Source organism: Caulobacter sp. GW822-FHT01G02, from assembly GCF_058802865.1.
Genome location: NZ_JBXAON010000010.1, coordinates 1 through 54,777, shown reverse-complemented (window position 1 = coordinate 54,777; position 54,777 = coordinate 1). Strand labels below are relative to the sequence as shown.

At 67.6% G+C, this 54,777-nt stretch carries 53 protein-coding genes, 1 tRNA gene and 2 pseudogenes (1 of these 56 only partly in view); 23 read left to right on the top strand and 33 right to left on the bottom strand.

Going from position 1 to position 54,777, the window contains the following annotated elements; genetic code table 11:
- Positions 1 to 1,021, top strand: partial view of a methyltransferase domain-containing protein gene (locus AC1RNC_RS24015; RefSeq protein ID WP_492888541.1) — the 3' portion only. It extends 176 nt beyond the left edge of the window; 1,021 of the gene's 1,197 nt are visible here — the last part of the coding sequence; its start codon lies beyond the left edge, outside the window; it ends in the stop codon at positions 1,019 to 1,021.
- On the opposite strand, the gene AC1RNC_RS24010 is transcribed toward AC1RNC_RS24015, so the two are convergent.
- Together AC1RNC_RS24010 and AC1RNC_RS24005 are read right to left on the bottom strand one after the other, a co-directional pair.
- On the bottom strand, positions 1,018 to 1,821 hold the full coding sequence (locus AC1RNC_RS24010) for a hypothetical protein (RefSeq protein ID WP_492888540.1): 804 nt from the start codon (positions 1,819 to 1,821) through the stop codon (positions 1,018 to 1,020). The two genes, AC1RNC_RS24015 and AC1RNC_RS24010, sit on opposite strands and share 4 nt — an antisense overlap.
- Before the next feature lie 100 nt (positions 1,822 to 1,921).
- Positions 1,922 to 2,092 (bottom strand): hypothetical protein, encoded by a 171-nt coding sequence (locus tag AC1RNC_RS24005; protein ID WP_125159373.1) that lies wholly within the window; start codon positions 2,090 to 2,092, stop codon positions 1,922 to 1,924.
- Positions 2,093 to 2,272: 180 nt separating this feature from the next.
- Between AC1RNC_RS24005 and topA the strand changes: the two genes are divergently transcribed.
- The 3 genes from topA (at position 2,273) to rnr (ending at position 7,769) form a co-directional block, all read left to right on the top strand.
- On the top strand, positions 2,273 to 4,978 hold the full coding sequence (gene topA, locus AC1RNC_RS24000; protein ID WP_492888539.1) for a type I DNA topoisomerase: 2,706 nt from the start codon (positions 2,273 to 2,275) through the stop codon (positions 4,976 to 4,978).
- Positions 4,979 to 5,015: 37 nt separating this feature from the next.
- Positions 5,016 to 5,393, top strand: coding sequence for a hypothetical protein (locus AC1RNC_RS23995; RefSeq protein ID WP_492888538.1), 378 nt, complete (start codon positions 5,016 to 5,018; stop codon positions 5,391 to 5,393).
- A gap of 78 nt (positions 5,394 to 5,471) precedes the next feature.
- Positions 5,472 to 7,769 carry a ribonuclease R gene (gene rnr / locus AC1RNC_RS23990; RefSeq protein ID WP_492888537.1) on the top strand — a complete coding sequence of 766 codons (2,298 nt, stop codon included), beginning with the start codon at positions 5,472 to 5,474 and terminating at the stop codon, positions 7,767 to 7,769.
- 124 nt (positions 7,770 to 7,893) lie between these two features.
- Here rnr and AC1RNC_RS23985 read toward each other — a convergent pair whose 3' ends face one another.
- The gene (locus tag AC1RNC_RS23985) at positions 7,894 to 8,928 is read right to left on the bottom strand and encodes an SGNH/GDSL hydrolase family protein (RefSeq protein ID WP_492888536.1); all 1,035 of its coding nucleotides are present in this window, start codon (positions 8,926 to 8,928) and stop codon (positions 7,894 to 7,896) included.
- Positions 8,929 to 8,982: 54 nt separating this feature from the next.
- Here AC1RNC_RS23985 and AC1RNC_RS23980 point away from each other — a divergent pair, with 54 nt between their 5' ends.
- Positions 8,983 to 10,143, top strand: coding sequence for a pyridoxal phosphate-dependent aminotransferase (locus tag AC1RNC_RS23980; RefSeq protein WP_492888535.1), 1,161 nt, complete (start codon positions 8,983 to 8,985; stop codon positions 10,141 to 10,143).
- Here the strand turns inward: AC1RNC_RS23980 and AC1RNC_RS23975 are convergent.
- Together AC1RNC_RS23975 and AC1RNC_RS23970 are read right to left on the bottom strand one after the other, a co-directional pair.
- Positions 10,076 to 10,534 (bottom strand): ion channel, encoded by a 459-nt coding sequence (locus AC1RNC_RS23975; RefSeq protein ID WP_492888534.1) that lies wholly within the window; start codon positions 10,532 to 10,534, stop codon positions 10,076 to 10,078. The two genes, AC1RNC_RS23980 and AC1RNC_RS23975, sit on opposite strands and share 68 nt — an antisense overlap.
- Before the next feature lie 104 nt (positions 10,535 to 10,638).
- Positions 10,639 to 11,937, bottom strand: coding sequence for an amidohydrolase (locus tag AC1RNC_RS23970; RefSeq protein WP_492888533.1), 1,299 nt, complete (start codon positions 11,935 to 11,937; stop codon positions 10,639 to 10,641).
- Between the two features lie 122 nt (positions 11,938 to 12,059).
- Between AC1RNC_RS23970 and AC1RNC_RS23965 the strand changes: the two genes are divergently transcribed.
- The 3 genes from AC1RNC_RS23965 (at position 12,060) to rpmG (ending at position 13,527) form a co-directional block, all read left to right on the top strand.
- Complete coding sequence (locus tag AC1RNC_RS23965; RefSeq protein ID WP_492888532.1) at positions 12,060 to 12,788, top strand: NUDIX hydrolase; 729 nt, start codon at positions 12,060 to 12,062, stop codon at positions 12,786 to 12,788.
- Between the two features lie 22 nt (positions 12,789 to 12,810).
- Positions 12,811 to 13,278, top strand: a complete 468-nt coding sequence (locus tag AC1RNC_RS23960; protein ID WP_492888531.1) for a DUF6265 family protein — start codon at positions 12,811 to 12,813, stop codon at positions 13,276 to 13,278.
- An 81-nt stretch (positions 13,279 to 13,359) separates the two neighbouring features.
- On the top strand, positions 13,360 to 13,527 hold the full coding sequence (rpmG, locus tag AC1RNC_RS23955; RefSeq protein ID WP_004620056.1) for a 50S ribosomal protein L33: 168 nt from the start codon (positions 13,360 to 13,362) through the stop codon (positions 13,525 to 13,527).
- Positions 13,528 to 13,626: 99 nt separating this feature from the next.
- On the opposite strand, the gene AC1RNC_RS23950 is transcribed toward rpmG, so the two are convergent.
- The 6 genes from AC1RNC_RS23950 to divK form a co-directional block, all read right to left on the bottom strand.
- Positions 13,627 to 13,869: a hypothetical protein gene (locus tag AC1RNC_RS23950; protein WP_492888530.1), complete on the bottom strand. Its 243-nt coding sequence runs from the start codon at positions 13,867 to 13,869 to the stop codon at positions 13,627 to 13,629.
- A 108-nt stretch (positions 13,870 to 13,977) separates the two neighbouring features.
- Positions 13,978 to 14,778: an NTP transferase domain-containing protein gene (locus tag AC1RNC_RS23945; protein ID WP_492888529.1), complete on the bottom strand. Its 801-nt coding sequence runs from the start codon at positions 14,776 to 14,778 to the stop codon at positions 13,978 to 13,980.
- Positions 14,765 to 15,790, bottom strand: coding sequence for a D-alanine--D-alanine ligase family protein (locus AC1RNC_RS23940; RefSeq protein ID WP_492888528.1), 1,026 nt, complete (start codon positions 15,788 to 15,790; stop codon positions 14,765 to 14,767). The genes AC1RNC_RS23945 and AC1RNC_RS23940 overlap by 14 nt, the downstream gene beginning before the upstream one ends.
- A gap of 101 nt (positions 15,791 to 15,891) precedes the next feature.
- Positions 15,892 to 17,031, bottom strand: coding sequence for a sugar-transfer associated ATP-grasp domain-containing protein (locus tag AC1RNC_RS23935; protein WP_492888527.1), 1,140 nt, complete (start codon positions 17,029 to 17,031; stop codon positions 15,892 to 15,894).
- A 154-nt stretch (positions 17,032 to 17,185) separates the two neighbouring features.
- Positions 17,186 to 18,550: a PleD family two-component system response regulator gene (locus AC1RNC_RS23930; protein ID WP_492888526.1), complete on the bottom strand. Its 1,365-nt coding sequence runs from the start codon at positions 18,548 to 18,550 to the stop codon at positions 17,186 to 17,188.
- Positions 18,547 to 18,927, bottom strand: coding sequence for a cell-cycle response regulator DivK (gene divK, locus AC1RNC_RS23925; protein WP_099576699.1), 381 nt, complete (start codon positions 18,925 to 18,927; stop codon positions 18,547 to 18,549). Before divK ends, AC1RNC_RS23930 begins: the two co-directional genes overlap by 4 nt.
- Positions 18,928 to 19,042: 115 nt before the next feature.
- On the opposite strand from divK, the gene AC1RNC_RS23920 reads away from it, so the two are divergent.
- The 6 genes from AC1RNC_RS23920 to AC1RNC_RS23895 all read left to right on the top strand — a co-directional run bounded on the left by AC1RNC_RS23920 (position 19,043) and on the right by AC1RNC_RS23895 (position 25,226).
- A complete protein-coding gene (locus AC1RNC_RS23920; protein ID WP_492888525.1) occupies positions 19,043 to 19,690 on the top strand; it encodes a hypothetical protein in 648 nt (215 codons plus the stop codon).
- Entirely contained in the window at positions 19,687 to 20,577 is an 891-nt protein-coding gene (locus tag AC1RNC_RS23915) for an ROK family protein (protein ID WP_492888524.1), read from the top strand. Before AC1RNC_RS23920 ends, AC1RNC_RS23915 begins: the two co-directional genes overlap by 4 nt.
- Before the next feature lie 10 nt (positions 20,578 to 20,587).
- Entirely contained in the window at positions 20,588 to 21,844 is a 1,257-nt protein-coding gene (locus AC1RNC_RS23910; protein ID WP_492888523.1) for a DNA polymerase IV, read from the top strand.
- Between the two features lie 240 nt (positions 21,845 to 22,084).
- Positions 22,085 to 22,414 carry an ATP-dependent Clp protease adapter ClpS gene (gene clpS, locus AC1RNC_RS23905; RefSeq protein WP_013079900.1) on the top strand — a complete coding sequence of 110 codons (330 nt, stop codon included), beginning with the start codon at positions 22,085 to 22,087 and terminating at the stop codon, positions 22,412 to 22,414.
- A gap of 11 nt (positions 22,415 to 22,425) precedes the next feature.
- Positions 22,426 to 24,756, top strand: a complete 2,331-nt coding sequence (clpA, locus tag AC1RNC_RS23900) for an ATP-dependent Clp protease ATP-binding subunit ClpA (RefSeq protein WP_492888522.1) — start codon at positions 22,426 to 22,428, stop codon at positions 24,754 to 24,756.
- A gap of 107 nt (positions 24,757 to 24,863) precedes the next feature.
- Positions 24,864 to 25,226, top strand: a complete 363-nt coding sequence (locus AC1RNC_RS23895; protein ID WP_492888521.1) for a CCDC90 family protein — start codon at positions 24,864 to 24,866, stop codon at positions 25,224 to 25,226.
- Positions 25,227 to 25,240: 14 nt separating this feature from the next.
- Here AC1RNC_RS23895 and AC1RNC_RS23890 read toward each other — a convergent pair whose 3' ends face one another.
- The gene (locus AC1RNC_RS23890) at positions 25,241 to 25,537 is read right to left on the bottom strand and encodes a hypothetical protein (protein WP_492888520.1); all 297 of its coding nucleotides are present in this window, start codon (positions 25,535 to 25,537) and stop codon (positions 25,241 to 25,243) included.
- A 343-nt stretch (positions 25,538 to 25,880) separates the two neighbouring features.
- Positions 25,881 to 26,315, bottom strand: coding sequence for an HIT family protein (locus tag AC1RNC_RS23885; protein WP_492888519.1), 435 nt, complete (start codon positions 26,313 to 26,315; stop codon positions 25,881 to 25,883).
- Between the two features lie 55 nt (positions 26,316 to 26,370).
- On the opposite strand from AC1RNC_RS23885, the gene AC1RNC_RS23880 reads away from it, so the two are divergent.
- Positions 26,371 to 26,952, top strand: a complete 582-nt coding sequence (locus tag AC1RNC_RS23880) for a DUF4287 domain-containing protein (RefSeq protein WP_492888518.1) — start codon at positions 26,371 to 26,373, stop codon at positions 26,950 to 26,952.
- A gap of 62 nt (positions 26,953 to 27,014) precedes the next feature.
- Positions 27,015 to 27,503, top strand: coding sequence for a pyridoxamine 5'-phosphate oxidase family protein (locus AC1RNC_RS23875; protein WP_492840841.1), 489 nt, complete (start codon positions 27,015 to 27,017; stop codon positions 27,501 to 27,503).
- A 155-nt stretch (positions 27,504 to 27,658) separates the two neighbouring features.
- Here AC1RNC_RS23875 and AC1RNC_RS23870 read toward each other — a convergent pair whose 3' ends face one another.
- From AC1RNC_RS23870 to AC1RNC_RS23855, 4 genes are all read right to left on the bottom strand, one after another.
- The gene (locus tag AC1RNC_RS23870) at positions 27,659 to 28,843 is read right to left on the bottom strand and encodes a GNAT family N-acetyltransferase (protein ID WP_492888517.1); all 1,185 of its coding nucleotides are present in this window, start codon (positions 28,841 to 28,843) and stop codon (positions 27,659 to 27,661) included.
- Entirely contained in the window at positions 28,840 to 29,613 is a 774-nt protein-coding gene (locus AC1RNC_RS23865) for a glycerophosphodiester phosphodiesterase (RefSeq protein WP_492888516.1), read from the bottom strand. The genes AC1RNC_RS23870 and AC1RNC_RS23865 overlap by 4 nt, the downstream gene beginning before the upstream one ends.
- A complete protein-coding gene (locus tag AC1RNC_RS23860; RefSeq protein WP_492888515.1) occupies positions 29,613 to 30,074 on the bottom strand; it encodes a RidA family protein in 462 nt (153 codons plus the stop codon). The genes AC1RNC_RS23865 and AC1RNC_RS23860 overlap by 1 nt, the downstream gene beginning before the upstream one ends.
- Positions 30,075 to 30,191: 117 nt before the next feature.
- On the bottom strand, positions 30,192 to 30,626 hold the full coding sequence (locus AC1RNC_RS23855) for a phasin family protein (protein ID WP_125159352.1): 435 nt from the start codon (positions 30,624 to 30,626) through the stop codon (positions 30,192 to 30,194).
- Between the two features lie 309 nt (positions 30,627 to 30,935).
- Here AC1RNC_RS23855 and AC1RNC_RS23850 point away from each other — a divergent pair, with 309 nt between their 5' ends.
- On the top strand, positions 30,936 to 32,252 hold the full coding sequence (locus AC1RNC_RS23850; protein WP_492888514.1) for a D-alanyl-D-alanine carboxypeptidase family protein: 1,317 nt from the start codon (positions 30,936 to 30,938) through the stop codon (positions 32,250 to 32,252).
- A 129-nt stretch (positions 32,253 to 32,381) separates the two neighbouring features.
- Here AC1RNC_RS23850 and AC1RNC_RS23845 read toward each other — a convergent pair whose 3' ends face one another.
- From AC1RNC_RS23845 to mipZ, 4 genes are all read right to left on the bottom strand, one after another.
- A complete protein-coding gene (locus AC1RNC_RS23845) occupies positions 32,382 to 33,614 on the bottom strand; it encodes an aminotransferase-like domain-containing protein (RefSeq protein ID WP_492888513.1) in 1,233 nt (410 codons plus the stop codon).
- A gap of 77 nt (positions 33,615 to 33,691) precedes the next feature.
- Positions 33,692 to 33,751 (bottom strand): hypothetical protein, encoded by a 60-nt coding sequence (locus tag AC1RNC_RS23840; protein ID WP_492840937.1) that lies wholly within the window; start codon positions 33,749 to 33,751, stop codon positions 33,692 to 33,694.
- Between the two features lie 15 nt (positions 33,752 to 33,766).
- Positions 33,767 to 34,201, bottom strand: coding sequence for a J domain-containing protein (locus AC1RNC_RS23835; RefSeq protein ID WP_492840829.1), 435 nt, complete (start codon positions 34,199 to 34,201; stop codon positions 33,767 to 33,769).
- Positions 34,202 to 34,271: 70 nt separating this feature from the next.
- Positions 34,272 to 35,108, bottom strand: coding sequence for a division plane-positioning ATPase MipZ (gene mipZ / locus AC1RNC_RS23830; RefSeq protein ID WP_492888512.1), 837 nt, complete (start codon positions 35,106 to 35,108; stop codon positions 34,272 to 34,274).
- A gap of 197 nt (positions 35,109 to 35,305) precedes the next feature.
- Between mipZ and panC the strand changes: the two genes are divergently transcribed.
- Complete coding sequence (panC, locus tag AC1RNC_RS23825) at positions 35,306 to 36,157, top strand: pantoate--beta-alanine ligase (RefSeq protein ID WP_492888511.1); 852 nt, start codon at positions 35,306 to 35,308, stop codon at positions 36,155 to 36,157.
- Positions 36,158 to 36,433: 276 nt separating this feature from the next.
- Here the strand turns inward: panC and AC1RNC_RS23820 are convergent, their stop codons facing one another.
- Both AC1RNC_RS23820 and mrdA read right to left on the bottom strand, forming a co-directional pair.
- Positions 36,434 to 36,835: a DUF1489 family protein gene (locus AC1RNC_RS23820; protein ID WP_492888510.1), complete on the bottom strand. Its 402-nt coding sequence runs from the start codon at positions 36,833 to 36,835 to the stop codon at positions 36,434 to 36,436.
- Between the two features lie 277 nt (positions 36,836 to 37,112).
- Positions 37,113 to 39,086, bottom strand: a complete 1,974-nt coding sequence (mrdA, locus tag AC1RNC_RS23815) for a penicillin-binding protein 2 (protein ID WP_492888509.1) — start codon at positions 39,084 to 39,086, stop codon at positions 37,113 to 37,115.
- A gap of 495 nt (positions 39,087 to 39,581) precedes the next feature.
- Between mrdA and AC1RNC_RS23810 the strand changes: the two are divergent.
- Positions 39,582 to 39,704, top strand: a pseudogene (locus AC1RNC_RS23810) (hypothetical protein); the annotation flags it as partial.
- Between the two features lie 368 nt (positions 39,705 to 40,072).
- On the opposite strand, the gene AC1RNC_RS23805 reads toward AC1RNC_RS23810, so the two are convergent.
- From AC1RNC_RS23805 to AC1RNC_RS23790, 4 genes are read right to left on the bottom strand one after another with little or no spacing between them, the layout of a single operon-like run.
- Positions 40,073 to 42,037, bottom strand: coding sequence for an acetyl/propionyl/methylcrotonyl-CoA carboxylase subunit alpha (locus tag AC1RNC_RS23805; RefSeq protein ID WP_492888508.1), 1,965 nt, complete (start codon positions 42,035 to 42,037; stop codon positions 40,073 to 40,075).
- A gap of 9 nt (positions 42,038 to 42,046) precedes the next feature.
- Complete coding sequence (locus AC1RNC_RS23800; RefSeq protein WP_492888507.1) at positions 42,047 to 43,333, bottom strand: DUF3667 domain-containing protein; 1,287 nt, start codon at positions 43,331 to 43,333, stop codon at positions 42,047 to 42,049.
- 35 nt (positions 43,334 to 43,368) lie between these two features.
- Entirely contained in the window at positions 43,369 to 44,208 is an 840-nt protein-coding gene (locus AC1RNC_RS23795) for an enoyl-CoA hydratase-related protein (RefSeq protein ID WP_492840815.1), read from the bottom strand.
- Between the two features lie 24 nt (positions 44,209 to 44,232).
- Positions 44,233 to 45,825, bottom strand: coding sequence for a carboxyl transferase domain-containing protein (locus AC1RNC_RS23790; RefSeq protein WP_492888506.1), 1,593 nt, complete (start codon positions 45,823 to 45,825; stop codon positions 44,233 to 44,235).
- Positions 45,826 to 45,995: 170 nt separating this feature from the next.
- Here AC1RNC_RS23790 and AC1RNC_RS23785 point away from each other — a divergent pair, with 170 nt between their 5' ends.
- Complete coding sequence (locus AC1RNC_RS23785) at positions 45,996 to 47,771, top strand: patatin-like phospholipase family protein (protein WP_492888612.1); 1,776 nt, start codon at positions 45,996 to 45,998, stop codon at positions 47,769 to 47,771.
- On the opposite strand, the gene AC1RNC_RS23780 is transcribed toward AC1RNC_RS23785, so the two are convergent.
- A complete protein-coding gene (locus AC1RNC_RS23780) occupies positions 47,749 to 48,522 on the bottom strand; it encodes a methyltransferase domain-containing protein (RefSeq protein ID WP_492888505.1) in 774 nt (257 codons plus the stop codon). The genes AC1RNC_RS23785 and AC1RNC_RS23780 overlap by 23 nt on opposite strands.
- A gap of 143 nt (positions 48,523 to 48,665) precedes the next feature.
- On the opposite strand from AC1RNC_RS23780, the gene AC1RNC_RS23775 reads away from it, so the two are divergent.
- Positions 48,666 to 48,815, top strand: a complete 150-nt coding sequence (locus AC1RNC_RS23775) for a hypothetical protein (protein ID WP_492840809.1) — start codon at positions 48,666 to 48,668, stop codon at positions 48,813 to 48,815.
- 101 nt (positions 48,816 to 48,916) lie between these two features.
- Positions 48,917 to 49,002 (top strand): annotated as a pseudogene (locus AC1RNC_RS23770) (hypothetical protein).
- A gap of 99 nt (positions 49,003 to 49,101) precedes the next feature.
- Here AC1RNC_RS23770 and AC1RNC_RS23765 read toward each other — a convergent pair.
- The 5 genes from AC1RNC_RS23765 to AC1RNC_RS23745 form a co-directional block, all read right to left on the bottom strand.
- Positions 49,102 to 50,262 carry an isovaleryl-CoA dehydrogenase gene (locus tag AC1RNC_RS23765; protein ID WP_492888504.1) on the bottom strand — a complete coding sequence of 387 codons (1,161 nt, stop codon included), beginning with the start codon at positions 50,260 to 50,262 and terminating at the stop codon, positions 49,102 to 49,104.
- An 84-nt stretch (positions 50,263 to 50,346) separates the two neighbouring features.
- Positions 50,347 to 51,669 carry a lysozyme-family localization factor SpmX gene (gene spmX, locus AC1RNC_RS23760; RefSeq protein WP_492888503.1) on the bottom strand — a complete coding sequence of 441 codons (1,323 nt, stop codon included), beginning with the start codon at positions 51,667 to 51,669 and terminating at the stop codon, positions 50,347 to 50,349.
- Between the two features lie 95 nt (positions 51,670 to 51,764).
- Positions 51,765 to 53,234: a magnesium transporter gene (gene mgtE / locus AC1RNC_RS23755; RefSeq protein ID WP_492888502.1), complete on the bottom strand. Its 1,470-nt coding sequence runs from the start codon at positions 53,232 to 53,234 to the stop codon at positions 51,765 to 51,767.
- 150 nt (positions 53,235 to 53,384) lie between these two features.
- A tRNA-Leu gene (locus AC1RNC_RS23750) sits at positions 53,385 to 53,469 on the bottom strand.
- An 87-nt stretch (positions 53,470 to 53,556) separates the two neighbouring features.
- On the bottom strand, positions 53,557 to 53,868 hold the full coding sequence (locus tag AC1RNC_RS23745) for a FliM/FliN family flagellar motor switch protein (RefSeq protein ID WP_492840801.1): 312 nt from the start codon (positions 53,866 to 53,868) through the stop codon (positions 53,557 to 53,559).
- Between the two features lie 12 nt (positions 53,869 to 53,880).
- On the opposite strand from AC1RNC_RS23745, the gene lipB reads away from it, so the two are divergent.
- Complete coding sequence (gene lipB, locus AC1RNC_RS23740; protein ID WP_492888501.1) at positions 53,881 to 54,606, top strand: lipoyl(octanoyl) transferase LipB; 726 nt, start codon at positions 53,881 to 53,883, stop codon at positions 54,604 to 54,606.
- Positions 54,607 to 54,777 lie beyond the last annotated feature (171 nt).

Sequence of the window (54,777 nt, the reverse complement as noted above, 5' to 3'; positions counted from 1 at the left end):
GGCCATCGCGCCGCTGACCTGGGCCGCGCACGCGCCGAACGCCGAGCCGGTGCGTCGACAATGCCTGGCCCACGCCCTGTTCCTGACCGGCGACTTCTCCCGCGCCGCCGACACCTTCGCGGCCGCCGATACAGTGGAGCCCCTGCCCGAGGGCGCTCGCGTGACCTGGGCCCGCGCCGCCGCCTACAACGCCCTCGGTCGCGCCCCGGCCGACAGCGCGCTGGAGCTCTACGCCAAGCTCGCCGGTCCGCTGGCCGAGGACCTGGAGACCGTGGCGCGCGAGGGCTTCGGCATCCTGGTGGCCTTCCAGCGGCTCGACGCGGCCCGCGCCCTCGGCGCCTGGCTGGAGGCGCGCCATCCGGACGACAAGATTCGCGCCCACGAGCTTCGCGTACTGGTCGACCCCAGCATCGACCGGGCGCCGCCGGCCTATGTGGAGGCGCTGTTCGACGACTTCGCCGAGCGGTTCGACCGCCAGCTGGTCGAGATGCTGGACTACCGCGCGCCGGCGTTGCTGGCCGACCTTGTCGCGAGCCGCCGCACGCGGTTCGAGCGGATCCTCGATCTGGGCTGCGGCACGGGCCTGGCCGCGCCGGCCCTGGAACGATTCGGCGCCGAACTGACCGGGGTTGACCTCTCGTCCGCCATGCTGACCAAGGCCGCCGAGCGCGGCGGCTACGACCACCTGGTCCACGCCGAGGCCATCGCGTATCTCGAAAGCCATCGTGGCGCCTTCGACCTGATCGTCGCCGCCGACGTCCTGATCTATTTCGGCGACCTGGTTCCACTGTTCGCCGCCGCCGCAGCCGCCCTCGCCCCCGGCGGCCTGCTGGCCGTCAGCACCGAACTCGGCGAGACCGGCTGGCGGCTCCTGCCCACGGCGCGCTACGCCCATGGCGACGACTATATCGAGACCACCAGCGCCCCCGGCTTCCGGATCGTCGAGCGCCGGGAGATCCCGCTGCGCCGGGAGACGACGGCCGTCACGGTCGGCTGCCTCTACCTGCTCGAACGGCTCTAGCCGCCTCTACGCGCGCCCTTGGCGAACAGCAGGTCAGACCACCGCCAGCGCCCGCCGCCCAGGGCGAAGCGAGCGCCGCCCGGGCCGTCGTTCAAGGAGATCAGGACCAGGCCCCGCATCGGTTCGGCGCGGCAGGCGGCGGGGGCGAAGGCGACCTCCATCATGATCATCTCGCGCAGGCCGGCCAGGCCGTCGCCCTCCTCGCCAGCGACCCGAGCCCAGTCGCCGCTCCAGACCAGCGGCGCGCGACCGGCGCCGACCGTCGCGCCGTGAGCCCGCATCAGCGAGGCGCGGGCGCGAGGATTCTTGCGCAGGCCTTCCTGCAGCAGGCGGACCATGTCGCAGCCGGCCCCGCCGCCACCGCCACCGCCGCCCGAGCCAGCCGTCGCCGCGCCCATCAGTTCGGACTCGCCCAGTCCCAGCACGGGGCTGGGCCCGGGGTTACGGCTGGCGGGTAGCGGCGTCACGTCCTTGGGCGGCGGCAGTTTCGATACACGCAAGGGCGAGCGCGGCGCGGCCTTCGGCGCCGCCTTGGGTTTCTCGGGCGACGGCGGCTTGGCCGGGGCCTTCACCGGCGACTTGGGCGCGTCATGCGGCGCTGGCGGGGGCGGCGGGGGCGGCGGGGGTGGCGGCGGTGGAGGCGGAGGTGGCGGGTCGACCAGCGTGACCATCACCGACGGCGGCTCGGGTGGCGGCGGTGTGATGTGCGTGGCGAACAGGACCATCAGAGCCCCGACATGCGCGCCGATGCTCACGACCAGGGCGACGCCCTTGCCCCCCCGTCGTTTCAACCGCGCCATCAGTCCGCCAGGCCACGGGCCGAAGCGCCGGCCCAGGCGTCCTGGAAAATCACGTCCCCGCGTCAGGAACGTGGCGATTGGTCAAGCTTGGAGGAAGGGTTCAGACCGACAGGTCGACCAGCAGGCCCGTGCCCGCGGCCGGGGCGGCGCGCACGGCTTCCTTCAGCCGATCGGCGATCTCCGCGCGTTCGGCGTTCGAGGTCACGGGCTTGATCGGACGGATCGGCGAGACATAGGCCTCGGTGGCGATCCGATTGACGGTCATGTCCATCGGGCTCAATGCAGTCGTGAAACTAGCCATCGCATTGTCGTGCAATGCCCTTAACAAGCGCCTACCAGACGCCCAAGCCTTACTGTTTCTGGGTCCTCACGTTGACAGACGTGGGGTGAAGCCCCCACTTTCCCGGCGCTCGCCTTCCGGGCGATCCCAATTTCCTGAACAAGAGTCAGAATGAACGTCGTCGTCGTCGAGAGCCCGGCCAAGGCCAAGACCATCAACAAGTACCTCGGGTCCGACTACACGGTTCTCGCTTCCTACGGTCACATCCGCGACCTGCCGTCGAAGGACGGCTCGGTCGAGCCGGACAACGACTTCGCCATGAGCTGGGAGGTCGACGCCAAGGCCTCCAAGCGGGTCAGCGACATCGTCGACGCCCTGAAGAAGGCCGACCGCCTGATTCTGGCCACCGACCCGGATCGCGAAGGGGAAGCGATCAGCTGGCACGTGCTGGAAGTGCTGAACAAGAAGAAGGCGCTGAAGGACAAGTCCGTCCAGCGCGTCACCTTCAACGCCATCACCAAGACGTCCGTGCTGGAGGCCATGGCCAATCCGCGCGACGTCGACATGGAGCTGGTCGAGGCCTATCTGGCCCGCCGCGCCCTCGACTATCTCGTCGGCTTCACCCTCTCGCCGGTGCTGTGGCGCAAGCTGCCGGGCAGCCGCTCGGCCGGTCGCGTGCAGTCGGTCTGCCTGCGCCTGATCGTCGAGCGCGAGATGGAGATCGAGCGCTTCAAGACCCAGGAATACTGGAGCGTCGACGCCGACGTTTCGGCTGGCGCCGATCCGTTCACGGCCCGCCTGGTCAAGCACGAAGGCAAGAAGCTCACCAAGTTCGACCTGAACAACGAGACCTCGGCCCTGGCCGCCAAGGCCGCCGTTCAGGCCGCGGTGTTCAAGGTCGCCGCCGTCGAGAAGAAGCCCGGCAAGCGCTCGCCCGCCCCGCCCTTCACCACTTCGACGCTTCAACAAGAAGCCGCGCGCAAGCTGGGCTTTTCCGCCCAGCGCACCATGCAGGCCGCCCAGAAGCTGTATGAAGGCATCGACATCGGCGGCGAGACCGTCGGCCTGATCACCTACATGCGGACCGACGGCGTGTCGGTCGAGCCGGAAGGCATCGCCGAGGCGCGCAGCGTGATCGGCAATGTCTATGGCGCGACCTACGTCCCCGAGACCCCGCGCTACTACAAGGCCAAGGCCAAGAACGCGCAGGAGGCTCACGAAGCCATCCGCCCGACCAGCCTGAACCGCAACCCGGGCTCGCTGCGCCTGGAGTCGGACCTCGGCCGCCTCTACGAACTGATCTGGAAGCGGATGATCGCCTCCCAGATGGAAAGCGCCCGCATCGAGCGCACCACGGTCGACCTGGAAAGCGCCGACGGCCAGACCGGCCTGCGCGCCACGGGTCAGGTCGTGCTCTTCCCCGGCTACCTGGCCGTCTATGAGGAAGGTCGCGACGACGAGGGCGACGAGGACTCCGCCCGCCTGCCGATGATCGAGGAAGGCGCTTCGGCCAAGGTCATCGAGGCCCGCGCCGACCAGCACTTCACCGAACCGCCGCCGCGCTATTCGGAAGCCAGCCTGGTCAAGAAGATGGAAGAGCTGGGGATCGGCCGTCCGTCGACCTACGCCTCGGTCCTGACCGTGCTGCGCGACCGCGAATATGTGAAGATGGACAAGCAGCGCTTCGTCCCCGAGGACAAGGGCCGCCTGGTCACGGCGTTCCTGGAGCAGTTCTTCAAGCGCTACGTGGAATACGACTTCACCGCCGCGCTCGAAGAGCAACTCGACCTCGTTTCCGACGGCAAGCTGGACTGGAAACAGTTCCTCCGCGACTTCTGGAAGGACTTCCACGCCGCCGTCGGCGAGATCGCCGAGCTGCGCACCACCAACGTCCTGGACGCGCTGAACGAGGCCCTGGGTCCGCACATCTTCCCGGACAAGGGGGATGGCTCCAACCCACGCCTGTGCCCGACCTGCAATGTCGGCCAGCTGTCCCTGAAGACCGGCAAGTTCGGGGCCTTCATCGGCTGCTCGAACTATCCGGAGTGCCGCTACACACGCCAGCTGGGCGTGTCGGAAGGCGAAGGCGAAGCCGAGAGCGCCGACAAGGAACTGGGGCTCAATCCCGCGACCGGCCTAGCCGTGTGGCTGAAGAACGGCCGCTTTGGTCCCTATGTCGAGGAGCTGGCGGCCGCCGATAGCGGCGACAAGCCCAAGCGCTCGTCCCTGCCCAAGGGCTGGATCGCCTCGGCCATGGACCTGGAAAAGGCCCTGCGCCTGCTCTCGCTGCCGCGCGAAGTCGGCAAGCATCCGGACGACGGCAAGGTCATCACGGCGGGCCTCGGACGCTTCGGGCCGTTCGTGCTGCACGACGGCACCTACGCCAATCTGGAGAACCCCGACGAGGTGTTCGACGTCGGCCTGAACCGCGCCGTCGCCATCCTGGCCGACAAGCGCGCGGGCGGCGGACGTCCGCAGCGCGGCGCCGCCACCGCCCTGGCCGAGATCGGCAACCACCCCGAGGACGGCAAGCCCGTGCGGGTGCTGTCGGGTCGCTTCGGCCCCTATATCAAGCACGGCGACACCAACGCCAATGTACCCAAGGGCAAGGACCCGGCCTCCATCACCATGGAAGAGGCCGTGGCCCTGATCGCCGAGCGCGCCGCCAAGGGCGGCGGCAAGAAGCCGGCGAAGAAGGCCGCTGCGCCGAAAAAGGCCGCCGCGAAGGCCACCAAGGCTGAAGGCGACGCTCCGGCCAAGAAGACGGCCGCGAAGAAGCCCGCGGCCAAGAAGCCGGCGGCGAAAAAGGCCGCGCCGAAAGCCAAGGCCGCGGCGACGAGCGAGGACGGCGCCGCCCCCTGGGACGACGAAGCCTAGTCTGTTCAGAGGATCGGGAGGGGAGTAGGTTTCGAGCATGACGACGCTGGAACGTCCCCTGCCGCTGCATGTCGTGGTGTCCGCGCTGATCCTGTGCTGCGTGGGCGGTTTCGCCATGGGCCTGACCAACGCCATGAAGATCGACCGTGGCGGACCGGAGACCTCCAAGCAGCCGCTGGCCGAGGTCTCGGGCGTACCGGTCAAGGACGCCGCCCCCGCCCTCGCCTACGAGCCGCCGCCCGTCGAGAAGCCCAAGCCCAAGGCCGTCGAGGTCCAGACCGCCGAGCAGGAAGCCCCGCCGGTGATCGAGACCCCGCCCGTCGCTGCTCCGGCCCCGGCTCCAACCGCGACGGCCCCCGCCGCGCCCAAGCCCGTCGAGCCCGCGCCGCCGAAGTCGATCGAGGATCTGTACTAGGGTTCGCCTCTCCTCCCCCTTCATGGGGGAGGAGAAGAAAATCTCGCCCGCCGCCCCTCGAACGGGTTAAGGCAAGACATGGCCAAACTTCGCCCCCCCCAGCCTTCAAAGGCCAAGACTTTCAAGCCCAAGCCGCCCGCCGGTCTGCCGGACCGCGAGACGCTGCTGGCGTTCCTGCGCGACGCGGGTGAGAGCGGCAAGGCCGACATCGCCCGCCACTTCGGCCTGAAGGGCGCCGACCGCCGGGCCCTGCGCGAGATGATCCGCGAGCTGGAAGCCCAGGGCGCCCTGGCCAAGCGCGGCCGCAAGGGCTTCGCCGAGCCGGGCTCCCTGCCCCCCGTCGGCGTGGCCGACGTGGTCGAGCGCGATGTCGATGGCGAGCTCTATGTGAAGCTAACCAAGTCCGACGACGACGTGCCGAACGTCCGCCTGGCCCCGACCAAGGGCGAGGCCGCGGCCGGCGCGCCGGGCCTGGGCGACCGTCTGCTGGTGCGCTTCGAGCGCCTGGAGACCGGCGAGTTCGAGGCCAAGCTGATCAAGAAGCTGGGCCAGAGCGCCCACAAGGTGCTGGGCGTCATCCGCAAGCACCGCAAGGAAATCCGCGTCGAGCCGGTCGACCGCAAGTCCAAGGACACCCTGCTGCTGGACCCCAGCGTCGCCCACGACCTGAAGGACGGCGACCTCGTCATCGCCCAGGTTGGCACGCACGGCGGCCGCTACGGCCCCAAGCCCGGCAAGGTGCTGGAGGTGGTCGGAACCGAGAACGACCCCCGCGCCGCCTCGCTGATCGCCATCCACAGCCACGGCATCCCGACCGGCTTCTCCGAGGAGGCCGAACGCGAGGCCAAGGCCGCCGTCGAGCCGACGCTGGCCGGCCGCGAGGACCTGCGGAAGCTGCCGTTCGTGACTATCGACCCGGTGGACGCCCGCGACCACGATGACGCCGTCTACGCCCATCCCGACGAGGACGAGACCAACAAGGGCGGCTGGGTCGTCTGGGTGGCCATCGCCGATGTCGCGGCCTATGTCCGCCCTGGCTCGGCCCTGGACCGCGACGCCCGCGAGAAGGGCAACAGCGTCTACTTCCCCGACCGGGTGGAACCGATGCTGCCCGAGACCCTGTCGAACGGCCTGTGCTCGCTGCGCGAAAGCGAGAACCGCGCGACCCTGGCCGTGCGGATGGTGTTCGATAGGTCGGGCCGCAAGAAGGGCCACAAGTTCGTGCGCGGCCTGATGCGCTCTGCCGCCAAGCTGTCTTACGAGCAGGCCCAGGCGGCCATCGACGGCCAGACGGACGACAAGACCGGCCCGCTGCTGGAGCCGATCCTCCAGCCCCTTTGGGAAGCCTATCGGACGATGAAGATCGGCCGCGACGCGCGCTCGCCGCTGGCCATCGAGAGCGACGAGCGCCGGATCATCATCCGCGAGGGCGAGATCCTCTCGATCACCAAGCGCCCCAGCCTGGAAGCCCATAAGCTGATCGAGGAGATGATGGTGCAGGCCAATGTCTGCGCCGCCGAGAGTCTGGAAGCCAAGCGCTCGCCGCTGATCTATCGGGTGCACGACACACCCAGCCTGGAGAAGGTGCAGAACCTCGCCGACTTCCTGCAGACGCTGGAGATCCGCTGGGACAAGGGCCAGGCCCCGCAGACCGCGCGGTTCAACAAGCTGCTGGACGAGACGCGCGAGGGCCCGAACGCGGCGATCATCAACGAGGTGGTCCTGCGCACCCAGATGCAGGCCCACTACAGCGCCGACAATATTGGCCACTTCGGCCTGAACCTGGCCAAGTACGCCCACTTCACCAGCCCGATCCGCCGCTATGCCGACCTGATCGTCCACCGGGGCCTGATCCGGGCCCTGGGCCTGGGCGACGACGGTCTCACCGACCAGGACATCGCCCAGATCAAGGACACGGCCGAGGTCATCACCCACGCCGAGCGCCGGGCCATGGCCGCCGAGCGCGACGCCACCGACCGCTACATCGCCGCCTTCCTGGCCGACCGGGTGGGCGCGACCTTCGCGGGCCGGGTCACCGGCGTCACCCGCTTTGGCCTGTTCATCAAGCTGGCCGACACCGGCGCGGATGGCCTCGTGCCGGTCTCGACCCTGGGAGAGGAATTCTTCGTCCACGACGAGAAGCTGCACGCCCTGGTCGGCGACCGCAGCGGCCAGCGCTGGACGCTAGGCATGAACGTCGAGGTCAAGCTGGTCGAGGCCACGCCGGTCACCGGCGGGCTGTTGTTCGAGATGCTCAGCGATCCGCTGCCGGCGGATCCGAAGATGCCGCGGCCCAGATTGGGGGCCCGGCGCCAGGCGGCCGTGAAGCCGCGCGGCGGGTTGCCGAAAGGCGTGCGGCGCGGCAAGCGGCGCTAGGCGTCGGTGCTAGACGGAAATCCTCCCCCTAGCGGGGGAGGCGGCGCGAAGCGCCGGTGGGGGAAAGTGCTTGAAGCCTTGCCTCTTCCCCCTCCGTCGCCTCTTCGAGCCGACACCTCCCCCGCTAGGGGGAGGATTTGATCGCCGCCTCCAGCTTGTCGGCCATCATCTTCTGATCGGCGACCGACGGGTGGCCGTGGCAAGCCCCGCGGTCCATGCCGGTGATCCGCACCGCCTTGGCGCCGGTGCGGTCGGCCACTTCGGCGACGTCCTCGGCGAAGGTGTCGCCGGCGATCAGGAACACGCGCGCGCTGGCCCGGTTGGCCTTCAGGCCCTGGACGAAGGCCACGTAGGTCTCGCGGTAGTCCTTGCGCAGCGCCGCCTCGTCGGCCCAGGCCTCGCCCGGATGTAGCGGCGTCGAGAAGTCGTTCGTGCCGAGGCCAATGACGAGAATGTCCGGCTTCCAGGGATCATCCGCCGCCACACGCGGCTCGGCCTGCCCTGGAATCACGCGCGGGAGGAGCACCGGCAGCGGCTCGCCCGGCGCCTGACCGTTGTAGTTCCGCACCACGCCCCGGCCCGAGAAGGCCTCGATCCGGTAGTCGGCGTCCAGCCGCGCCGCCAGGATCGGCCCGAACGCCAGGCTGGTGTCGGTCAGGTCGTGGACCTGTTGCTCCGTGCAGTCGCGACTGGCCGAGCGCACGCCGTAGCCGACCGTGTAGGAGTCGCCGATGAACTCGATCCGGCGCGGGCGGCTGAGGGCCGGCAAGGCCCCCTCCGCTGGTCCCACGAAGAAGCCCTCGAACCGCGCCGAACCCGTCTGGCTTTCGGTCAGCTTGTCGAGGCGCACGACGTGCTCGCCGGGCCCCAGCCGATCGAGCAGCAGATGGAGTTCGCCGGCCTCGGTCAGCTCGGCCTTGCGCGCGCCATCCACGCTGACGGCCAGATGCTCGGCGCCGGTGTCGACCACCACCTCGACGGACGGACCGTTGAAGCGCCCCTCGAAATAGACCCCCGGCCAGCCAAACTCGTAAGTCCCGTCCGGCGCCGGTGCGACTCGGCCGCCGATATTCAGCGGGAGCGCGCTCTGGGCCCAGGCCTTCGGGCCAAAGGCGGGGGTGGCGAGACACAGGATGGCGGCGAAAGTCAGCAAGCGCATGGCCCCCCTTCTCAAGCGGGATGCGCGCCGCGTCAAACCCCGCTAAGCAGAGCCATGCGCGCGCAGATCGAACCTTTCCACGCCATCGCCATCAGCCGCCTGGCTCACCAGTTGAAGACCGAGGGCGCCTCGATCATCCACATGGAGTTCGGCCAGCCCTCGACGGGCGCGCCGAGCAAGGCGATCGCCAAGGCCCACGAGATCCTCGACGCCGAGGCCATGGGCTATTGGGAGAGCCCCCTGCTGCGCCAACGGATCGCCGAGCGCTACCAGACCCTCTATGGCGTCCACGTCGAGCCCGAGCGGATCGTCCTGACCTGCGGGGCCTCGCCGGCCCTGGTGCTGGCGCTGTCCAGCGTGTTCGCGCCGGGCGACCGGATCGCCCTGGCCCGCCCGGGCTACGTCGCCTACCGCAACAGCCTGAAGGCCCTGCACCTCGAACCCGTCGAGATCGCCTGCGGGCCGGAGGATCGCTTCCAGCTGACGGCGAAGCATCTCGCCGAACTGGACCCCGCCCCGGCCGGCGTCATCGTCGCCAGCCCCGCCAATCCCACGGGCACGATCATCGCGCCCGAGGAGTTGGAAGCCATCGCCAAGGTCTGTCGCGAGCGCGGCATCCGCATCATCAGCGACGAGATCTATCACGGCCTCAGCTACACCGGCCGCACGCCCTCGATGCTGGAGTTCGCGCCCGACGCCCTGATCGTCAACAGCTTCAGCAAGTATTTCAGCATGGCCGGCTGGCGGCTGGGCTGGCTGCTGACGCCGAAGGGCGAGGACCTGGAACGGGCCCGGGCCTATGTCGGCAACCTGTTCCTCACCGCCCCGTCGCTGAGCCAGCACGCGGGGCTGGCCGCGATGGACTGCATCGACGAGCTGGAAGCCCATATCGACGTCTATCGGCGGAACCGCCAGCTGATGCTGGACGCCCTGCCTGCCCTTGGCCTGCGCAAGATCGCCCCGCCGGACGGCGCCTTCTACATCTGGGCCGATATCGGCCACCTGACCGACGACTCGCTGAGCTTCTGCCAGCAACTGCTGAAGGATACCGGCGTGGCGACGGCGCCGGGCGTCGACTTCGATCCGGTCGAGGGCAATCGCTTCATTCGCTTCAGCTTCGCGGTCTCCACGGCCGAGGTCGAGGAGGCTATTGCTCGGATGGCTCCCTGGTTCGCTGCCCGAGCCGCCAGTCCAGGCCCATCGCCAGGAAGGTGAAGGAGCCCGACCAGCCGATCAGGATCAGGCCGGCCAGGGGCTCCAGGCTGGCGACCAGCCGCAGCGCGCCGACGGGATAGACGTCGCCGACGCCCTGGGTGGTGAAGGTCTCGATCGAGAAGAAGAACAGCTGGCTGGCGGTCATCGCCGGCATGCCCACGAACGCCCCCAGGTGCAACTGGCTCTCGCCGATCCAGTACCCCACGGCGAACAGACCCGCCTCCAGCACGTGGGCCACGATCAGTCCAAAGATCACCAGCAGGATCTTCAGGTTTCGGGAGATCTCGGGCGAGTCTTGCCCGACCGAGAGAAGCCGCAGCGCCTGATAGTGGATCATCACCGACGCGAAGATCAGCGCCAGAGACAAGATGAAGGCGTAGAGTTCCACCATGGTCGATCCCTCGGGCGACCGCTTACGCGGGCGATGGGTCTGAACCCGCAATCGGGCTCAAATTCGCCCCCTCGCGGACAAGGCTCAGCGCGCTCGACTTCAACCTACCTCTTTTCCAGATAATCCAGCGCCATGAAGACCTCGGCCTTCACGCCGGTCTCGAACACCGCCTCGTCGACGTCGAAATAGGGCGAGTGGTTGGCCGGCGCGGTCGCCGCAGGCACATTGGCCTTGCGCCCGCCCAGCTGGACGAACACCGCCGGGACCTTCTCGGCGTACATCGAGAAGTCCTCGGCGCCCGTCACCAAGGCGGCCTTGTCGTCGACCTTGCCGGGCGAGGCCTTCTCCAGACTGGTCTTGACCCAGGCCGACAGCGCCGGGTCGTTGTAGGTCACCGGATAGGGCTGGCTAAACACGGCCTCGGCCTTGGCGCCGTAGCGGTCGCCGATGGCGGCGACGGCCTTCTGCATCTTGGCGACCAGGTCGTCGTGGCGGGCGGTGGAGAAGGTCCGCATGGTCCCCTCCATCTTCAGGTCCTCGGGGATGATGTTCTGGCGCATGCCCATGTTGATGACGGCGATCGTCACCACCGAGGGCGAGGCGCCGACATCGACCTGACGGGCGGCGATCTGGTTCGTGGCCTGAATGATGTCGGCCGCGACGCTGGCCATGTCGACGCCCGCCCAGGGCCGCGCGCCGTGGGTCTGCTTGCCCTTGACCGTGATCGTCAGGCGGTCGGACGAGGCGTAGAAGCCCTCGGGGCGATAGTTCAGCTGGTTGGCGTCCCCCGGACCGATATGGACGCCGAAGATCGCGTCGACCTTGGGCTTGTCCAACGCGCCGTCGCGGATCATGAGCTTGGCGCCGCCCTCCTCGCCGGCCTGCGGGCCTTCCTCGGCGGGCTGGAAGATCAGGACCACCGTGCCCTTGATGTCGGCCTTCATGCCGGCCAGCACCGTGGCGGTCCCCAGCAGCATGGCCACGTGGGTGTCGTGGCCGCAGGCGTGCATGACCGGCACGGTCCTGCCCTCCCAGGTCGCCGTGACCTTGGAGGCGAACGGCAGGCCCGTCTTCTCCTCGACCGGCAGGGCGTCCATGTCGGCGCGCAGGGCCACGACCTTGCCGGGCTTGCCGCCCTTCAGGATGCCGACCACGCCGGTCTTGCCGACGTTCTCGCGGACCTCGAAGCCCAGGGCCTTCAGCTCCTTGGCGATCAGAGCCGAGGTGCGGACTTCCTGGTTGCCCAGCTCCGGATGTTCATGGATGTCGCGCCGCCAGGCGATGACCTTGGGCTGCACCACCTTGGCCGCCGCCTCGATCTTGGCGGTGGAAGGCGCGGCCATCGCCGGCGCGCCAAAAGCAAGGCCGGCCATCATCGCCAGCGCCGAAACCCGTCCGATCATCACAAAACCCCCTCACGAAAAGCGGAGCGACCTTGGGGCGCGTCGTGGCGAAGGGTCAAGCGCCCGCTGGCTTGACGTCGGGTCGCTCTATGCAGTCCCGCGGATCGGTTTAACTTGAGCGCATGAGCCTGCCGCCGATCGACGCGAAATTCGACACGATCCACGACGGCGCCGTGCGCGAGACCGGCGCGGCGCTGACGCCCAAGCACGCGGCCACCGTGATCATCGTCCGCACCGATGGTCCGCGACCGCGCCTGCTGATGGGCCGACGCAACGGCGGCCACGCCTTCATGCCCGACAAGTGGGTGTTCCCGGGCGGCCGCGTCGACCGCACCGACTACGACGCCCCCAGCGCCAGCGAGCTCGCGCCCGAGGTCGCCGCGCGGCTCGAGCAGGAGCCTCGTCATCCCAGGCCCGCCCGCCTAGCCCGCGCCCTGGCCCTGGCGGCGGTCCGGGAGACGTTCGAGGAGACAGGCCTGCTGCTGGCCCGCCAAGCCCCTGTACGGCCCGGCGCGGGGCCCTGGCGGCCATTCCTGGCCCAGGGGGCCCTGCCCGACCTGGCGCCGCTCAGCTTCGTCGCCCGCGCCATCACCCCGCCCTATCGCCCGCGCCGCTTCGACGCCCGCTTCTTCATGGCCCCGGCCGAGGCGCTGCTGTCGCTGGACCGTCGTCCCGACTGCGGCGAGTTGGACGAGATCGCCTGGGTCGACTTCCAGGAGGCGATGGCGCTGGATCTGCCCAATATCACCCGCTTCGTGGTCCACGAGATCGGCCAGCGACTCGCCGACACTGGACGGCCGGCCCCCTTCATGCGTTTCCTGAACGGCAAGCGGCGCCTGTCCCACCTCTAGTTCAGGCTCCCGAGGGAAGCACATGCTCGCCACACTGTTCGCCCTGGCCCTGGCCGCCACGCCGCCGGTCCCGCCTTCGGGCGATATCGATAGGCTGGGCTTCATCGCCGGCTGCTGGACCCTGACCCAGCCCAACGGCACGAAGATCGAGGAGCAGTGGCTGGCGCCCGCCGGCGGCGCGATGATCGGCATGAGCCGCAGCGTCCGGGACGGCAAGCTGCGCGAGTACGAGTTCATGCGCATCCTGCCCGCCGCCGACGGCAAGCCGCAGTTCGTGGCGATTCCCTCCGGCCAGGCCGAAGCCGCCTTCCCGATGAAGGAGATCGCCGAGAACGCCGTGACCTTCGAAGCGCCCGAGCACGACTTCCCCCAACGGATTCTCTATCGCCTGGTCGACAAGGACACCCTGGTGGCCCGGATCGAGGGTTCCGTCGGCGGTCAGGCGCGATCGGCGGACTTTCCGTACAGGCGCTGTGCCGCCGGCAATTGACTTTGAGTCATTGATGAGTATGTTCCGCGCCTCTTAATTCCAACGCGCGGGAACCTGCGCGACCACCGCAGGGATTCGACCATGGCCAAACCGGCTTCAATCAAGATCCGCCTGAACTCGACGGCGGACACCGGCTTCTTCTACGTCACCAAGAAGAACGCCCGCACCAAGACCGAGAAGATGGTGCTGAAGAAGTACGATCCGGTCGTCCGCAAGCACGTCGAATTCCGCGAAGGCAAGATCAAGTAAGATCGCTTTCAGCGCTACGACACAAGACGCCTGGCTAGCGATAGCCGGGCGTTTTTGATTCTGGATCCCCTCCCCCCGCGTCGCGGGGAGGATGCGGGCTCAGCGCCCGATCCAGAGCCAGCGAAAGAACGCGAAGCTTCCCCAGACGACCGTCACGGCCAGCAGCACCGGCCCGACGCAGATGGCGACGAACGCGCCCAGCATCGCGGCGGTGGACAGTCCGCCGGACAGATGATGGCTCGCCTGCGCGCCCATCCAGAACAGGGCCGCGCAGGCCAGCAGGCCCAGGACCAGCCAGGCGCCCGGGAATGGGTGCTTGCGCGCACGGATTCTCGACTTCATCACCACGCCTCCCGCATAGGATGTATAATGAGGATGCGTGACAGTCGTATCCGCAACCCTAAAAAAGCGCCCTAACCGCCGTTAGCCACGAGACCCGCCCCATCTTGATCAGGCCGCGCTCGCCAGCGCCCGCTTGCTCAGCAGCGCCTCGGCGACGGCGTAGGTGCGCGCGTTGTCGACGTCGATGGCGTGGGCGCCGTCGGCCAGGACCACAGGCTCGACCTTCAGCTTGAAGCGCCGTCCCAGGCGACCGAGGGCCCCGCGCAGCGACAGACGGCCCATCAACAACAGAGCCAGGTTGATCGGCCCCAGCGCCATGATCATCCGCATCGGCTTCTTGGCGAACTGCCCGCCGCCGCGGAAGCTCTCGGCCACGCTCGTCGCGGCCGGGCCGGAGAAGGCGTAGAGATTGCAGTTCGAATAGGCGTTGTCCCGGAACCTGTAGAACCGGCGCTGGCCTTCCGGATGGGCCTCCATCACCGACCGCCGGGTCGCCATGGCCAGGGACACGTCGGCCACCTTCAGGGCCGCCAGCACCTCGGTCACCGCGCCGGGCGTCAGCAGGACATTGTCACCCGTCGTCACCAGCAGTGGCATGGTGCCCACGCCCACGGCCGCCGCATAGACGCTGTCGGCGAGATTGTTGGCGGCCGGCACGTACTCGATCAGCACCCGGGTGCTGGGCAGGATCGCGTCGATCAGGGGCGCGGTCCCCGGCTCGACGACGATGCGCAGCCGCGTCAGGCCGGGCGTCGCCGTCAGGGCCTCGACCACATAGCGCACCAGGGCCGCGCCCCGGATCGGTACGAGGTTCTTGTTCACGACCCCGGCCTCTTCAGCCAGGGGATCGACACGACCGGGCCGTTGGCCGGCCAGGATGACGCCGACAAAGGCTTCAGGCGGCGACATCGAACGCCCTCCGCATCAGGCCCTGGCGCTCCAGGCTCTCGGTCAGGATGGTCTCGATCAGCTCCGCATGGCTCCAGCCGATCTGCTGGGCGGCCATCGAGATGGTCTTCCTGGACCACAGATTGCAGTTCAGGTTCACTTCCAGGAACTGGACCTCGTCGGTGGCGACGTCGAGACGGAATTCGAAGCGGCCGTAGTCGAACGGCATGAACTCCCGCATCATTTCGCGCGCCCGCGCCTCGGCGATCCGCCGATGCGGGCCGTCCTCCAGCGGGCGGATCTCGTAGGCCTGACCGCCGACCAGGTTGCGCTTTTCCTGGTAGGTGCGCAGCTGGGCCGGATTGATCTGCTCGACGATCTGGGTCGGCAGGATGAAGGGCTCGCCGTCGACCGTGATCGCCGCGACCTCGATATCGTGGCCCTGGATGAACGGCTCGACGATGACGTCGTGACCTTCCGCGTGCAGGCGCTCGACGGCCTCGCGGACGCCGGCCCAGTCGAAGGCGTCGCCGACGCCCCAGCTGGCCGATGAGGCGTTCGGCTTGATCACGAAGTGCTCGCCCGGCGGCAGCAGCGCGGCGTCCAGCGGCGCGCCGCGGCGATAGACCGCCCACGGCGCGGTCGGAACGCCGCGCGCCGCGGCGGCCCGCTTGGTCAGGTGCTTGTCGTCCGACAGGCCGCGCAGGATCGGGCTGGCGCCCAGGTACGGCAAGCCCAGGCGATTGCAGAGTAGCGGGACCAGCATTTCCGAGTTCAGGAAACCGGCCCGGTTCAGCAGCGGGAAGACGAAGTCGACGTCCGGGCGGTCGAACAGCACGCCATACTCGTCGGCCACCACCAGGTTGACGCCGATCTCTTCCAGCGTCTGGCGCATCTCGCGGTGATAGACCGCGTGGCTGCCGTCCTCGGGGTGCAGTTCGCCCTGCCACTTGGCGTGCTTGGCGATCAGCATGATGCGAAGGGCGCGCTTGGCCTCGAGCGGCAGGCGTCGCTGTGCGGCGAAGCGGGTCATCGGCATGCCTCCAGGCTCGACGGCCGCCGGAAGCCCCCTTCCGCAGGTCCGTCGCGTCGATGTCGAGGCTTTGAGGCTAGGCGCGGCGCGTGACGCGCGCGCTACGGTTTGATGGCAAGATGATAAGCCAGCAACGCGCCGTAGCGACCGACGCCCAGGCCCTGTCGCGCGGCGCGCTGAGGCATCAGGACGCCCGGCTTGCCATTGCCCTCGATCAGCACCGGACCGTCCGGCGTCAGGGCCACGTCCCAGCCGATCAGGGCGTAGTCAGGGAAGGTCTCGGCATGGCCCCGACGCACCAGGCCCTTGGCGGCGGGCCAGTCGGGCAGCATGCGCCCGGCGATCGCCGCGCCGGTCACTGGATGCACGGCGTGGTCGCCGCCGCCGTATCCCTTGCAGGCCACGCCCAGCGATCCGAGCGGCAGGTCGACCGCCGAAATCAGCCCGCCGGCCTTCATGTTGTCGACCTTGGCGCCGCGCACCGAGGCGAAGCGGAAGGTGGCGCTGACCACCTCGGGCGCGCCGACCTCGTCGACCATGGTGACGATGCGTACGGTCGGCAGGGCGTCCAACGCCAGGTCCTTGAGGGCCGGATGGGTGTCCACCCGGTCCTGGATAAGCCAGGCGCCCCGGCCGCGCGGCAGGCGGCCGGCCAGATCGGCGGCGTCGGCCACGCGCTCCAGGATGACAACGCCATCGCCGCCCTCCCCGTCCGCCGGCTTGAGCACCAGGTCGCGACCGCCCGGCTCCGACCTCATCGTGACGCGACCGCCCGCGACCACCGCCACGGTGCGCGGATGCGGCAGACCGGCCGCCGCGCAGCGCGCCTCGAAGCGGACCTTGTCGGCCAGCACGCAATCTCGGGTCCAGCCCAGCGGATTGATCCGCTTGTTCAGCGCCGCGTCCTCGAAGCGGCGGATATAGCCGTCCAGCTGGGTGGGGTTGTCGATGCGGAACAGGGCCAGATCGTTGGGATCGACGAAGCGTTCATGGGCGATCTCGACGGCCCGGCGGCGCCAGGCTTCGTCGAGACCGAACTTGCGGGCGACCTCGGCCGCGCGGCCAGGGATCCAGGCGTGGAAGGCCAGGCCGACCACCGCGTCCAGCGCCGCGCGGGCGTGGCCCCGTCTGGTCTTGCGCGCGGCATAATGTTCCCGCAGGCAGCGCGCAGACACCGGCGCCACGACGCCGGGATAGATCCCGTACGCCTTCTTCAGGAAATAGAAGCTGTCGTAGCCCATGCGCCGCCCTCGGAACGCGCAGGTCTAGCGCCGCCATGTAACGGTTTTGGGACGCCCAACACGCCGAGGCGCAAGTTCGGGGCTTGCCGACTATGAGAAATGCGCCGGGCGCACCGCACCCGCCTATCCCTGGACGTCGAGACCTGGAAGGCGCTTACGCGGCCTTGCCGACCACCGCGTTCCGGCCCGAGGCCTTGGCCTGGTAGACGCCCTGGTCGGCGCGCTTCAGCAGGGCTTCGGGGGTGTCGTCGGCGCCGAGCGTGGCCGAGACGCCGATCGAGATGGTCACCGTCAGCTGTTCCTTGGTCGGTCCCACCTTGAAGGGCGAGCCGGCCACGTGGTTGCGGATCCGCTCGGCGATGCGCAGGGCGTCGGCCAGCTGGGTGTCGGGCATGACGACCACGAACTCCTCGCCGCCGAAGCGACACGGCAGGTCGATGGCGCGGACGTTCGAGGCCAGGCGCAGGGCGAACTCGCGCAGCACCTCGTCGCCGATGTCGTGGCCGAAGGTGTCGTTGATCTTCTTGAAGAAATCGATGTCGATCAGCAGGGCCGAGACCGGCTCGCCGCCCATCGCCGCGCGCTTGACCAGCGAGTCGAGCTGGCCGGTCATGTAGCGACGGTTGTGAAGGCCCGTGAGCTGGTCGGTGACGGCCAGTTCCAGAGAATGATCGAGGTTGTTGCGCAGATAGTCGGTGTAGCGCTTGCGCTGGATCTGCGTCTTGACGCGCGCCGACAGCTCCTGCGGGTCCACGGGACGCAGCAGGATATCGTTGACGCCGATTTCCAGCGCCTTGACCATGCGACCACGGTCGTCGGGATCGACCATCGCCAGGACGGGCAGCTGGCGCGAACGATCTTCCGACCGCAAGGCGGCGGTGAAGCGCAGGCCGTCGAAGGTCTTGGCCGCGGCGTTGACGATCACCAGGTCGACGGGACCGCCGGCGCTGATCTTGGCCTTTTCGGGATCGCTCTCGATCACCGGGCGGTGCTCGACGCCCAGCTCGGCCGCGATGCGGGCGGCCTGGCGTTCGTTGTCGTCGACGATCAGCACCCGGCCGCCCAGGCCATCCAGGCGGGCGGCGGCGCCGGCGATCACGCCCATGCGGCGGCCCGAGGCCTCGCGCTGGCGCAGTTCGTCGATCACGAGCTTGAAACGGGTCAGGCTGCGCACGCGGGCGAACAGCATGACGTCGTCGATGGGCTTGGTTAGGAAGTCCGAGGCGCCCGATTCCAGGCCCTGGATGCGATCGGCCCGGCCGTCGAGGGCCGTGATCAGCACCACCGGGATATGGCGGGTGGCCAGATCCTCCTTGAGCTTGCGGCAGACGGTGAAGCCGTCCATGCCGGGCATCATCACGTCCAGCAGGATGATGTCGGGCAGGTCGCGGGCGGCCATCGCCAGGGCCGTCGGCCCGTCCATCGCGGTCGAGACTTGGTAGTACTCCGCCGTCAGCTTGGCCTCGAGCAGACGGACATTGGCTTCGATGTCGTCGACGACGAGGATCCGGGCGCTCATGCGGCGGGAACCTTGTCCAGGAGCCGCTTGATGGTGTCCAGGAAGTGGACCACCGAGATCGGCTTGGAGATATAGGCCTCGCAGCCGCCCTCGCGGATGCGCTCTTCGTCGCCCTTCATGGCGAAGGCGGTGACGGCCACGACCGGGATGTGGGCGAGCTCGTCGTCTTCCTTCAGCCACTTGGTGACTTCCAGGCCAGAGATCTCCGGCAGCTGGATGTCCATCAGAATCAGGTCTGGCTTGTTGTCGCGGGCAATGGACAGCGCCGACAGACCCTCACGAGTCTGCAGGGTCTCGTAACCCTGGGCTTCGAGCAGATCATGAAAGAGCTTCATGTTCAGCTCGTTATCCTCCACGATGAGGACCTTCTTCGTCATCCTTACCCCGACCAAAAGGTCACGTGGCGACGCCTAGGGATTCGCGTCACCTTCCAGAACCAGTTGCCACGAATATCCTTAAGCCCCCGCTAATCGCGTTAAGACCCATAAGCTCATGGAACAACGCTACTCCGACCTTCAGGCCTGCGCCGTCACGCCGACCGCGCCGCTGGTCATCGTCGATGTCGACGAGGTGCTCGCGCAGTTCATGCGCGGCTTCGGCGATTTCATCGCGCGCCATGGCTTCGAACTGCGAGTTGATCGCTTTGCCTTGTTTCAGAATATCTACCGCCCTGGCGAGACGGAACACCTCGATCTGATCGCCGGCAAGGCCCTGTTCGATGATTTCTTTCGCGACGGGGCCGACGACCTGCCCCCGGCGATCGGCGCGGCGGACGCCCTGGCCGATCTGTCGACCCGCGCCGAGGTGGTGATCCTGACCAATGCGCCCGAGCACGGCCGGCTGACACGGGCCAAGTGGCTGAAAACGCACGGCTTCGACTATCCCCTGATCATCAACAGCGGCCCCAAGGGTCCGGCGGCCGCCGATCTGGCCGGACGCACCTCGGGTCGCTCCGTCTTCATCGACGACCTTTTGCCGCAGCTGGAATCGGTGGCGGAGAAGGCGCCCGACGTCGGGCGGTTCCAGATGGTCAGCGACGAGCGCCTGCGCCCGTTCGCCCCGTCCGCGCCCGACCGCCATGTCCGTATTGACGAATGGCCCCGCCTGAAGGCCGCCATCGAGGAGCGTCTGTTCGCATGATCCGGTTCGGAGTCGATTTCGGCGGCACCAAGATCGAGGTCGCCGCCCTCGGCGAGACCGGCGAGTTCGCCGCGCGGGTGCGCAAGCCCAATCCCGGTGACTACGAGGCCGCGCTGGATGTGGTGGCCGGCCTGCTGGCCGACGCCGAGTGCATGGCGGGCGCGACCTGCGCCCGGTTGGGCATGGGCATTCCAGGCTCGATCTCGCCGCGCACCGGCCTGATCCGCAACGCCAACAGCGTCTATCTGAACGGCCGCCCGTTCGGCGAGGACCTGGAGCAGCGCCTGGCCCGCCCGGTGCGCCTGGCCAACGACGCCAATTGCCTGGCCCTGTCCGAGGCCGCCGACGGCGCGGGGGCCGGCGCGCGCGTGGTGTTCGCGGCGATCCTGGGCACCGGCTGCGGCGGCGGCGTGGTCGTCGACGGCCGCATCATCGAGGGCCACAACGGCGTTGGCGGCGAATGGGGCCACATGCCCCTGCCCTGGCCCAAGCCGGAGGAATATCCCAGTCCCGAGTGCTGGTGCGGCCGCAACGGATGCATGGAGAAATGGGTCGCGGGTCCGGCGTTCTCGCGCGACGCGGGCTTCCCGACGGCCCAGGAGACCATGGACGCCATTGAATCCGGCGACGCCTCGGCCGCCGCGGCCCTGGACCGCTATGTCGACCGCCTGGGCCGAGGCCTAGCCGCGATCTGCGACATCATCGATCCGGACGTCATCGTGCTGGGCGGCGGCATGTCGAACGTAGACGCGCTTTATGAGCGGCTGCCGGCCGCCATCGCCCCGCACGTCTTTTCCGACGTCTTCGAGACGCCGGTGAAGAAGGCCGCCCACGGCGACAGCTCCGGCGTGCGCGGCGCGGTCTGGCTGTGGCCGCTGGAGGCGTAAGGACGCTCCCATGAAGTCCCTGTGCCGCGACTGCGGATGGACGGGCGAGGCCAAGGCCGCGCGGTGTCCGTCCTGCCACTCGCCGCGGACGGTCTTCCACGAGGAGCTGGGGACGCTCTCGATCGCCCACCTGGACTGCGACGCCTTCTACGCCTCGGTGGAAAAGCGCGACGATCCGTCCTTGCGCGACAAGCCGGTGATCGTCGGCGGGGGCAAGCGCGGCGTGGTGACCACCGCCTGCTATATCGCCCGCATGAGCGGCGCGCGCTCGGCCATGCCGATGTTCAAGGCGCTGAAGCTGTGCCCCGACGCCGTGGTCATCAAGCCCGACTTCGCCAAGTACAAGGAGGCCAGCCGGCGCATTCACGAGAAGCTGGATCGGCTGACGCCGCTGATCCAGCCGCTGTCGCTGGACGAGGCCTGGATCGACCTGACGGGCACTGAGCGCCTGCATGGCGCGACGCCGGCGGCGATGCTGGCGCGGCTGCAGGCCGAGATCGAGCGCGACATCGGCCTGACCGTCTCGATCGGCCTGGCCCCGAACAAGTTCCTGGCCAAGATCGCCTCGGAACTGGACAAGCCGCGCGGCTTCTCGGCCATCGGCGCGGCGGAGGCGCAGACGTTCCTGGCCTCCAAGCCCGTGGGCGTCCTGCCGGGCGTCGGGCCGGCCACGGTCTCAAGCTTGGCCGAGATCGGCCTGAAGACCGTCGGCGACATCGCCGCCGCCGACCTGAAGCTGCTGGCCAATCGTCTGGGCTCGGGCGGGCTGCGCCTGCACCGCCTGGCCCACGGCCAGGACAGCCGGATGGTCGATCCCGACCAGTCGCGCAAGACGATCAGCGCCGAGACCACCTTCAACGACGACCTGCACAAGCGCGACGCGCTGGAGGACGAACTCTGGCCGCTCTGCGAGAAGGTCGCCAAGCAGGCGCGCAAGGAAGGCGTCGCCGGCCGGGTCGCGACGCTGAAGCTGCGCACGCCCGACTTCAAGATCCACACCCGCCGCCGCACCCTGGCCGTGCCGACCCAGACGGCTCGCACCCTGTTCCAGGTGGCGAGAGAACTGCTGGCGGCCGAAAGCCCAGGCCTCTCCTACCGCCTGATCGGCGCGGGCCTGACCGAGTTCGTCGACGCCGAGACCGCCGGCTCGGACATGTTCGCCGACGACGAGCGCCGCACCTTGAAGAGCGAGACCGCCATCGACGCCCTGCGCGGCAAGTTCGGCGCCGCGGCCGTGGTCAGTGGGCGAGCCTTGAAAGGTCGCTGACTGAGTCGCCGCCGCACGGCCCATCGCCCCTCTTGCGCGACATCACGCCGCGCACCATTTGGACCTTTCGCCCACGGAACCGTTCGCGCGCGGTCTTCGCTCTCCCAATCGTGAAGCCGTTTTCCGAGGCGCCCCTGTGTTAAAGCGGCGCAGACGCGTCTCGGGCTCTTCCAAAGCCGTCGCGTTTCCATATCTAATTCAGACAGGCGGGTGATTTGCCCGCCGGGAGAGAACAAGTCGATGGCCGAGCGGAAGCAAGGCGGACAAAGCAACGGCGCTGGATCGTCGGTCGTCACGGAAGTGAAGCCGAAGACGCAGAAGCCTTCGCTCTATCGAGTTCTGATTCTCAACGACGACTACACTCCCATGGAGTTCGTCGTTTACGTGCTCGAACGGTTCTTTAACAAGTCGCGTGAAGACGCCACGCGCATCATGCTCCACGTCCATCAGAACGGCGTGGGGGTGTGCGGTGTCTACACTTACGAAGTCGCAGAGACCAAGGTCGCGCAAGTCATCGACTCGGCGCGCCGTCATCAGCACCCCCTGCAGTGCACCATGGAAAAGGACTGAGGAGCCCCCCATTGCCCTCTTTTTCGCGCCCCCTGGAAGAGTCCCTGCATCGCGCCGTCGCGTACGCCAACCAGCGTAAGCACGAGTACGCGACGCTGGAGCATCTTCTGCTCTCCCTGACCGACGACGAGGACGCCGCCGGAGTCATGCGTGCGTGCGACGTCGATCTCACCGCGCTGAAGAAGAGCCTCTCGAACTATCTCGACGTCGAACTGGCCTCGCTGGTCGTCGACGACGACGAGGACGCCAAGCCGACCGCCGGCTTCCAGCGCGTGATCCAGCGCGCGGTGATCCACGTCCAGTCGTCGGGCCGCGAAGAGGTCACCGGTGCCAATGTTCTGGTCGCCATCTTCTCCGAACGTGAAAGCCACGCCGCCTACTTCCTGCAGGAGCAGGACATGACGCGGTACGACGCGGTCAACTTCATCGCCCACGGCATCGCCAAGAAGGCCGGCGCCTCGGAGCCCAAGAACGTCAAGGGCGCCAACGCCGGTTCGAACGCGGCCGAGGACGACGGAGAGAAGCCGAACACCAAGACGGGCGGCGAAGCTCTGGAAGCCTATTGCGTCGACCTCAACGAAAAGGCCCGCCAGGGCAAGGTCGACCCGCTGATCGGCCGCGCGAACGAAGTGGAACGCGCGATCCAGATCCTGTGCCGCCGCACCAAGAACAACCCGCTGCTGGTGGGTGATCCCGGCGTCGGCAAGACCGCCATCGCCGAGGGCCTGGCCCGCAAGATCGTCACGCACCAGGTCCCCGAGGTCCTGGAGGGCGCCACCATCTACTCGCTCGACATGGGCGCGCTGCTGGCCGGCACCCGCTATCGCGGCGACTTCGAGGAACGCGTCAAGCAGGTGGTCAAGGAACTGGAGAACCATCCGAACGCGGTGCTGTTCATCGACGAGATCCACACCGTGATCGGCGCCGGCGCGACCAGCGGCGGGGCGATGGACGCCAGCAATCTCCTGAAGCCCGCGCTGGCCTCGGGCTCGCTGCGCTGCATGGGCTCGACCACCTACAAGGAGTTCCGCCAGCACTTCGAGAAGGATCGGGCCCTGGTCCGTCGCTTCCAGAAGATCGACGTGAACGAGCCGACAGTGGAAGACACCATCAAGATCCTCAAGGGGCTGAAGAGCTACTACGAGGACTTCCACAAGCTGAAATACACCGCCGAGGCCATCAAGGTCGCGGTCGAGCTGTCGGCCAAGTACATCACCGACCGCAAGCTGCCCGACAAGGCGATTGACGTGATCGACGAGGCGGGCGCGGGTCAGATGCTGCTGCCGGAAGGCCGCCGCAAGAAGGTCCTCGGCGTCAAGGAGATCGAAGCCGTCGTGGCCAAGATCGCCCGCATCCCGCCCAAGTCGGTGAGCAAGTCGGACACCGAGGCGCTGAAGGAGCTGGAAACGGACCTGAAGCGCGCCGTGTTCGGTCAGGACGACGCGATCATGCAGCTGTCTTCGGCCATGAAGCTGGCGCGCGCCGGTCTTCGCGACGCGGACAAGCCGATCGGCTCGTTCCTGTTCAGCGGCCCCACCGGCGTCGGCAAGACCGAAGCCGCCAAGCAGCTGGCCCAGACGCTCGGCATCGAGATGATCCGCTTCGACATGTCCGAGTACATGGAACGCCATACCGTGAGCCGCCTGATCGGCGCCCCTCCCGGCTATGTCGGCTATGACCAGGGCGGCCAGCTGACCGACGCCGTCGACCAGCACCCGCACGCGGTCGTGCTGCTCGACGAAATCGAGAAAGCTCACCAGGACGTCTACAACATCCTGCTGCAGGTCATGGACCACGGGGTTCTCACCGACTCCAACGGCAAGAAGGTCGATTTCCGCAACGTGGTCCTGATCATGACCACCAATGCAGGCGCTTCGGACGCCCAACGCCAGTCCATCGGCTTTGGTCGCGACAAGGTGGTCGGCGAGGAAGAGGCCGCCCTCAAGCGCCTGTTCACGCCGGAATTCCGCAACCGCCTCGACGCGGTCGTGGCCTTCAAGCCGCTGACGCCGGAGATCATCCGCCAGGTCGTGCAGAAGTTCGTCATGCAGATGGAGGCCCAGCTGGCCGACCGGAACGTGACGATCTCGCTGAGCGACGACGCGGCCGACTGGCTGGCCAAGAACGGCTTCGACGAGCTCTACGGCGCTCGTCCGCTGGGTCGCGTCATCCAGGAGCACATCAAGAAGCCCCTGGCCGACGACATCCTGTTCGGACGCCTGGTCCGCGGCGGCCACGTCAAGGTGGTCCTCGAGAACGGCAAGATCGCCTTCGAAATCGAAGGCACGCCCGACCCGAAGGCCAGCAAGACCGACGAAGCCGAACCGGTTTTGGTCGAATAGGGCCGGCTTCAAATTGAAACGGAAAGGCCCGGAGCAATCCGGGCCTTTTTGCTTTTCAGCACGGGATGATTGTGGACAAAACAGGAACAATCGGCTAGCGTGCAGTTATGACCCAGATCGGTTTCGATACGCTAACGGCGTCCAAGCGGCTTCGCGAAGCCGGCATGGATGAGCGCGTGGCGGAGGCTGTGGTCGAACTCGTACAGCAGACGGCGCGCATGCCCGACATCAGCGAACTCGCGACCAAGACGGAACTCGCGGCCACGCGCGGAGAAATGAACAAAGAGTTCGCGGCTGTGCGTTCGGAGATGAAGACCGAATTCGCGGCCGCACGATCGGATATGGCGCTGATGGAGAGCCGTCTTCGTGCCGACCTCAGCGAGAAGATCCGCCTTCAGGGGTGGGCCCTGCTCGGGGGCATGGCCGCGCTGATGACCATTTCCACGGCGCTGATCAAGATGGTTCCCTAGAGACGCTAGGCCGACTAGCGCCGCTGGCGGATGATCAACACCTCGCGCCAGATACGGACTAGATATTCAACGCTCGCGGCTGAACCTATAAACCCAAGGGAATAGGCGAAGCTAGCAAGCCAGCCCGCGATGGAGGAAGTCAAGGGCTGGGAAGCCGAGCCCAATTGGTAGGCTGACACAAGACCAACCAGCTGAAGTGCATCACCACACAGGCTAACGATCGCTGCTGCGCCGACAATGCGGGTCACCGGGTGCAACCGGCGGATAAAGCCGGTCGACCTGACAGCCGGGGCATCCAATGGGTCGGTCATCCAGCCCCTCCTGTCGCACGCTCAGCGCGCAGTCTGTGGTGTGTCTTCGCGAGAACTTCTATCGAGGCCGCAAAGCCTATAGTCGCAATCATAGCACCCACTCGGGGCAGCACAGCACCCAGCGCACTACCAAGCGTAGACTGCAGTACGCTAAGCGCTTCATCGCTCATTATCGAGGTTTGCCGGGCCTTGAGGAACGCTTGAGTGATCTCCGCCATGGACACACATAACGCCGGCAGTTGGAGACCAGCCGTCGCAAGCAGTAACCAAGTGATCGGATGTAGCTTCATGAATCCCCCGATCACCTGCATAGATAGATTCGCGCCATTCCGCAGCCAGAGCGCTAAAGCGCCGCGGAAATCTTCGCCGCCAGGGCCTTCAGTTCCTCGACATTGGCCATGCCGCCCTCGCCATGGCGGCCCAGGGCCTCGCCCTCGTAACGCGGGATGACATGGAAGTGCAGGTGGAAGATCGTCTGGCCGGCCGGAGCGCCGTTGAACTGGGTGACGACCACGCCGTCGGGCTTCAGGGCCGAGACCACGGCGCGCACCAGCTTCTGGGTGGCGGCGGCGAGGTCGCTCAGCACCTCGGGCTCGACCTCCAGGATGTTGCGGGCCTGGCTGACCTTGGAAATCACCAGGGCGTGGCCGCGCGACTGCGGGAAGACATCCATGAAGGCCAGGACCTTGTCGTCCTCGAACAGCTTCACGCTGGGGATCTCGCCACGGATGATCTTGGCGAAGATGTTGTCGGCGTCGTAGCGTCCGTCGAGGCTCATGACCGTCTCCCTTTTGACGGAATGGTCCTAGCAAACCGTACGAGGCGCGCAAACCGTGGACACCAGACCTCAGGGCCTCACCGAGCAGCAACGGAAGTGGTTCACCTCGGTCAAGGCCAACCTGGAGCGCGAGACCGGCAAGACCCTGGACGAATGGGGCGAGATCGTCCGTCGCGAGTGCCAGGAGACCAAGCCGCGCGCCCGCGCCGACTGGCTGAAGGCGACCTACGGCATCGGCCAGAATCGCGCCGCCGCCATCTTCGGAGTCGCCTTCCCGTCGCAGATGGGCTGGGACGACGCCGACGGCCTGCGCGAAGCCTTGTGGACCGACCCGGCCTCGGCGGCGATCCTGAAGGCGGTCGAAGCGGCCGTCGCCGACTTCCCGGACCTGGTCATGGGCCAGCGCAAAGGCTTCACGGCGTGGTCGCGCAAGGCGCAGTTCGCGGCTCTGAAGCCCATCAAGGGCGGCGCGGCGATGCTAGGCCTGGCGGTGGAGCCCGACGCCTCCCCTGGCCTCTCCGAGCCCAGGAACGAAGGCTGGTCCGAGCGCCTGAAGGCCAAGCTTCCGCTGGCCTCGCCCGCCGAGGTCGATGACACGATCAAGGCGCTGTTGAAGGCGGCCTGGGAACGGTCCTGAACCTTCACCCTGGGAACGGCGTCTCAACCTCGCCGTTGGTCTTCGCGAACAAGGAGACCACCATGTCCAAAGACGCTGATCTGGCCGAGAAATTCTGGAAGGCGCTGAAGTCCGACCGCACCGTGATGCTGGGCCTGCCCGATCTCGAAGGCGGTCGCGCCCAGCCGATGACCGCGATCATCGAAGGCGACCATTCGGGCCCGATCTGGATCTTCAGCGCGGTCGATGTCGACCTCGTCCAGGCCGTCGAGGGCCAGACACGCGACGCGCTGCTGCACTTCGCCTCCAAAGGACACGAGGTCTTCGCCACGGTCGACGGATCGTTGCGGATCGACAATGACCGCACCACCATCGAGCGCCTGTGGAACCCCTTCGTCGCGGCCTGGTACGAGGGCAAGGACGATCCGAAGCTGCGCCTGCTGCGCTTCGAGCCGGGCGACGCCCAGATCTGGCTGAACGAGCACAGCCTGTTCGCGGGCGTGAAGATGATGCTCGGGGTCGATCCGAAGACGGACTACAAGGACAAGGTCGGGGAAGTGCGACTGAGCTAGGAAGGCGTTCACCCTCCAAATCCGTCTCCCCGGCGAAGGCCGGGGCCCATATCCCACCCGGTGGGGCGGATTGGACTTGCGCGGCGCTCCTGGCGTCAACCCCAGCGCTTTTCCATCTGGATCCCGGCCTTCGCCGGGAAGACGGGTAAGGGCGGCTACCGCTCTTCCCGGAACGGCGAATACTCTTCCGTCAACAGGGCGATATCGCTCTCGACGGCCTCGCGCTCGCGCTCGAGGTAGCGCGCCACCGGCTCGCGCAGGGCCGGGTCGGCGATCCAGTGGGCGGAGTAGACCGCGCTAGGCAGATAGCCCCGCGCGATCTTGTGCTGCCCCTGCGCCCCGGCCTCGACGCGCGGCAGGCCCAGCCTGATCGCGTGCTCGATGGCCTGGTAGTAGCAGAGCTCGAAATGCAGGAATGGCACGTCCTCGGTGCAGCCCCAGTGGCGACCGTAGAGGCAGTCGCGGCCCAGCAGGTTCAGCGCCCCGGCGATCCACGGACCGCCCGGCCGGCGGGCCATGATCAGCAACACCTTGTCGGCCATCCGCTCCTGCAGCAACGAGAAGAAGCGGCGGTTCAGGTACGGCCGGCCCCACTTGCGGCTGCCGGTATCCATGTAGAAGCCGAAGAAGGCGTCCCAGTGGTCTTCGGTCAGGTCGTCGCCGGTCAGGGCGACGATCTCCAGCCCGTCCTGGGCGTCGCGGCGCTCGCGGCGGATGGTCTTGCGGCGATTGGCCGACAGGGCCGCCAGGAAGGCGTCGAAGGTCGCGTAGCCCCGGTTCTCCCAATGATACTGTTGGTCCTGACGCAGCAGCATGCCGCGCTCGCCCATCCAGGCCCACTCGTCCTCGACCGGGAAGGTCACGTGCAGCGACGAGGCGCCCATGCGCTCGCACAGGGTCAGGGCGCCGCCCAGCAGGGCCGAGCGCCCCTCGTCGACATCGACGCCCGGCCGCACGATCAGTCGCGAGCCGGTCACCGGCGAGAACGGCGAGGAGCACTGGAGCTTGGGATAGTACCGCCCGCCGGCCCGCTCGTAGGCGTCGGCCCAGGCATGGTCGAAGACGTATTCGCCCTGGCTGTGGGACTTCAGATAGAGCGGCATGACGCCGGCGACGACGTCGTTCTGGTCCAGAACCGACAGGTGCTGCGGCGCCCAGCCGGCGCGCGGACCCACGCAACCGCTCTCTTCGAGAATCGACAGGAAGTCGTAGCTGACGAACGGATCACCGGTGTGGTCCGCGCAGGCGTCCCAGGCGGCTTTGCCGATCTCGGCGATCTCGCGATGGACGCGAACGGCCGACTGGACGCCCGTCGGGGCCCCAACCTGGGCCGATGTCACGCCGTGAAGCCCTCGAAGATCAGATTGTCGCAATGGTCGCGCACGCCTTCCCACTGGTCGGGCGAGCGAACCGTCCAGGCGACGATTGGCATGCCCTTGGCGCGATATAGGTCGGCGCGGGCGCTGGGCAACATGTCCAGGCCCAGGGCCAGGAAATCGGGGCGCGCCAGCTCGACCTGCTCCAGCGCCGCCAGCGACTTGCGCATTTCCGGGGCCAGCTTGCGGGCGCTGTCGTCGTTCCAGCCGTAGCTGTCCAGGCCGCGCAGGATCTGCGGGTGGTGGTCGGCGAACCAGGCGTGCGAGTAGGGGTTGAAGCCGATCACGGCGGTCGGGCCATTGTGGTCGACCAAGACGTCGGTGACGCGCTTCTCCAGCGGCCCGACCTCGCCGAAGGGGGTCTTCAGCTCGATGAACACCATGGCGCGGTGGCCGATCATGGTCAGCGTATCGGCCAGGGTCGGGATGGTCTCGTCCGTGCCGTTCAGGGTCATGGCCCCGAGTTCGGCGACGGTGTGGTCGCGCAGGCGGCCCTCCTGGCCGGTCATGCGCTCCAGGCGCTCGTCGTGGAAGACCACGGCCTCGCCGTCGGCGGTCAGCTGGACGTCCAGCTCGATACCGTAGCCGCCCGCGCAGGCGGCCTGGAAGGCGGCCAGCGAGTTCTCCGGCGCGCCGTCGGGGGTCCAGAGGCCACGATGGGCCACCGGCGGGTCGAACAGGCGCTCCCACGCCTCGCCGAAGACGTCGGTCGAGGGACGTTCGCGCGAGCGCATCAGGCGATCTCCACCACGGCGTCGATCTCGACCGCGAAGCCGAGGGGCAGACGATAGACGCCCACCGCCGAACGGGCGTGGCGGCCCGCGTCGCCCAGCGCCTCGACCATCAGGTCCGAGCAGCCGTTGATGACCTTGGGGATGTCGATGAAGTCCGGACCAGCCTGGACGAAGCCGCCCAGCTTCACGACGCGGACCACGCGGTCCAGGTCGCCATCGCAGGCGGCCTTCATCTGGGCCAGTAGGTTGATCCCGCAGATGCGGGCGGCCTTCTGGGCGGTCTCCAGGTCGACGTCGACGCCGACCGTGCCTTTGACGCCGCCGTTGGCGTCCAGCGAGATCTGGCCGGAGATGTGTACGAGGGCGCCCGTCTTGACGAAGGTCACGTAGTTGGCGACCGGCGCCACCGGCTGGGGCAGTTCGATCCCAATCGCCTTCAGGCGTTCCTCGACCTTCGACATGCATGCGCTCCAATGAACTGGTGCGGCATGCTTACCGTGCTGCGCGAGGGCGCAAAAGAGAAAAGGCCCGGACCTTGGGGTCCGGGCCTTTTAGCCTTGTCGGTTCGGAGCCAGCTCTTAGCGAGCGGCTTGGAACTTTTCGACGGCGGCGGTCATGCGCTCGTTCAGCGGCTTGACCGAGTCCTTGATCGAGGCCGAGACGATCTCCGAGGCCTTGCTGACCTGGGCGATGTAGGCTTCCAGAGCCGACTTGGCCCAGGCGGTCTGCAGCTCGACGGCTTCCTGCACGCTCTTGGCGGCGGCCAGCGACTTGGCGGCGGCGACCTGGTCCTCGGCGGCCTTCTTGCCATAGGCGAAGGTCTGGGCGCCCAGGGCTTCAGCGCCCTTGGTGGCCGCGGTCACCGAGGCGACGACGGCTTCCAGGTTCTTCTTCGAGTGGGTGTTGGCTTCGGCCAGGGCGGCCAGCGACTTCTCGACGCCGTCCTTGAACGCTTGGTTCGAGGCGGTGCTGAACTGTTCGACGGTGTTCTTGACGGTTTCGGCGGCGGCCATGGGAATTCTCCTGGGGAGGGAAGATCGGAGCGGGGCGGACGAACGAGCTGCAACTCGCCCATCTGCGCTTGGAACACCACGGTTCTCTCATGTTGCAGTGCAGCAGTCAATGATTTTGTGCAGCGCACCATGACGTAGCGTCACGAGACCTCAAGCTGCAGCATTGGCGCCGCGCGCCTGATATTTTTGCGGCTGCGGCAAGATCGCTCACCAGTTGTTTACTTTAGCGAAAGGCCGCTTCCATCATGCTAGTGATCACGCGTGTGGCGGTGCGAAACCGCTCCCAGTTCAAATGACGGACGCCGCTTCATGTTCGCCAAGCTTACCGCCGCCCGATCCTTGTTCGCCGTCGCCGGCCTCGCGCTCTCGTGCCTGTTCGGCGCGGTCGCGCCCACCCCGGCTTCGGCGGCCATACCCTATCTGCAGCTGAACGCTCAGGAGCCGAAGTACGCGGCGATCGTGATCGACGCCAATTCGGGCGAAGTCCTTTACGACAAAAGGGCCGACAGCCCTCGCTACCCCGCCTCGGTCACCAAGGTGATGACCCTGTACCTGACCTTCGAGGCGCTGAGCGAAGGCCGCCTGAAGCTGACGGACCGGGTCGTCATGTCGCCCCGCGCGGCCGCCCAGGCTCCGACCAAGATCGGCATTTCGCCGGGCGACAGCCTCTCGGTCGACGAGGCCATCAAGGCCATGACCGTCAAGTCGGCCAACGACGTCGCCGTGGCCATGGCCGAGCGACTCGCCGGCAGTGAGTCGCGCTTCGCCGCCCTGATGACCCTGCGCGGTCAAGAACTGGGCATGCGCAACAGCCGCTTCGTCAACGCGTCGGGCCTGCCCGACAGCCGTCAGATCTCGACGGCCCGCGACCTGGCCATCCTGTCGCGCGCCACCATGCGCGACTTCCCGCAGTACTACAGCTACTTCTCGGTGAAGGGCTTCTACTTCCGGGGCAACTACGTCAAAGGCCACAATCGCCTGCTGGACAGCATGGACGGCTTTGACGGCCTCAAGACCGGCTACACCAACGCCTCGGGCTTCAACCTCGCCGGCTCGGCCGTGCGCGACGGCCGTCGCCTGATCGCCGTGGTCCTGGGCGGCCCTTCGACCGCCTGGCGCGACAACAACATGGAAGACCTGCTGCTGACCGGCTTCGACGTGATGAAGCGCCGGTCGCGCGGCGAACGCACCAGCATCGCCGCCAACATCTATGAGGAAGAGCCCTCGGGCCCGATCGAGCGTCCGTCGACCGAACAGGGTGACGGCGATCAGGCCGGGCTGCGGATCGTCCTGACCGAGAACCCGCGCAATCCGGGTCCGGTGAAGGTCTCCCCCACTCTGCGCGGCGCCCAGGAGGCCGCCAAACCTAAAGCCGCCAAGAAGCCGAAGGGCGAATGGGGCGTGCAGGTCGGCGCGTTCAAGTCCAAGTCGCTGGCCAACGACCAGCTGAAGCTGGTGCGCGGCCGCTTCGCCAAGATGGTCGCCGACGCCGAGGGCGCCGTCGAAGGCGCGGCCGGCGGCGCGTTCCGCGCCCAGTTCCAGGGCCTGACCTCGGACGCGGCGCGCGAGGTCTGCTCGGCCCTGAAAGCCAAGCGCATGCCCTGCATGGTGCTGTCGCCGCGCTAGCGGACTTCTAGATCCAACTTAGCTTGTCATCCCGCAAAGCCCTTGGGGCTTGTCCGGGACCCAAGGGCCAACGCAGTGCGGTCGTCCCTGGGTCCCGGCTCTCCGCTTCGCCGCGGCCGGGATGACACGCTATTTGGTTTCCGAGATCACCTTGCTGATCAGCCTCGCCAGCCGGCCCACGCCTTCCTCGATCTGCGCGTCGGTCGGCAGCGAGTAGCTCAGGCGGATGGCGTTGGCGGTCTTCACCTCGGCGAAGAACGGCGCGCCGGGCACGAAGGCCACACGCTCCTCGGCGATAGCCCGAGCCAGCAGGGCCGCGCCGTCGATCCCTTCCGGCAGGTTGATCCAGACGAACATGCCGCCTTCCGGATGCGACCAGGTCACCCCCTCGGGCATGGTCCGCTCCAGGGCGGCCAGCATCACCCGCCCCTTGGCGCCATAGGCGCCGCGCAGGCGGTGCAGGTGCTGGTCATAGCCTTCCGAGACCGCGCGATGGGCGACCATCTGGTTGATCGTCGAGACGTGCAGGTCCGCACCCTGCTTGAGCAGGACCAGCTTCTCGATCACGGGCTTGGGGCCGCAGACCCAGCCAATGCGCAGGGCCGGCGAAAGGGTCTTGGACAGCGTGCCCAGGAACAGGGTCCGAGCGTTGTCGATCCCGCCCGCCCGCTCGATGTCGAGGGCCAGCACGGTCGGCGTCGACTCGCCGGCGAAGCGCAACTCGCGATAGGCCGCGTCCTCGACCAGGGTCATGTCCAGCGCGGTAGCCAGATCCAGCAGGGCCTTGCGCTCCTCCAGGGTCAGGCTAACGCCGGTCGGGTTGGCGAAGTCGGGCACGAAATAGCCAAGCGCGCCGTGCGGCAGGTCGGTCTGCCCGCCCCGCAACGCCGCTTCCGGCAGGTCGCGATAGGTCGGCTGGTAACCGTTGAAGGCCTGCAGCGCGCCCAGATAGGTCGGCCGCGCCACCACCACCGTATCGCCCGGGCTGATGAACAGCTTGCCGATCAGGTCCAGCGCCTGCTGCGAGCCGGCGGTCAGCATGATGTTGTGCGGTTCGCAGGGCATGCCGTCGCGGGTCATCCGCTCGGCGATCCATTCACGCAGCGGCAGATAGCCCTCGCTGACGGAATACTGCAGCGCCTGGCTGGACAGGACCGGGTCGGCCAGCACGGCCTCGTACTCGGCCTGGATCCGCTCGGCCGGGAACAGGCTGGGATCGGGGATACCGCCGGCGAACGACAGGATGTCGGGCTGGTCCAGCAGCTTGAGAAGCTCGCGGATCTCGCTGGCGTGGACGCGGTCCATGCGCGCGCTGAAACGCCCGGCCCAGTCAATGGCCGAAGGGGAAGCTTGGATAGTCATGGGAGGATCAAGGTCCGAAACTGAAATGACGCCTTTGAGCCACGGCTCGTGGCTCGCTCTCAACGAAGGTCAGAGCGTCATACCGAGCAGGTTTGGCCCGAAGAGCGGCGGCGCCAGAAACGTTCGTTATTGATCATGGCGCTAGTCGTAGCTCAGCTTCGCCGCCTGATCAAACGATCCCGCGCGGCGTTGAGCTGGGCGGCCAGGCCTTCGGTGCCGCCCTTGTCCGGGTGAGCCATCTGGATCAGCCGCATATAGGCCGCCTTGACCTCATCCAGGCTCGCCTCGGGGCCGACGCCGAGGATGGCGCGGGCTTCGGACAGGCTGAGCTCGGCCTTGGGCGGATGAACGATCTCGCGGCGGATGACCGGCCGGCGGCGGGCCTCGGTGACGCTCCACAGGCCGATGACGCCCAGCACGATCCCCGTGCCCCAGGAGCCACGGATCGACGCGTAGGCCGCACCGGCGAAGGCGGCGATCGAGGCCGCGCCCGCGCCGACCCGCCAGCCGTCGCCGTTCAGGAACGCGCGTCCTTTCGGCCAGAGCAGGAAGACGAGGATGGCCGCGCCCAGCAGCAGGTACAGCATCGGAGCTCCAGATACGAAAACGGGCGGCAAGGTCGCCCCAGCCGCCCGCTTCCTGAACTTAGACGAGCGCCTACTGCGCCGCCAGCAGGGTCTCGCCGGAATAGGCCGACAGGCCCAGGCTGTGCATCAGGGCGCGCAGCTCCTGGCGCGCGGCCAGGTGCTGCAGCGACACCGGCACCGGACGCACTTGCGGCGACAGGTCGGCGATGGTCAGGCCGAACGGGAACAGCTCGCGATAGATGACGCGGTCGCGCAGGCCGGGGCCGATGCGGAAGCCGACGCGCTTGGCCAGGGCCGTCAGACGGTCCTCCAGGCGCTTGCGGTTACGGGCCTCGGTGGTGGCCAGGCGGTTGCGCAGCACCACCCAGTCCATGGCCTGGCGCTGGCCCGACAGGGCGCGCTGCTTGCGGCCTTCCCAGACGGTCAGCGAATAAAGGCTGGGCTTGGTCAGCTCCAGGGTCACCGGATCGACGGTGCCCAGCATGTCGAAGTCGACAAAGCTGTCGTTCATCGGCGTCACGACAAGGTCCGCGCGGCCGTGGGCCAGGCGCGTGATGGCGCTGTCGCCGCCGGGGGTGTCGATCAGGATGAAGTCGCACTCTTCCGCCGCGCGGGCGAAAGCGGCCTCGAAGCCGGCGATCTGGTCTTCGTCGCCCTTCTCGGCCAGGGCGATGTCGTTGTCGCTGAGGTCCAGCGCCAACGGCATGGGCAGATCGAGCTTCTTGTTGGCGGCCCAGGCCCGGCGGTTCTCGAAGAACCGGCCCGACGTCCGCTGGCGAAGGTCCAGGTCCAGCACGGCGACCTTGGCGCCGCCGTACAGCAGCGCGGTGACAAGGTGGACGGCGATGGTGGACTTGCCCGCACCACCTTTTTCGTTGCCGACGACGATGACGCGCGTTTCGGCCATGGCTCGATCCCCGATGCGTCGCGACTCGCGCGACCTTGGACTGAAGGTTAACACGATGTTACCGCCGCCCTAGCGGGTCAACCGGTTCAATCCACAAGCATAATTGTCGCACCCCCGGCGCGGCCTCACGCAACGGATGGTGGACCTGCGGAGGCCACGAGGCCATAAGCGCCGCCTGTCCGCGTGGAGACCTCGCCATGACCCAGATCGTCCGCACCGTCGCGCAGATGCGCGAGCACGTCCGCGCCTGGAAGGCCGCTGGCCAGCGCGTGGCCCTGGTTCCGACCATGGGCGCCCTGCACGAGGGCCACCTGACCCTGATCCGCCTGGCCCAGCGGAACGCCGACCGGGTGATCGCCACCGTCTTCGTCAATCCCAAGCAGTTCGCCCCGCACGAGGACTTCGACGCTTATCCGCGCGGCGAAGCGATGGACGCCGAGAAGCTGGCCTCGGTTGGCTGCGACCTGATGTTCGCCCCCAACGGCGCGGAGATGTACGCCCCCGGCTTCGCCACGGCGATCACGGTCTCGGGCGTCTCCGAACCCCTCGAAGGCGCGGCGCGCCCGCAGTTCTTCGGCGGCGTCGCCACCGTGGTGGCCAAGCTGTTCATCCAGAGCCAGGCCGACGTCGCGGTGTTCGGCGAGAAGGACTACCAGCAGCTGCAGGTGGTCAAGCGGATGACCCGCGACCTGGACATCCCCGTCGAGATCATCGGCGCCCCGACGGCGCGGGCCGAGGACGGCCTCGCCCTCTCCTCGCGCAACGCCTACCTGTCAGCCGAAGAGCGCGCCGCCGCCGTGGCCCTGCCGACGGCGATCAAGGCCGCCGCCGCCGCGGTCGCCGCGGGCGGCCGGATCGACGAGGCCGAACACGCGGCGACGGCCGCGTTGAAGGCGGCCGGCTTCGAACAGGTCGACTATGTGGAAGTGCGCGAAGCCAGCGATCTGTCGCGCCTGGGCCCTGGCCCGATCGGTCAGGCCGACGGCCGCATCCTGGTCGCCGCGTGGCTGGGCAGGACGCGGCTGATCGACAATATGGCTGTAGCCTAGAGCATTTTCCGACGAAGTGGATACCGGTTCGTCGTCAGAAAATGCGTCAAAACAAATGACTAGAGCATTTCACCGATCCAGTTGGATCGGAGAATGCTCTAGACCGGCTTGAGGGCGATCAGCAGCCCCACGATCAGACCCACGAACAGCATACCAACGCCCAAGGCGGCAAAACTGGCCTTCATCGTCATCCCTCCGCGATCCGTGCGACAAGATGACACCCGGCCTGGTTGCCGCTTCGCTAATAACACCCTCAAAAGTTCTCTTCGGCGAAAGTCACCAGGCGCCCAGTTCGCGCAGCTGACGGGCGAGATCGGGCGGCAGGTCGGCGGCCTCGCTTTCGGTCAGATCCGGCGGCGCGTCCTCCGGCTTCAGATAACGCCAGCCCTGGAAGGCCCGACGCGGCTGGGGCGCCACGCGGATGATCGGCGGATCGACCGTGACCTCGCAGCGCGAGGTCGCGCTCTCCCCGACCGTATCGATGGCCAGGATCCTTTGACGGCACAGGATCTGTCCCTTGAACACCCGATACAGCGAGCCGCCATCCAGCACCTCGTCGATCCGCTTGGGCGTCATGCGGGTATGCATGATCCAGGGCTGGTTCTCGTCCTTGTGCCAGGCCAGGAGATCCTCGATCGTCTCGCAGCCGACGACCAGCTTGATGATGTGCAACGCCATGGGCGCTAGATAGCGCGCTTCCAAGGTAAGGCAACCGACGCATTCGTCCGCCCGCTCTCGCCCGGTTGGGGAAAGCCATCGACGGTCCATATGACACCGTTATCCCTTAGCTATCGCGTTCATGTGGGGGCGTGATCCGAGCCCGGAGGGCTCCATGCCGCCGTTTCGGACGCCTTGTGGGAGGCCGTCCGCAGCGGCGGTCTTCGTTTGGGGGCTGGGGTGGACGCCTGGGCTTCCGATGCGCGTTTTCGGATGTGAGAACCTCGGCGAGGCGCGTTCACCCCGGCGGCAGGCCGCCCTCGGTCGGCGTCGGCGCTTCCGCCGCCTCGTTCTCCTCGGGCTCGAAGGACGGCAGCGGCGTCGGCTGCTCGATGCGGGCGCGGATTTCCGGATCCTTCAGCAGGGCCACGCGCATCACCTCGCGGGCCCGCGGCGCGGCGGCGCTGGAGCCGAACAGGCCGCCATGCTCGACCAGCACCGACATCGCGTAGCGCGGGTTGTCGTAGGGGGCGAAGGCGATGAACAGATTGTGGTCCTTCAGCCGCCAGGGGATGCCCTGGTTGCTGCGCGATCCCGTCTGGGAATACTGGCGGACCTGGGCCGTGCCGGTCTTGCCCGCCATCAGCACGTCGCCAAGACCCAGCTGGCTCTGCTTGTAGGCGCCGCCGGTCGGATCGTTGGCGACCGCCGCCATGCCGTCGCGGACGATGGCCAGGTGCTCGGGCGGGATAGGCAGGTCCGCCACGGCGTCGCCGTGCGGCTGGTCGACCCCGCCGATCGACTTGACCAGGCGCGGGTTCAGCGCCCGCTTGCCGTTGGCGAGACGCGCGCACATCACCGCCAGCTGCAGGGCGTTGACGTTGATATAGCCCTGGCCGATCCCGTACGGCACGGAGTCGCCGGGGTGCCAGGTCGGGTCCTTCTTGAAGGCTTTCTTCTTCCACTCGCGCGAGCCGACCAGGCCCTTGCGCTGGCCGGGTATGCCGAGGTCGAAGGTCTGGCCGAAGCCCATGGCGGTCGCCGTCGCGTGGATGGGATCCGGCCCGATGCGCAGCGCCATCTGGTAGAAATAGACGTCGCAGGAGTTCTTGATGGCGTCGTGCATGTTCTGCGCGCCATGCCCGCCCTTCTTGTGGCAGTGCCAGGTGCGGCCGCCGAAGTACCAGCCGCCCGTGCAGACCACCCGCTCGCTCGGATTGACGCCCGCGCTCAACGCCGCCAGCGCCACCGTCGGCTTGAAGGTCGAGCCGGGCGGGTAGACGCCGGTCATGGTCTTGTCGAGCAGCGGCTTGCGCTCGTATTCGGCCAAGGCCCGATACTCGGGGCCTGACAGACCCTTGACCAGCTGGTTGGCGTCGAAGCTGGGCGCGGAGGCCATGCACAGCAGGTCGCCGTTGCGGCAATCGACCATCACGATCGCGCCGCTTTCCTCGCCCATCACCTCCAGGGCGCGGTTCTGGATGTCGGCGTCCAGGGTGAGGCGGATCTCCTTGCCGGCCGTCGCGGCGATATCGCCGGCCGGATCCAGGCGCACGACGCGACCTTGGGCGTCGACCTCGGTCTTGGTGGCGCCGGCGTGGCCGCGCAGCGCCGTGTCGAAGGCCTTCTCCACGCCCTGCTTGCCGATCCGGAAGCCGGGATTGTGCAGCAGAACCTGGTCTTGAGTGCTGTCGCCCTCGGCGGCCTTCAGATCCCGCTCCGACGCCTTGGCCACGTAGCCGATCACGTGGGCGAAGGCGCCGCCGAACGGATAGACCCGCACCTCGCCCATGTCGGCGGTTACGTTGGGCAGCTCCGGCTCACGGATATTGATCCGCGAGAACTCCTCCCACGAAAGGTCCTCCATCACCACGACGGGCGCCTTGCGCGGGGCGCGGGCCAGTTCCTTCAGAACGCGCGCGCGGCGCGCCTCGTCGATTGGAACCAGCTTCTGGAGGTCGGTCATCACGGCCTCGGCGTCCAGGTCCTTGTCCTTGTTGACCATCAGCCGGAAGTTTGGCCGATTGGACGCCAGCGACACGCCGTTGCGGTCGAGGATCAGACCACGCGGCGGCGGCACCAGACGGTAGTTGAATTGGTTGCCGGCCGAGAGCTTCTGGTAGCGTGAGGCTTCCACGAGTTGCAACTGGGCCAGGCGTCCGCCCAGGGCCAGCAGGCCCCCGCCCGTAAGCCCACCCAAAAGGAACGCGCGCCGGTGAAAGACCCCCTGACGCTCGTTGACCTCGAAGAAGAAGATTGAAGGTTCGCTCATCCCGACTCAACCACACCTTGTCCGGACGACATCACACCGTTGATCGGTCTCAAAGGACCTTTCGCGGCCAGCGGAAAGTTTCCGCGGCAGCTATTTTTGGGGCCGCCAAGGGTCAAGGCCGTATGAAGATCCAGAGCTGCCCCCTTCACGAAAGAGAGCCTTCGGGTCCCGGGCCGCCGCCACGGGAAAGAAGCGCCAGATCGGTGATTTCAACCCGGGTCGAGGGGGGCTTCGGACCGCCAACGCGCTTTCCCTGCCCCGGTGAAAGGCGGCCTCCAAGTCGCCGTCTTGGCGCCCCCCACCCGCGCTCATCGCGCCCAAAATCCGTCTCTCCGAGAAAGAGCGTTCAGCGCGCTCCATCCCCGGCGTTCGCGATCTCGGATCCAACGAAATCAGATACTTGTCGATTTTACACGCCGCTGAATGATCGGCGTTCAGCGCGGCGCCATAATGCTTGCACCTCGTCGCGAGGAAAGGGCGCATGGCCAGCGACCGATTGCGGCGGCGGGGGGTGATCGAGCGGGGTCAGGTCCGAGGGGGATACTCGGACGGTCCGGGGATGAGCTTGCTGGGCTCACCCGCCCGCCGTCGGCGTGGTTGGAGGCAAAGGGGCGTGTCAGGCTGTAAGCCCGTCCTCTTCGACCTCTGGGCGCTTCCGGAAACGGAGGCGCCTGGGTCCCGGTAAGGCCTGAACAGGGCCACCCGACGGGACGCTGGCGGATAACGGTCGCGCGGAGCGTCGGGCTTCGTCGAAACGGTATTTCTATTTCCAAACTCCGGACGCTGTCCGGCGCTCCGCGTCCCTTTCCACGACTTCCGCGGCTGGCCGCGTGGAGGTGCGGACGTGCGTCCAGCTCAGCGCAGGCCCCCACCTGACCTGCTACGCAGGTCTGTCCGCCCCCAAGCGGGGCGGAGAGGAAGCCGCGCCCTCTTCTCTCCTCCCCCTGTTGGGGGAGGGGGGCCGGCGAAGCCGGTGGAGGGGGCGCTCAGCCGACCGCCGCCTCAAGCCGCGCCAGCACCACGCCCTCGCTGACCTGGCCGCCGGCCACGGCGGTGAGTTCGGCGACCACGCCGTCGAACGGCGCGGCCAAGGCGTGCTCCATCTTCATGGCTTCCAGGGTCAGCAGCGTCTGGCCCTTGCTCACCGTCTGGCCGGCCTGGACGGCGACCGAGACGATCTTGCCCGGCATCGGCGACAGGATCTTCCCGTCCGAGGCCGCGCCCTCGCCCGCCCCGCCGACCTTGGCCTCGAAGTCGAAGGTCTGGACGTCGCCGCCCTCGAACACCTGGATCGGCCCCTTGCCATAGGTGGTCGGCAGGCGGGTGACCTCGTCGAAGGTCGCGCCGTCGGCGTGGCGGATGTCCCAGGACCAGTCCTCGGAGCCGCCGCCGATCAGGGCGACCCGCAGCGGCATGGCCCTGCCGTCGGCCGACATCGGCAGATGCATCGGGGCGCGCGGGGCGTTCATGCGGAAGCCCAGCAGCTTGGACGGCGCGCTCTCCCACGGATCGCGGCGCGCCTCGGCCTCCAGGAAGCTGTCCAGCCGCCAGCCGATCGCGGCCATGGCCGGCTCGTCGCTGAAGCTGCGCTCGACCAGCTCGTCGAGGCGGGCCTCGATGAAGCCGGTGTCGACGGCGCCGTCGACGAAGTCCGGGTGGCTGGCGCACTTGGCCAGGAAGGCGGCGTTGGTCTTGACCGGCCAGACCTCGACCAGGGCGCAGGCCTCGGCCAGGCGCTGGGCGGCGTCCTCGCGGTCGACGCCGTGGGCGATCAGCTTGGCGATCATCGGATCGTAGAAGGGCGTCACCTCGCCCCCCTCCTCCACCGCGCTGTCGACGCGGACGTCGCCTTCCGGCAGGCGGAAGTGCTTCAGCTTGCCGGTCGAGGGCAGGAAGCCGGTGGCCGGGTTCTCGGCGTAGAGGCGGGCCTCCATGGCCCAGCCGTCCAGCGTGATCTCGTCCTGCTCCAGCGGCAGCGGCTCGCCCGAGGCGACCAGCAGCTGCCACTCGACCAGGTCCTGGCCGGTGACCATCTCGGTGACCGGATGCTCGACCTGCAGACGGGTGTTCATCTCCATGAACCAGATGCGGTCGGCGCGCAGGCCTTCGCTGGCGTCGGCGATGAACTCGACCGTGCCGGCCCCGACATAGCCCACGGCCTGGGCGGCCTTGACCGCGGCGGCGCAGACGGCCTCTCGCGTGGCCTCGTCCATGCCGGGGGCCGGAGCTTCCTCGATGACCTTCTGGTGGCGGCGCTGCAGCGAGCAGTCGCGCTCGAACAGGTGGACGACATTGCCGTGGGTGTCGCCGAACACCTGCACCTCGATGTGACGCGGCCGGGTGACGTACTTCTCCAGCAGCACCCGGTCGTCGCCGAAGCTGGCGGCGGCCTCGCGGCGGCACGAGCCGAGGGCGGCCTCGAAATCTTCGGCCTTGTCGACCTTGCGCATCCCCTTGCCGCCGCCGCCGGCCACGGCCTTGATCAGCACGGGATAGCCGATCTTGGCCGCCTCGGCCGTGAGCCGTTCGACCGACTGGTCCTCGCCCAGATAGCCCGGCGTGGTCGGCACGCCGGCCTCGATCATCACCTTCTTGGCGGCGTCCTTCAGGCCCATGGCGCGGATCGCCGAGGGCGGCGGACCGATCCAGACCAGGCCCGCGTCGATCACGCTCTCCGCGAACTCGGCGTTCTCGGACAGAAAGCCGTAGCCGGGGTGGATGGCCTCAGCCCCCATCTGACGGGCCGCGGCCAGGATCTTCCGCGGATCCAGATAGCTCTCCTTGGCCGGCGCCGGGCCGATCAGGATCGCGGCGTCGGCCTCCATCACGAAGGGCGCGTGAGCGTCCGCCTCGGAATAGACGGCGATCGTCCGCACGCCCAGCTCACGAGCGGTGCGGATGATGCGACGGGCGATCTCGCCTCGGTTGGCGATCAGGACGGAGGAGATCAAGGCGGAGACCTACATCTGGGAAAGGGTGAAGACCATCAGGCTCAGCAGCAGAAGGCCGAAGGACGTGACGCCGATGGTCCAGACGATCCAGGTCTTGAGCAGGGCGCCGAAGATGCTGGAGCCGTAACCGCCCCGCATCGTCTGGAAGAGGTTGATCGGCCCCCACAGGCCGGCGATGCCGAACGCCGCCGGCCAGGCCGACATCGGCAAGACCATGCACACGGCATAGATCAGGAACGAGAACGACAGCAGGTTCGTGGCCACCAGCAGATGGTCGTAGATGAAGTATTGGCGCTTGTTCACATAGACCAGCGCCAGGGACAGACCGGTGATCGGCAGCAGCAGCACCGCCAGGCGGTGCGCCCAGCCGAACAGGACCAGCAGGTAGTAATCCGGGTTCTCGATGGCCTTGGCCAGGTTCTCCTTCAGCCAGCCCTTGGAGGCGTCCTTGGCGAAGTTCTTGTGGCCCTTGACGTCGCCGGGAACGGTGACGTTGACCTGCACGCCGTCGATCGTGGTCCCGGTCAGCTTCTGCTGGCCGTTCGGCAGAACCTCGGCCTCGTCCAGCTTGAGGTCGCGGACCTGCTGGGCGGCGCTGGACATCTTCCGCTTGCTCTCGGCCAAGGCTTCGGCGGCGGCGTTCGGGTTGTTCTCCAGCGCCAAGGCCTGCGCCATCTTGTCGGCGTAGCGCGCCTCGTACCGCTTGATCCGTTCGGCGTAGGTCGCGGCGATCCTGGCCTTGTCGGCGCCTTCTTCCTTGAGGGCGGCGTCGCGCTCCTCGGCGGCCTCGGTCAAACGCTCGGCGCGCGCCTCGGTCGCCTCCTTGCGGATCTCGTCGGCCTTGGCCTTGCGGCCAGCCGGCGTGGCCAGTTGGGCGGCCTCGTGCTCCTCCTTCAGCTCCATCTGGTGACGGATGCCGTGGATGGCGTGCTCGGCGGCGAAGATGAACAGCAGCAGGGCGACCAGGAAGGTGCGGAACGGCGGCACGTGCCGCACGATCCGGCCTTCCATGTAGTCCTTGGCCAGCTTGCCCGGCTTGAAGAACAGCAGCGGCAGGGTGTTGGCCAGGCGACCGTCGAGGTGGAACATCCCCTCGATGGCCTCCCAGATCAGGTGCAGGATCGAGCGGTGATGGGTGTCGGCGTTCTGGCCGCACGAATAACAGTACCAGCCCTCCAGGGGCGTGCCGCAGTTCTTGCAAGGCTCGCCCTTGTGGTCGAACGGCTTCCTTTTCGGCCGGACATAGCCGCCCGCCGAGTCGGCCGCCGCCGCTTCCAGTTCAGCTCCCGTGATCACGCCCTACGTCCCCCAAACGTCGCTGAAGTTGAGTCTTATTCAGCCCAGGCGGGTTTACGACGGGCGAGGAAGGCGCGCACCCCTTCTTGGCCTTCCTCCGACACGCGGCGGCGAGCGATGCGTTTGGCGCTCTCTTCGATCAGGCCCTTGTCGATTTTCTGGCCAGCGAAGTCGTTGACCAGGGTCTTGGCCTCGCCGATCGCGCCGGGTGCGCAGGGGGCCATTTCCTCGATCAGGGCGTCGCGGGCGACTTCCAGGCTGGCGAGGTCCTCGAACACCTCGTCGACCAGGCCAAAGCCCCAGGCCTCGTCGGCGTCGAACACCCGGCCGGTGGCGAACAGCAGCTTGGTCGTGCGCGGGCCCAGGGCCTGGATGACGTACGGGCTGATGGTCGCCGGGGTCAGGCCCAGCTTGACCTCGGAGAACGAGAACTTGGCGTCGATCAGGGCGATGGCGTGGTCGCAGGCGGCCACCAGGCCGGCGCCGCCGCCAAAGGCCGGACCTTCGACGAGGGCCACGGTCAGGGCCGGGATGTCGTGCAGAGCCTTGAGCATGTGGGCCAGCTCGAGGGCGTCGGCGCGATTGTCGTCCTCGTCCTGTTCGATGGACGCGGCCATCCAGTCGAGGTCGGCGCCGGCGCTGAACACGCCGCCAACGCCGCGCAGGAAGACGATCCGCACGCCCTCGGCCCCGTGCAGGGTCTCGAAGGCCTGTCGCAGACCCGAGATGGTCTCGGCGTCGAAGGCGTTTTTCTTGTCGGGCCGGTTGATCCAGACCGTCACCGCCCCCGCGAGGGTGCTTTCGATATGGACGAGCGGGGTCATGGTCTCGGTGTCGTTCACCTCGACGATGGGATCGGCGATCGGGTTGGTCATGGCGGGCTCGTTCCTTTTTAAACGCTACATCCGGAAAACGCCGAAGGTCGTCTCCGGGATAGGCGCATTGAGACTGGCCGAGATTGCGAGGCCCAGCACGTCGCGGGTTTGCGCCGGATCAATGATGCCGTCGTCCCAGAGCCGGGCCGTGGCGTGATACGGATTGCCCTCATCCTCATAGCGCTGACGGATGGGGGTCTTGAAGGCTTCCGCCTCCTCTGGCGTCCACTTGGCGGCGTCGCGGTGGACGGTGGCCAGAACGCTGGCGGCCTGCTCGCCCCCCATCACCGAGATTCGGCTGTTGGGCCAGGTGAAGAGGAAACGCGGGCTGTAGGCCCGGCCGCACATGCCGTAGTTGCCCGCGCCGAAACTGCCGCCGATCAGGACGGTGAACTTGGGCACCTCGGCCGAGGCGACCGCCGTGACCAGCTTGGCGCCGTCCTTGGCGATGCCGCCGGCCTCGTACTTGCCGCCGACCATGAAGCCCGAGATGTTCTGCAGGAACACCAGCGGGATCTTGCGCTTGCAGGCCAGCTCGATGAAGTGCGCGCCCTTCACGGCGCTCTCGCTGAACAGCACGCCATTGTTGGCCAGAATCGCCACCGGCTGGCCCCAGATGCGGGCGAAGCCGCAGACCAGGGTCGCGCCGTACAGCGCCTTGAACTCGTCGAACTGGCTGCCATCGACGATGCGGGCGATCACTTCGCGGACGTCATAGGGGGCCCGGACATCGGTCGGGACGATGCCGTAGATCTCCTCGGGATCGTACAGCGGCGGCTCGGATTCGGTGATGACCAATTGGTCGGGCTTGGTCGTGTTGAGGTTGGCGACGATCGCGCGGACGATCTCCAGGGCGTGCTCGTCGTTCTCGGCCACGTGGTCGACGACGCCCGAGCGACGGCCGTGGGTCTCGGCGCCGCCCAGTTCCTCGGCGCTGATGACCTCGCCCGTGGCGGCCTTCACCAGCGGCGGGCCGGCCAGGAAGATGGTGCCCTGGTTGCGCACGATCACCGTCTCGTCGCTCATCGCCGGGACATAGGCGCCGCCGGCGGTGCACGACCCCATGACGCAGGCGATCTGCGGGATGCCCACGGCGCTCATCCGCGCCTGGTTGAAGAAGATCCGGCCGAAGTGGTCGCGGTCGGGGAAAACCTCTGCCTGGTGCGGCAGGTTCGCGCCGCCGCTGTCGACCAGATAGACGCACGGCAGGCGGTTCTGGGCGGCGATCTCCTGGGCCCGCAGGTGCTTCTTCACCGTGATCGGGAAATAGGCGCCGCCCTTCACGGTGGCGTCGTTGGCGACGATCATCACTTCGCGGCCCGAGACCCGACCGACACCGCAGATGATGCCCGCGCCGGGCGCTTCGCCGCCATAGAGGTCGCAGGCCGCCAGTTGGCCGATCTCCAGGAAGGGCGAGCCCGGATCCAGCAGGCGCTCGACGCGCTGGCGGGGCAGAAGCTTACCGCGCGAGGCGTGGCGCTCACGCGAGCTTTCGGGACCACCCAGGGCCGCTTCCGCGACTTTTACGCGCAATTCCTCGACCAAGGCGCGGTTATGGGCCGCGTTGCGGATGAAAGCGTCACCGGACGCGTCGACAACGGAGTTCAACTTCGGCATGACCGACGCTTAGCCTCTTCCACCCTATCCAGGAAGTCGTAGTTTTTTGGACCCCAAACAGAAAGATTCCGAGCCAAATCCGTTCTCGGACATTTCGTGTGCGGGATCAACAGTTGCGCCTGATCGCGCCCCCGTGGTCAAGCCTGCCCGAAACCGCTAGCGTCCGCGCCGTGGAAACGCCCCTGCCCGACGACTCGGCCCTGGCGCGCCTGTTTGCCCGAGAGCGGCGGACCGGGGCGGCCGCGTGGTTTTCGCTGCCGGGCGGGGCGACCCTCTTCCGCCCCGGCGAGGACGCCGACCAGCTCTATTTCCTGAAGACCGGACGCCTCGGCGCCTTCCGCCGCGAAGAGGGCCAGGAGCCGCAGTTCCTGGGCGTCATCCGCCCCGGCGAACCGGCCGGCGAAATGGCCCTGGTCGGCGGCAGCGCGCACTCGGCCTACATGGTGGCCCTGCGTGACAGCGAGGTCGTCTCCCTGCCCCGCGACGACTTCTTCGAGGCGGCCGAGGAAGACCCGCACGTGATGCTGGAGCTGTCGCGGCTGATGATCCGCCGGTCCCGCCAGGCCCAGACGCAAGCGGCGATCGGCGATCCGTCGGTATTCGGCTTCATCGCCATCGAGCCTGGCTTGGCCATTCGGCCGGTCGTCGACCGCCTGGGCCGCTGCATCGAGGCCTTGGGCTACTCGGTCACCGTCGAGGGCGGCGAGTCGCTGCTGGCTCCGACCGAATGGTTCAGCAATGTCGAGCGCGAGCACGACTTCGTCCTCTATGTCGCCGAGGCCGACGAGACCGCCTGGAAGCACGTGGTCGGCCGTCAGGTGGATCGCCTGTTCCGGATCGGACGCGGCGACCGCGCGCCGCCGGCCGAGATCCCCTCCTACGCCTCGGGCCCGCTCCAGGCCCAGCGGCTAGTCGACCTGATCCTGCTGCAATCGGCCAGCCTGGCGCGGCCCAGCGGCTCAGCCGCCTGGATGGCGGCGACCCAGGCCGCGCGGCTGTTTCATCTCCGCGAGAACGGCGTGGCCGACATGGAGCGCCTGGCGCGAGTCCTGACCGGTCAATCGGTGGGCCTCGTGCTCTCCGGCGGCGGCGCGCGAGCCTACGCCCACATCGGCGCGATCCAGGCGATGCGCGAGCGCGGCGTGCCAATTGACTTCGTCGGCGGCGCCTCGATGGGCGCCATCGTGGCGGCCGGTATCGCCATGGGCTGGGACGACGGTGAACTGGAGCACCGCATCCGCAAGGCCTTCGTCGACACCAGCCCACTGGACGACATCGCCTTCCCCATCATCGCCATGACCCGCGGCGAGAAGGTCAAGGCGCGCCTGGACGAGCATTTCGGCACGGTCGACATCAGCGACCTGTGGCTGCCGTTCTTCTGCGTGTCGTCGAATCTGACCTCGGGCGCCTATCAGTTGCACCGCACCGACGATCTGCAATCGGCTTTGCGGGCCTCGATCTCGCTGCCGGGCGTGCTGCCGCCGGCCACCGACAAGGGTCAGGTGCTGGTCGACGGGGCCGTGATGAAGAACTTCCCGGCCGACGTCATGCGCTCGTTCCAGTTGGGACCCATCGTCGGGGTCGACGTCACGCGCGGCCGCAGCATCACCGCCGACGACATCGTCGTGCCGCCCTCGCTGTGGAGCTGGATCCTCTCGGGCGAGTGGCGCAAGGGTCCGCCGATCGTGGCCCTGCTGATGCGCGCGGCGACGGTGACCACGGGCCGCGACCTGGCCGCAGCCCGCGAGGCCACCGACGTGCTGATCACGCCGAAACTGGAAGGCGTCGACATCCGCGACTGGCGCGCCTTCGAGCCCGCCGTGAAGGCCGGCTACATCGCCGCCAGCCAGGCTCTGGACGCCCTGAACCGGCCCGTCGACGAACTGCGCCGGCGGCCCAGCCTGGCCGAGAAGCACGCGGGCGTCACGCCTTCCGCGCGACGATGAACAACCGCTTGAACGGGAACAGCGTCACGCCGTCCGCGCGGCGCGGATAGTCGCGCGCCAGCCGGGCCCTCCACGCGTCGAGGAAAGGCTTTTTCTCGCCGTCCGGCAAGGCGTCGAGATAGGGCCGAAGGGTCGTACCCATGGTCCAGTCGACGATCGGATCCTGGCCATGCAGGGCGTGCAGATAGGTCGTGGTCCAGATATCGACCTCGGGACAGGTCGGAGCCAGCCAGGCGTAGTAGTCCTCGGGCTGATTGGCGTGACGCACGCCCTCGACGCCGGTCAGCCGCGCGGCCCACGGCCCGTCGGCGGCGATATCGGTCAACGCACCGCGCCAGCCCAGCCCGTCGGCCACCGGCATCTGCACGGCCAGCACGCCGCCGGAGGCCAGGTTCGCGGCCAGGCGCGGGATCAGGTTCGCGTGGTCATCCACCCACTGCAGGGCGGCATTGCTGAAGATCAGGTCGGCCGGAACCTCGGATGTGAAGCTGGCGATGTCGCCCAGCACCCACTCGACCCGCGCCGCCAAGGCCTTGGCCCGCGCCAGCATCTCGGGGCTGGAGTCCATGCCCAGGACTCGCGCCTCCGGATGGCGCGCGGCCAGCAGCGCCGCCTGCTCGCCCAGGCCACAGCCCAGGTCCCAGATCTCGCGCGGCTCCAGGTCGCGGGGAATGGCGGTCAGCAGGTCCAGCGCCGGTCGCTCGCGATAGCGCCGATAGAGGGCGTAGATGTCCGGATCCCAGCTGGCCATCGGCGCTCCCATGTCAGCCCGCGACAATTTGTCGATCGTGCAACCAAAGGCTTTTGTGAAGAATTCTTCTCAAAGGCGAGGATTTACCATACGGTCCGAGTCAGATCCCCAAAAGAGGGATTAAAGGGAAGGATTCACGCGGCATGCTCACGCCCATAAACCTCACCCCGAACGGCCATACGGCCCGGGTGACTGGTGCTCGTCGTATCAACCTCAACCGCCCCCTGGCCATCGGCGCGGCGTTCGCGCTGTGGGCGGCTATCCTGTTGGGCTTCAAGCTACTGACGATCTGAGCACGCCTTTTAGGCATGACCAGCGCGACGTCTCGTCGCGGTCGACTCCCCCTTTTCATTCGGGAAAACGGGTCCATATTCGAGTTGTGTTGTTCAACCAACTGAAAGGAGGTGACCAGTGTCTCATTGTCTCCAACCGCGGTCGCAAGTCGTGACCTGGAGCCTTACGAGTGAGGTCTCCGCCTAGGCGTTGAGCGCCCAAGGTTTCTAAGTCACGCGCTGCGAAAGCGGCCACGACGATGGAGGGCCGTCCCGAACGATCGGGGCGGCCCTTTTTCTTGACGTCTTAGGCCCCGATCAGTTCCCGGCCGATCAGGAAGCGGCGGATCTCGTTGGTGCCGGCGCCGATGTCGTAGAGCTTGGCGTCGCGCAGCAGGCGCTCGACCGGCCACTCCTTGGTGTATCCGGCGCCGCCCAGGGCCTGGATGGCCTCCAGCGACACCTTCACCGCGTTCTCGGACGCCATCAGGATCGCGCCGGCCGCGTCGAAGCGCGTGGTCTTGCCGGCGTCGCAGGCGCGGGCCACGGCGTAGACATAGGCCCGAGCCGAGTTCAGGGCCACGTACATGTCGGCGATCTTGCCCTGCATCAGTTGGAACGAACCGATCGGCGATCCGAATTGCTTGCGGTCGCGCACATAGGGCAGGACGATGTCCAGGCAGGCCTGCATGATGCCCAGCGGACCGGCGCTGAGCACGGCGCGCTCGTAGTCGAGGCCGCTCATCAGCACCCCGACGCCGCCGCCGACCGGACCCATGACATTCTCTTCCGGGATTTCGCAGTCCTCGAACACCAGCTCGGCGGTGTCGCTACCGCGCATGCCCATCTTGTCCAGCTTCTTGGAGACGCTGAACCCCTTCATGCCCTTCTCGACGATGAAGGCGGTGATGCCGCGGCTGCCCTCGCCCGACTTGGCGTAGACCACCAGGGTGTCGGCGTGCGGGGCGTTGGTGATCCAGAACTTCGTGCCGTTCAGAACGTAGCGGTCACCCCGCTGTTCGGCTCGCAGCTTCATCGAGACGACGTCCGAGCCCGAACCGGCTTCGCTCATGGCCAGGGAGCCGACATGCTCGCCGCTGATCAACTTGGGCAGGTAACGCTGCTTCTGGTCGGGCGTGGCCCAGCGGCGGATCTGGTTGACGCAGAGGTTGGAGTGCGCGCCGTACGACAGGCCAACCGAGGCCGAGGCGCGGGACACCTCTTCCATGGCCACCACGTGCTCGAGATAGCCGAGGCCCAGGCCGCCGAACTCTTCCTCGACCGTGACGCCATGCAAACCGAGGTCGCCCATCGGGACCCACAGGCCACGCGGAAACTCGTTGGTCTCGTCGATCTGGGCCGCCAGCGGCGCGATCTTGTCGGCCGCGAAACGGGCCGTGGTCTCACGGATCGCGTCGGCCGTCTCACCCAGCGCGAAATCCATCGAGGGTGCGAAATTGGTGCTCATACGTCCTCCCATAGCACGAACGCCCGCAAGGCGCTGAACCTTGCGGGCGTTCTTGCTCAGTTTCCCTAAGGGAAGCAAAGAAAACTATTCGTCGTCGCTCGCATCGGGTCCGGCGAGGCGGCGGAGCAGAAGATAGGCCGAAACCACGAAACAGATCGCGCCAATCATGCTGGCGCCGTAGCCGAACATCTTCACGCCGCTGTCCGAGCCCGCGGCCACGGTCAGGATCCACAGCACGCCGCCGCCGAACAGGGCCAGGCCCAGGATGCCCAGGCTGACCAGCAGGCTAGTGTTGCCGAAGCGTGGGGCCTCGGCCTGGACCATGGAGACGTCCATCGGCCGCAGGTCGACCTCTTCGCTGGTCGAGAAGCCGCCGAGGTTGAACACCGACGCGTTGGCGGCCGGGCCGCCGAACAGGGTCGGCTCGCTCTGGACCGGCTTCGAGGCCGGGGCGAAGCTCTCGACCGGCGTCGGCCGTTCGACCTCCTCGACCGGCTGCGGCGTCAGGCGGAACGGCGTGAACTCGACCGGAGCGGCCACAGGGGGCTCCGGCGAAGCCGGTTCGATCGGGGCCGTGGTGGTCTCGTCCTGGAACAGGACCGGCTCGGGTTCGGTGACCGCGGATTGGGCCGGGACCGGCGGTTCCGGCAGGCCCAGATCATCCTGGCGCACCGGCTGAGGCGCGGTCGTCGTCGACGCGGCCAGCGGCGTCTCCGGCAGGATGGCCTCCAGGCGCGCGGCGACCGCGGCGGCCGACTGTTCGGTGGCCGTCGGACCGTCCTCTTCCGGCACGACCACGGTTAGCGGCAGACCTTCCTCGCGCTCGGCGACGACCCGATCGCCCTCGGTGCGGGCGTTGACGGCGACCGGGGTCTGTTTCGGCACGGCGCAGCTGGCGTCGTAGTCGACCTTCGGGCGCAACACGGGGCTGGGCGCGGGCACCCATTCGCCGTTGGCCGGGGTCAGGAACAGGGTCTTCTCGGCCGACCGGCGGCGGACCAGGGCGTCGATGACGATCCGCTCACCCTCGAAATCGGCCTTGCGCCACATCTCCATCGCGCACGCGGCTTGCAGCAGCGAGCCCTCGTTGATCCGGCGCAGCACGCCCGAGCGGAGGAAGTTGTCGAGACCGATATTGAAGGCGAAGCAGGCCAGCGCATCGAACTGGTTCTGGTTCAGCGGCGCGTAGGTGTGTTCGTTGACCGAATGGGCGACCGAGATCAGGTCGTACAGCAGCAGGGCCTCGGCGTCCTTTTCAGAGACGGAGGCGCCCTCGCGAGCGGTCAGGGTGTGGCCATAGCCGACCGTCCAGCGCCCGTCGGGGAGCTGCGCGGCCTTCTGACGGTAGCCCTCGAATCTCTTGATGAGATCGACGGCCGTCCGGGTGACCTGATGGCGCGGTTTCATCGCGGAGTTTGACCCAGTTTGAGACAGACGCGGATGCGTTCGCCTGTCTCGGCGCAAGGTCGGCGCCAGTTTTCCCTAGGGACGCGAGAAAAGCGTCAGTGCAGCAACAGGGCGGCGATCAGCAGCACGGCGAAGAAGCCGGTGAAGTCGGTCAGGAAGGTCACGAAGATCGACGAGGACACCGCAGGGTCCCGGCCCATCTTCTCCAGGGCCAGGGGCATCAGGATGCCGCCCAGGGCGGCGGTGAAGATGTTAGCGATCAGGGCGGAGCCGACGATGATCGCCAGCTTGCCGTGATGGTCCTGCGGTCCAAAGAACAGATAGGTCGCCGCGCCCATGACCAGGGCCAGGCACACGCCGTTGACCAGGCCGACCAGCAGTTCGCGCAGCACGATCCGACGGGCGTTGGCCGTGGTCAGCTCCTTGCTGGCCAGAGCGCGCACGGCGACGGCCAGGGTCTGGGTGCCGGCGTTGCCGCCCAGGGACGAGACGATCGGCATCAGGATGGCCAGGGCCACCAGCTGGGCGATCTCGGCCTGGAAGATGGCGACGCCGCTGACCGCCAGGGTGGCGGTGGCCAGGTTCAGCATCAGCCAGGGCAGGCGTGACTTGACGATCTCGATCACCGAGGCGTCACGGCCGGCGTCGGACACGCCGGCCAGGGCCAGGATGTCTTCCTGGGCTTCGTCGCGGATGACCTCGACGATGTCGTCGACGGTGATCTGGCCCACCAGCCGCCCGCCCGGATCAATGACCGGGGCGCTGATCAGGTGGTACTTGTCGAAGATGTAGGCGACCTCTTCCTGGTCCATGCCGACATCGATTTCGGTCGCCGCTTCCATCAGCTCGGCCAGCGGCGTCTCGCGGCGGCTGCGCAGCAGGATGCTGATCGGGATCGCGCCGACGGGCTTGTAGGTCGGGTCGACCACATAGACGTCGAAGAACAGCTCCGGCAGCTGATCGCCCGCGTCGCGGACGTGGTCGATGGTCTGGCCGACGGTCCAGAATTCCGGCGCGGCCAGGAATTCCCGCTGCATCAAGCGGCCGGCGGTCTCGTCCTCGTACGACAGGGTCGTCTCGATGGCGGCGCGATCGGTCTCGCCCATGGCGGCCAGCACCTGGAAGCGCTTGGTGTCGTCCAGGTCGTCGATGACGTCGGCGGCGTCGTCGGTGTCCAGCTCCTCCAGCGCCCGGGCCAGGGTCACGGATGGGGTGGCCTCCAGGACCTCCTCGCGGATGTTGTCTTCCAGCTCCGAGATGATCTCGCCCAGCGCTTCGGGATCGAGCAGCGGGATCACCTGCTCGCGATAGTCGGCGGTCAGGAAGCCCATCAGGTCGGCGACGTCGGCCGGGTCCAGGGCGCCCACCAGCTCGCGCAAGCGCTTGCTGTCGCCGCTGTCGGCGGCGTCGATCACCATCTCGACATATTCGGGATTGAGGGCGTAGTCGTCGCCGAGGGCGAGATCTTCCAGCTCCTCGGGGGTCTCGGACTTGGCCAGCGGGATCTGGCCCAGCGCGATATCGTCCAGCACGTCGTCGGTCAGTTCGGCGGTTTCCCGGGTCATGGGGGCCTCCTGAGCTCTAAGAGCGCGTGGGTTCGTGGGCTGCGTCCGATGAAGCGACCCTGAGGCGAAATCAGGGCCAGAAACGATTAGAGCGCCCCTGGCGAGTCGGAAACCGATTTCGCCGGGAGCGCTCTATTCTGTGTTCAACACTGGTGCGGTCGAGAAGACTCGAACTTCCACATCTTGCGATACAGCGACCTCAACGCTGCGCGTCTACCAATTCCGCCACGACCGCATCGTGGTGAGGGGCGGCAGGTAGCAAACTGAATCGGATTTGGGAAGTCGGAAGTTCGAGTATGTCGAACTTACCCCCTGCGACGGATTAGGCGCCGCCGGCCATGTAGTCGTAGACGTCGGCCGCGCGGGTCACCTGGATGGCGATGCGGTCGTCGCTGATCTGGATTTCGCCACGGGCGATCGGGTGGTTGTTGGCCAGGATCCACACTTCGTCATTGGTCTTGGCGTCCAGCGGGATCACTGCGCCGCGACCCATGCGCAGCAGTTGCTGCATAGGCAGGATCGAGCGCCCCAGCAGGACGGAGATCTCGACATTGACGGCGTTGACCTGGCTCACGAAGTAAGACCCTTGAACTGACACACGCGACCGACTGGGTCGCCACCGTCTCGATCGCAAGATTAGGGCCACATGCTTGCTCTCCCGTTAAGCGCTGAAAATACTGATATTCCGACCATGGGGCGCGAGGACGCCGCGCCGGTTGGGTGGGCGGTTTCGGCCGACTACGTGCCCTACCCGGCAGCCGTTGCCGCCATGGAGGCCCGCGCCGCCGCCATCGCCGACGGAACGGCGGGCGAGCTGATCTGGCTGCTGGAGCATCCGCCGCTCTACACGGCCGGAATTTCGGCCAAGGCGACCGACCTGATCGAGCCCGACCGCTTCCCGGTGTTCGAGAGCGGCCGAGGCGGCCAGTTCACCTACCACGGCCCCGGCCAGCGCGTGGCCTATGTCATGCTGGACCTGACCAAGCGCGGCCGCGACGTGCGCGCCTTCGTCGCGGCGCTGGAGGCCTGGATCATCGACGCCCTGGCCGCCTTCAACGTCACCGGCGAGCTGCGCGACGGACGGGTCGGCGTCTGGGTCGAGCGCAAGGGCGCGGGCTGGAGCCGCGAGGACAAGATCGCCGCCATCGGCGTCAAGCTGCGCAAGTGGGTCAGCTTCCACGGGATCAGCCTGAACGTGGAGCCGGACCTTTCCCACTTCTCCGGCATCGTACCCTGCGGCCAGACCGAGCATGGCGTGACCAGCCTGGTCGACCTGGGCCTGCCCGTCACCCTGGACGAGGCCGACGCGGCCCTGAAGGCCAGCTTCGAGAAGGTGTTCGGGCCGGTCGAGGACGCGGACGCGCCGGTCTAGGCTCATGCGATCTCATCCTCACGCGGCGTGGCCGCTGAAGGCGTATGGGGAGGCGACGGAGCGGCCGGGCGAACCCGGAGACCGTGAGGTTTGTTTGTGTTTCGGCTCGCTTGACCGCTCCGCCAGGTTGTTCTTGCCCGTGAGGATGGGGGGCGTGAGCGTCTTTCAGCT

Coding starts and splice junctions, on each gene's coding strand:
- AC1RNC_RS24010 (WP_492888540.1), bottom strand. CDS start 1,821: ATGGCGCGGTTGAAACGACGGGGGGGCAAGGGCGTCGCCCTGGTCGTG.
- AC1RNC_RS24005 (WP_125159373.1), bottom strand. CDS start 2,092: ATGGACATGACCGTCAATCGGATCGCCACCGAGGCCTATGTCTCGCCG.
- topA (WP_492888539.1), top strand. CDS start 2,273: ATGAACGTCGTCGTCGTCGAGAGCCCGGCCAAGGCCAAGACCATCAAC.
- AC1RNC_RS23995 (WP_492888538.1), top strand. CDS start 5,016: ATGACGACGCTGGAACGTCCCCTGCCGCTGCATGTCGTGGTGTCCGCG.
- rnr (WP_492888537.1), top strand. CDS start 5,472: ATGGCCAAACTTCGCCCCCCCCAGCCTTCAAAGGCCAAGACTTTCAAG.
- AC1RNC_RS23985 (WP_492888536.1), bottom strand. CDS start 8,928: ATGCGCTTGCTGACTTTCGCCGCCATCCTGTGTCTCGCCACCCCCGCC.
- AC1RNC_RS23980 (WP_492888535.1), top strand. CDS start 8,983: ATGCGCGCGCAGATCGAACCTTTCCACGCCATCGCCATCAGCCGCCTG.
- AC1RNC_RS23975 (WP_492888534.1), bottom strand. CDS start 10,534: ATGGTGGAACTCTACGCCTTCATCTTGTCTCTGGCGCTGATCTTCGCG.
- AC1RNC_RS23970 (WP_492888533.1), bottom strand. CDS start 11,937: ATGATCGGACGGGTTTCGGCGCTGGCGATGATGGCCGGCCTTGCTTTT.
- AC1RNC_RS23965 (WP_492888532.1), top strand. CDS start 12,060: ATGAGCCTGCCGCCGATCGACGCGAAATTCGACACGATCCACGACGGC.
- AC1RNC_RS23960 (WP_492888531.1), top strand. CDS start 12,811: ATGCTCGCCACACTGTTCGCCCTGGCCCTGGCCGCCACGCCGCCGGTC.
- rpmG (WP_004620056.1), top strand. CDS start 13,360: ATGGCCAAACCGGCTTCAATCAAGATCCGCCTGAACTCGACGGCGGAC.
- AC1RNC_RS23950 (WP_492888530.1), bottom strand. CDS start 13,869: ATGAAGTCGAGAATCCGTGCGCGCAAGCACCCATTCCCGGGCGCCTGG.
- AC1RNC_RS23945 (WP_492888529.1), bottom strand. CDS start 14,778: ATGTCGCCGCCTGAAGCCTTTGTCGGCGTCATCCTGGCCGGCCAACGG.
- AC1RNC_RS23940 (WP_492888528.1), bottom strand. CDS start 15,790: ATGACCCGCTTCGCCGCACAGCGACGCCTGCCGCTCGAGGCCAAGCGC.
- AC1RNC_RS23935 (WP_492888527.1), bottom strand. CDS start 17,031: ATGGGCTACGACAGCTTCTATTTCCTGAAGAAGGCGTACGGGATCTAT.
- AC1RNC_RS23930 (WP_492888526.1), bottom strand. CDS start 18,550: ATGAGCGCCCGGATCCTCGTCGTCGACGACATCGAAGCCAATGTCCGT.
- divK (WP_099576699.1), bottom strand. CDS start 18,927: ATGACGAAGAAGGTCCTCATCGTGGAGGATAACGAGCTGAACATGAAG.
- AC1RNC_RS23920 (WP_492888525.1), top strand. CDS start 19,043: ATGGAACAACGCTACTCCGACCTTCAGGCCTGCGCCGTCACGCCGACC.
- AC1RNC_RS23915 (WP_492888524.1), top strand. CDS start 19,687: ATGATCCGGTTCGGAGTCGATTTCGGCGGCACCAAGATCGAGGTCGCC.
- AC1RNC_RS23910 (WP_492888523.1), top strand. CDS start 20,588: ATGAAGTCCCTGTGCCGCGACTGCGGATGGACGGGCGAGGCCAAGGCC.
- clpS (WP_013079900.1), top strand. CDS start 22,085: ATGGCCGAGCGGAAGCAAGGCGGACAAAGCAACGGCGCTGGATCGTCG.
- AC1RNC_RS23895 (WP_492888521.1), top strand. CDS start 24,864: ATGACCCAGATCGGTTTCGATACGCTAACGGCGTCCAAGCGGCTTCGC.
- AC1RNC_RS23890 (WP_492888520.1), bottom strand. CDS start 25,537: ATGACCGACCCATTGGATGCCCCGGCTGTCAGGTCGACCGGCTTTATC.
- AC1RNC_RS23885 (WP_492888519.1), bottom strand. CDS start 26,315: ATGAGCCTCGACGGACGCTACGACGCCGACAACATCTTCGCCAAGATC.
- AC1RNC_RS23875 (WP_492840841.1), top strand. CDS start 27,015: ATGTCCAAAGACGCTGATCTGGCCGAGAAATTCTGGAAGGCGCTGAAG.
- AC1RNC_RS23865 (WP_492888516.1), bottom strand. CDS start 29,613: ATGCGCTCGCGCGAACGTCCCTCGACCGACGTCTTCGGCGAGGCGTGG.
- AC1RNC_RS23860 (WP_492888515.1), bottom strand. CDS start 30,074: ATGTCGAAGGTCGAGGAACGCCTGAAGGCGATTGGGATCGAACTGCCC.
- AC1RNC_RS23855 (WP_125159352.1), bottom strand. CDS start 30,626: ATGGCCGCCGCCGAAACCGTCAAGAACACCGTCGAACAGTTCAGCACC.
- AC1RNC_RS23850 (WP_492888514.1), top strand. CDS start 30,936: ATGTTCGCCAAGCTTACCGCCGCCCGATCCTTGTTCGCCGTCGCCGGC.
- AC1RNC_RS23845 (WP_492888513.1), bottom strand. CDS start 33,614: ATGACTATCCAAGCTTCCCCTTCGGCCATTGACTGGGCCGGGCGTTTC.
- AC1RNC_RS23835 (WP_492840829.1), bottom strand. CDS start 34,201: ATGCTGTACCTGCTGCTGGGCGCGGCCATCCTCGTCTTCCTGCTCTGG.
- mipZ (WP_492888512.1), bottom strand. CDS start 35,108: ATGGCCGAAACGCGCGTCATCGTCGTCGGCAACGAAAAAGGTGGTGCG.
- panC (WP_492888511.1), top strand. CDS start 35,306: ATGACCCAGATCGTCCGCACCGTCGCGCAGATGCGCGAGCACGTCCGC.
- AC1RNC_RS23820 (WP_492888510.1), bottom strand. CDS start 36,835: ATGGCGTTGCACATCATCAAGCTGGTCGTCGGCTGCGAGACGATCGAG.
- mrdA (WP_492888509.1), bottom strand. CDS start 39,086: ATGAGCGAACCTTCAATCTTCTTCTTCGAGGTCAACGAGCGTCAGGGG.
- AC1RNC_RS23795 (WP_492840815.1), bottom strand. CDS start 44,208: ATGACCAACCCGATCGCCGATCCCATCGTCGAGGTGAACGACACCGAG.
- AC1RNC_RS23790 (WP_492888506.1), bottom strand. CDS start 45,825: ATGCCGAAGTTGAACTCCGTTGTCGACGCGTCCGGTGACGCTTTCATC.
- AC1RNC_RS23780 (WP_492888505.1), bottom strand. CDS start 48,522: ATGGCCAGCTGGGATCCGGACATCTACGCCCTCTATCGGCGCTATCGC.
- AC1RNC_RS23775 (WP_492840809.1), top strand. CDS start 48,666: ATGCTCACGCCCATAAACCTCACCCCGAACGGCCATACGGCCCGGGTG.
- AC1RNC_RS23765 (WP_492888504.1), bottom strand. CDS start 50,262: ATGAGCACCAATTTCGCACCCTCGATGGATTTCGCGCTGGGTGAGACG.
- spmX (WP_492888503.1), bottom strand. CDS start 51,669: ATGAAACCGCGCCATCAGGTCACCCGGACGGCCGTCGATCTCATCAAG.
- mgtE (WP_492888502.1), bottom strand. CDS start 53,234: ATGACCCGGGAAACCGCCGAACTGACCGACGACGTGCTGGACGATATC.
- lipB (WP_492888501.1), top strand. CDS start 53,881: ATGCTTGCTCTCCCGTTAAGCGCTGAAAATACTGATATTCCGACCATG.